Origin of the sequence: Roseivirga thermotolerans (genome assembly GCF_014653175.1) — a bacterium.
GTDB lineage: Bacteria > Bacteroidota > Bacteroidia > Cytophagales > Cyclobacteriaceae > Roseivirga > Roseivirga thermotolerans.
The window spans coordinates 576,714-634,384 of record NZ_BNAG01000003.1; the positions used below are offsets into that span (position 1 = coordinate 576,714).

The following is a 57,671-nucleotide window of genomic DNA, read 5'->3' on the forward strand; positions in this document are numbered from 1 at the left end:
ATTATTCAACGAGTGTCCTCCCTCGCCCGAAGGGCACCCCCTCCAAGAAGTGATTTACTAGAAAAAGGCATTTAACGGAATGTTCAATTGAAAAACACTAGATATGTTGCTCTTCAATCTAGCAGAGGCCATTCCCTCTTTTCGAAAAAGGGGGAATGGCCTACCTGCCGGTAGGCAGGGGGGATTAGAACAACCATATTTCATTATTTGAAAAGCCAATCCTCCCAACCTCCTTCGCCAAGGAGGAGTGTCCTTGCAAACATCGTTAGTCTGAATTCCATAAAGGTGCCACTTACTGTGAAATTACTTCCAAGACGGGGATAGTATCCCTGCTAACCATGAGCCTGCACCAAAAGAAAACCCTGAGCTGCTTTACAATTCAGGGTTTTAATTTTTAGTTATCAGACCACCAAGTCAGGTGCAAGACCGTTGGAGATTCTTTCGGTCGCTTATTCGCCTTTTGGCTCATCGGCTTCCTCAGAATGACGCGCTAAAACAGGCTTCCGCAGTATCATGACTTTGAACTTTAAACAACAAGGTTCACAATCTTCTTCGGTACGACAATCACTTTTTTGGGAGACTTGCCTTCTAACCATTTTTGCACGTTGGCATCGGCCAGAGCAGCGGCCTCTATTTCGGCTTTGTCAAGGTCGGCCGAGAGTTGCAGTTTGGTTCGCATTTTACCATTCACCATTACAGGGTACTCAATGTCATCTTCCTTCAGGTATTCTTCTTTGTACTGAGGGTAAGGAGCATCGATTATACTGGTTGTATGGCCTAGAAGAGACCAAAGTTCTTCGGTAATATGCGGGGCGTATGGAGAAATAACCACCAGCAGATCTTCCAGAATCGCTCTTTTGTTGCATTTCAAAGCAGAAAGCTCATTCACGCAGATCATGAAAGTAGACACTGAGGTGTTGAAGGAGTAGCGTTCAATATCTTCTTCGGCCTTCTTAATGGTTTTGTGCAGTGACTTCAGCTCATCTTTGCCTGGTGCAGTATCCGATACTTCAAACTCACCACGGTCATTGTGAAACAATCTCCAAAGCTTGCCGAGGAACTTCTTTACACCGTCAATGCCGTTGGTGTTCCATGGTTTGAATTGCTCCAAAGGCCCAAGGAACATCTCATACAAACGAAGGGTGTCCGCACCGTATCGTTCAATGATATCGTCCGGATTCACCACATTGTATTTCGACTTGGACATTTTTTCAATTTCCCAGCCGCAGATGTATTTGCCGTCTTCCAAAATAAATTCGGCATCGGCTAGGTCTGGCCTCCAGCTTTTGAAAGCTTCAATATCGAGCTCATCATTGCGAACAATGTTCACGTCAACGTGCATTTCTGCCACATCGTAGTCTTTCTTCAAACCCTTAGAAACGAATTTATTTTCGCCTTTCAATCGGTAAACAAAATTCGATCTTCCCTGAATCATTCCCTGGTTGATGAGCTTTTTGAAGGGCTCCTCCTGATTGACATGTCCCAGGTCGAACAAGATCTTATTCCAGAAGCGGGAGTAGAGCAGGTGACCTGTAGCATGCTCTGAGCCGCCAATATAGAGGTCTACATTTTCCCAATATTCCTGAGCTTCTTTGCTTACAAATGCTTCTTCATTATGCGCATCCATGTAACGGTACCAATACCAGCTGGAACCGGCCCAACCCGGCATTGTGCTTAGTTCAAGCGGATAAGCTTCAGATTCTCCAGCCGGAGTGTAGGTAAAGTTTTCGGCTCTGCCCAGTGGTGGGTCGCCATCTTCTGTAGGGAGGTATTTGTCAATCTCCGGAAGAATGATCGGCAAATCTTTTTCGTCTACCAGATAAGGAATATCGTTTTTGAAGTACACCGGAACCGGCTCGCCCCAATAACGCTGACGGGCAAAAATAGCATCTCTGATGCGGTAGTTAATCTTGCCTTTCCCAACGCCTTTTTCTTCCGCAAATTCAATGGCTTTGTCTATGGCTTCTTTACAAGTAAGGCCATTTAGGAAGCCGGAATTAATCATAATGCCATCTTTGGTTGGGTCGGCCTGTTCGCTAATGTCAGCATCTTTAATTACCGGAACTATCGGTAAGTCGAAGTGCTTCGCGAAGTCATAATCTCTTTGGTCGCCACAAGGTACGGCCATAACAGAGCCTGTTCCATAACCGGCCAATACATAGTCGGCCACCCAAACGGGTACTTTTTCACCGTTGAATGGGTTAATGGCATAGCTTCCCGTAAAAACTCCTGAAATGGTTTTCACATCGGCCATTCTGTCTCGCTCAGAACGAGTAGCTGCCTGGGCCACATAGGCTTCAACCGCTTCTTTTTGCTCGGGTGTAGTGAGCTGGGCGGTTAACTCGCTTTCAGGCGCCAACGATAGGAAAGTTACTCCAAAAATAGTGTCGATGCGGGTGGTAAATACCTCAATCTCAATGTCGGAGTTTTCTACCTGAAACCTCACCTCAGCCCCTTTGGATTTGCCAATCCAGTTGCGCTGCATTTCTTTCAGTGGTTCGGGCCAATCAACAGAGTCCAAACCTTCCAGCAGGCGTTCGGCATAGGCCGTAATACGCATGCTCCACTGCTTCATTTTCTTTCGGATCACCGGGTGGCCTCCTCTTTCTGAAAATCCGTCTTTAACCTCATCGTTAGAGAGTACGGTACCTAGTTCAGGACACCAGTTAACGGCTGTTTCCGAAAGGTAAGTGAGGCGATATTTGAGCAACATGCGCTGCTGCTCTTCTTCGGTCCAGCTATTCCATTCCCCGGCTGTAAAGAGAGGGGTGTCATCATCGCAGGCTGCATTTACCTGAGCATTGCCCGACTCTCTAAAAATAGCTGTGAGTTCATCGATACTTCTTGCTTTGGCCAGGTCATGGTCGTACCAACTGTTGAATATTTGCATGAATATCCATTGCGTCCACTTATAGTATTTAGGGTCGCAGGTTTGTACTTCTTTGTCCCAATCGAAAGCAAAGCCTATGTTTTCCAGCTGTTCTTTGTATCGCTCAATGTTTTGGCGGGTAGTTACGGCAGGGTGTTGCCCGGTTTGAATGGCGTATTGTTCGGCCGGAAGCCCAAAGGCATCGAAGCCCATTGGGTGCAATACGTTAAAGCCTTTGTTTCGCTTATGGCGTGTAACAATATCGGTGGCTATGTAGCCCAGTGGGTGGCCCACATGAAGCCCGGCTCCGGAAGGATAGGGGAACATGTCCAGAGTATAAAACTTGGGTTTGCTCTTATCTACCGAAGCTTTGAACGTTTGGTTTTCTCTCCAGTACTTTTGCCATTTAGGCTCAATTTGCTTGTGATTATAGTCAGCCATTGCCGTTTAACCGATTGTTCTTAATTAAGCCTGCAAAATTAGTGTTTTTCAAGCCTTAGAAAACGGTTTTTGGGAATATTACACGTTACCGGGATGGTCATTCCTAAGAAGACAGTAATCTCCTGAACAAACGGCCCGCAGAGGGAGGTCTCAGGCAAGGAGGAGATGCTATGAATACGTATTATTTCAAAACACCTTTTATATTTAGCGTTTAAACACAAGCTATGTTCGGACTATTCAAGAAAAAACCAAAAGAGCCAACAGCTCCCAAGCTGCTCGATCTTAATAACAACCCTATTGTAGAAGGTTCTGTGGTGAAGTCGTTGAGGTACGATTTGGGCGAGTGTACTGTGGAATTAGATGGTCTTGAATATTTTTATGTTTCGAAGAAAAACGGAGAGCGTGTGAGCTATACAAAAATGGTTGATGCCATTACCGAAAACCAAAAAGTACTATTACTTACTGAAGAAAAGGAATAATTGGCTTTAGGCCTAAGAAATAGAAGAGGTGTCCCGGGTAATTTCAGGGCACCTCTTTTTGGTTGTTGTTTTGATTGTTGATGTATTAATAGTAAGTGTAGTTCACGGTTTCTATGGCTTGTCCCGATCTGGCCAGGCGTTTAGTGGCTTTGCCTTCGTTGTCAAACTCATAGCTTATGGAGTAGCTTAAATCATGTCCATTTTCTACCATGCGGAAAGAAGAAGGAAGGTTTCTTTGGGCATTGATGGTAGGAATTACCTCTACCGCGCTAAACTTGTTGCTCACATTGAGGTAGTGCTCATAGTATCGTTCCGAAATTAGGGTTGGGTCTTCACTGCCCTGTCCGGGTGAATAGGTTAAGTGAGCATACAGGTTACCGTTTTCATGGTATAAGTACAACATAATGATAGACTGAAGATAGGTGCCGTTAGATTGTAAGGTGTACTCGGCAAAACCGGCTACATTTCCGGCCTGATCGTAGTCGTAAACTCTGTATGATTTTACTACTCCATGATTGATAACTTCCGAGCGGGTAATTCGGCCGTTGGTCTGATAAAATATCTCATCGATGCCTGGATATTGGTTAATCTTCTCAATTAACCCGTTGGCAGCATAGGTGTATGTGTCAACTCCTCTCAGCGGTTGGTGGCTGCCTCTTTCCCAGTATACCTTGCTCACACGGCCTTGCTGATCGTATTCATAGGTTTTTGTGCTACTGAAGTTGCCAGCCGAGGAGGTGAAAGATTTGGCCATTCCTTTCAATTCATTGTCTATTAGCTCCAGTTTGGTGCTTCTTTTTTCACCAATGGCGAAGTTGCCTTCTACCTGGGTAATGGTGAACATAACCTGGTCGTGACGGTTAAAAAGGGCATCATCAGCTACGCTTACTTCAAAAGAGGCTTCTGTTTGACCTTGGGCAATGATTAGCTCCAAAGTACCGGTGCCGCTCATGGCCGGAGTAGTGCTAAACTGTTGGGTAGCCAATAGCTGTTCCAATTCCAGAGTTAGTTTTCCGTTTTGTGTAGCTCTTTCAGAGAATAGAATTTTTACGATGGCCGACTGGCTTTCTTCTACCTTGGCTATAGATACCTCAAAATTGAGTACTGTAGGCTGCGTGTTGGCCTGGTCGTCATCGGAAATACTCACCTGAATACTTGACTTACTGCCTAACTGTAGCCCGTTAGTTGCACTCAACAAGGTGAAACCAATGGTTCGGTCGGCATTAACCAACTCATCGTTGGTTGGCTTAAACACTATTTGTGTTTCCGTAGTGCCTTTGTCAATGTTCAGTTCAATCTGATTATTGATTGTTGCGGGCACTGTGGTAAAAGCGGCTTCCTGACTGTTGGTAACCTGCACTTTTACGGTAGATGCCTCACCGGCAGGTTTGTCTAGTTTTAAACTGATGATGTTTTCTCCAGAACCTTCGCTTACCGACAGGTTTTGTACGAAAGAAATGCTTGCTGGAGTTTTCTGGGGTGCTAGTTCCGAATCATCATTGGCACAAGCGTACAGGCTAGCCATCACTATGATAGCCATACCTTTTTTCAAATACGTTCTCATTGAAAATAAAAAAGTGTATTTGAGGTGTTCTGCGACAGTTGTCTATTTTGAGTTTTTGACCTGGCTCAGTTCGACCTCGGTGCTGCTTTTACAAATCCGGTGCCAAAAAATTCACAAACTTTAACAGTTTAGAAAAAAAATAAAATGGCCGGGAGTTTATTGCCAGGTGTGAGGGGTTAAGTCATAGTAATTCAGTGTGTTAAAGTTTTTTTAAGAGATGGGGGCTTTGGTAATTAGTAACTACGATAACTTCCGAAGCGGATAAACATAAAAATGAATCGGTACTACTTAATTTGGGGAGGTAAAAATGGATTATCGCAAGCGACTTATTGAAGTACATCAAGAATATGAGAAGAAAGAGCAGGACTTGGTAGAACAGTCTTTGAATGAGCACTTGCTACAAAACCGTGTGAGGGCAGGTTTTTTTTATTTAAACGAAGATGAGGCATTGTATCAATATAGGGTGGAAGGCAATATAGCGGCTGCTAAGCAACACTTTTATACCTGTGGCCGATGCGATGAATATATGATTAAGACCTATGGTTATCAACGACTAAGTGCAGGGATTAGGCACATTGGCTACGCCTTTCTGAGCGATTGCAAGCCACTGATTGAGCGGTATGCATTGCTTAGTGATAGTGCCTTTGAGGTACAAAAAAGAAAAGGCCACCCGGTGTATTGTGTGCAACTGGCTTTGCTCAATAAGCTCGATGAGTTGGAGAAGCAAGTGGCTCTTTTAAAAGAAAAAGCCTCCAAAAAGACCAATAAATGGCTGCTTCCGGATGTAGGCTTTTTTGAAGGCCTGCTGGCTGCTGATGAAGAGCAGATGGTAGAAAGTCTGATGCAGCTTCTCAAACCCGGGCTGCACAATAAGTACAATGCCTTTTTCATTTTACAAAAAGACATACTCTCTTTCCCAGCGGTTACCTATACTAAGCTGGCGGCCTTAAAAGGGTATGACCTGGCCATTGAGCATGATCTGGTGCCTAAAGACTTAATCAAGGTTAATCCTAACCCGGTGTATACCGATCCCTATCATTTTCTCAAAGAAAACGGATGAAAGTTGTTTCTAATGGTGTCCTTACGAATGGCGGGTAGAAGACATATATTATGGAAACTGGTGCAGTTGGTGAGATAATAAGATTTTAACCTATTGTAAATGTTTGTGAATTAATGTTCGGGTTTTAGTCTTTGTTCGTTAAAGCGAGTATAAGAATCCCAGCTGAAAAGCATTGGTACGCAATCGGTTTGGCTCAGAGTCGCTATAATGGTATCGTACTACCTCACCCGAATATACCGTACTGAGGCTCGCCCTATAATTATATTTTAGCTCTGCCCGTAGGGTGTTGTTTAATTTGTAGCTGGCTCCCAGGGCAAAAGAGGCTTCCATGTATGCGCTTCTGTTTTGGTTCAGTTGGCCATCACTGACTAAAAAGTGATTGTATAGGCCAACCTCTGCTATTGGAGATAGTCTTGATTGTTTTGGTTCGTAGCGAATAAGAAAAGGAACGGAAAGGTAGCGCTGCTCTACTCGTCTGTATTCAGGCACAATTAGCGCGTTGAATAGGGTATGGCAAAACCCACACTCTTTGAAAGAAGTAATGTCTTTTTGAGCATATAGGAGTCTTGATCGAAAACTGAACGAAGAGGAGTTGGAAAGCAAATTGGCAGTTATGCCCATGGAGAAGTTGGATCGGTCTCTGACAATCCGATCATAAAAGTTGGTTCCGGCATCTTTGAGCAAGCCGCTGCCTTCTATATTTTCTGTAGATAGCTCAATGCCCAATTCAATTTTTGGAGTTTGTGCCGTTAGGCCTAGGGCTACCAGTAGCCCGACACAGGTTAGTAGTTTCTTCATAGGAGTGTAGTTCTCCTGTGTAGACAGTCAATGAAAGCAATTGGTTGGAAATGAAAAGGATAAACCTATTAAAAACGCAAAGAAAAACTGTCTCTGAATACTTCAACTGGACCAGCCCGGAAACTCTCACATAGCCCCTTTAGAAAGTACTTTGGTGAAGTAAGGAACGAGGTTCTGAATTTTTCAGAGACAGCTTTTAAATCAATGTCCAAGTGGCTACATAGGTACAGGTACTACCAGATTTACTTGAACAGTGCCACCTCTTTCAGACCGTTGAACATTGCAAATTCGTTCGGTTTGAGCCGGTCCCAAGGGGAGTGAAGGGCAAGGCTTGGCACCCACTAAGCGAATACAGTCAGTACAGTTTACCGGGTAAACTCCGGGGTTACCGGAATTTTCCTGCAAGCCTCTGTTGTAAATAGTGGTGATGGGCGTGTTGTCTGAGCCATAGGCCCACCCGGCATCGGCATCCACTTTCATTTCAATAAAGCAATTTACTCCGTTCACACAGCTAATGTCTATGGCCTCAGCACAAGGAATGTTGGGGTTCAGTGTAAATTCTGCAATGTTAGTGCCCGTTTCTCCATGATGAAAACCGGCATCGGGCACAGGGCATTGAGGTTCTATGTAGAAACCGATGTTTCCGCTAAAGCATTTGCCTTTGGGGTCAAAGTTTTGAGTGGCCTTTGAGTCTAAGGTAAACTTACCCATGAGTTGGTTTACTTTGGTCAGAAAGGGAAAGTCGCTCAGTCCGCATGGGGTGGGGCAACATTTGTTTTGGCTGTTTTGAGCAGCAAAAGTTACGTAAACCTCTACGGCTTCATCCGATCCGTTGTATACGGACAATTGTGTGTAATCTGATTTGGTCATGATATGTGAGTTAAGTGTTAAGTAAGATTAGTGACAATAGGCGGTGTTTAAAACCGTAGAACTACTGGGTTTTAAAAACGCGTATAATTCAAAGAAGTAAGTCAGTGCCTATAGCTGTGGAAAAAAAGGCTCTGCTCGATCCAACTTTTGGCCCCTTTTGCGTTACCTGTTATAAAAACACAAGCATATGAGAAATCTCTACTTTATGGTACTGGGTCTGTTCTTGTTTAGCTGTTCTTCACAGGCCCAGGTTCTTCAAAAAGCCAAAGGACTACTGGGAGGCGATGCGGCTTTTACCAAAGAAGAAGCTGCCAACGCACTCAAGCAGGCTTTGGAGCAAGGCACCACAAAAGGGGTGGACTTGCTCTCGCAGATGGATGGGTATTTCAAAAATCCTGAGATTAAAATTCCGCTGCCTCCCGAAGCGCAGAGCGTTGAGCAAAAATTACGTTCAATGGGATTGGAAAAACAGGTAGACCAAGCGGTGGAATCGCTAAACAGAGCGGCAGAAGACGCGGCCTCGGAAGCCAAGAATATTTTCATTGCGGCCATTAAGGCACTTACAATTCAAGATGCCATCAATATAGTAAAAGGCGAAAAGGATGCGGCTACACGTTTTCTGGAGCGTGAAACTTCGGCCGAACTCACGCGAAAATTTAGCCCCATTATAGAGAACAGTCTGAACAAAGTAAATGCCACGAGGCACTGGGAAGATGTGTTTAATACGTACAACAAACTACCCCTGGTGAAAAAAGTAGAGACTGATTTAACAGCCTATGTGACACAAAAAGCCATAGACGGACTCTTTGTAATGATAGCTAAAGAGGAATTGAACATTCGACAAAATCCGGGAGCCAGAACTACAGAGTTGCTAAAGAAGGTGTTTAAGTAGCGGTTAGTCTAACTAACCTCGCAACACCCTGAGTGTCTCCTGAAAGGGTCACTGAGCACCAGCGTATAGCACATCAGAGTCCTCTAGCGAGAGACTCTGATGGTGGTTAGGTTTTATGAAAACGGGTACTTCAAAGGCCAGCCTCTACTACTCGCCCTCTTTTTACCCTGAGCAAAGCGAAGGGCCTGTCAAGTACCTATGCCACCTGAACATTCCCTAAATAGGCCCAATGCTCTTGCTTTAACCGCAGCATTGCAGCACCCTCAGTGTCTCCTGCAAGGGACACTGAGCACCAACGTATAGCACATCAGAGTCCTCTAGCGAGAGACTCTGATGGTGGTTAGGTTCTATGAAAACGGGTACCTCAAAGGCCAGCCTCTACTACTGGCCCTCTTTTTTACCCTGAGCAAAGCGAAGGGCCTGTCAAGTACCTATGCCACCTGAACATTCTCTAAATAGGCCCAATGCTCTTGCTTTAACCGCAGCATTGCAGCACCCTGAGTGTCTCCTGAAAGGGGCACTGAGCACCAGCCTATAGCACATCAGAGTCCTCTAGCGAGAGACTCTGATGGAGGTTAGAGAATTAGGTTAATTGGAAGGGTTCAAGGTTCAATGTTTAAAGTTTAAGGTATTGACAAACTGGATCTTAAGGTTTTATCCTGAGGGAGTTTATAAGCGTAAAAGGCGAGATAAACGACCTCTTTTTTTGTATCGGTCTGATATTAACTTTGCTTTGTAAGCGTTAGAGATGGCTGCATAAAATCGGCTTTGTAAAATGTAGGAGCAATTTGTACAACAGGGCAATTTGATGAACCATTATTGTTGCTATAGCCAATCGCAATATTGGTTATTATGCCATTGTCATTGTTTACAGTGGTTCCTTCTAAACTAAACTTTCCTGCGGGGCTTAGTGCAGTAAAATAGCTAAGAGGAAAGCCTTCTTTGTCTCCAGCAGGTTGAATATAGTCTCCATTATTAAGGAGAGAAACGGTATAGCTTTGGTCTGCAGCTAGGGTTTCTCCAAGGTCTATTTCTCCAAACTGAACGGAAACCACCATATCATACTCTCCTGGTGATTTAGTACTGGCCAAAACTTCGAGTTTGAAACCGGTAACAACTCTCAGGTGGTTGTTAGAGGTGGTGGTCGGAGGAGTAGGGAAGTCACATTGAAAAGTGGTCACATCGAGATAATCTACAGGTACCCATACATTAGTTACATCTCCAGAAAGTTTATAAAACCAGTCCTGGGGATTATCTAAATCGGCACTTGTAGGAAATGGGTTTGCATCGGGTACAACTTTCATTTTTTGATCGAGTGTCGCTGTTGTTCCTTGCAAGGCATAAATAGGAGTAAAGCTGTTAATGCTCTGTGATTGCAACCCATGATCAGTGTAATAGTCGGGCATAAAGAAGTTGATCGAGGTGAAAAACCTGTTGTTACTCAGGCTTATGCCCTTTCCCCAAAAAAAACTCCTCGAAACTATGCCGCTGCTGGTTTGCATTTCCGAAACTACCGCAGGTAGGGGATACTGGTCTGTACTTAGCGCGGCCTTAAACATTTGCTCGGCAGGGCTTAGTGGTACGGTACCATTCTGAAAAGATTGTTCCAGGTAGGCATTGAATACTTCTGGTAGTTTGGTCCATGTTGGAGTACTTGATACAGCCCCAGTTGCAGGCACATGTCCAAAAAGGTCCTTGACATGAAGTGCCCCGTACTTTATACCTTTATTCGGAAGGTCTGCAGTCTTTATCAAATGAAGTATCGCTTCGTAAACAAAATTGAGCGCTGCGATGGTTTCATAGATATGCATTACAAGTTTTGTCATTGATTCCCATCGAAGGTTTGAGCCCAGCGCTCCTGAAAAATTACCTTTATGAGCATACTTCAAGACCTTATCAAATACTTTAAATCCATTCGATTCAGATAGTGTTCCAGCATTTAATGCATTATGTATACTCAAAAAAGCCGTCTGAATTTTGTATAGTGCTCCAGAGCTTGTTTCATTGCCATAGGCCCAGTGAGTGAATGTACAGTCAGGGCCACTAAATGGACTAATAGTAGGATCAATGCTGTGGGCTAGGTTCTTCTTTTTTTTACTGGCCTGCCGCAGAATATTTAAGGCTTCCTTGACCTGCCCTTTGGCTGTATTTAGAGCATCTTCGAGGATTTTTAGATCTTCCTTGTATTCTTGTTGTAAGGCGAGGTCAATTATTGTTTTCAATTCCTGGATAATAGCATTGTCTTCGGAATAACGATCTATGCTATGCTTTCCACCGTCTATAGCGTGAATCAGAGAGTCGAGATCGCTGCCGGCAGTAAAGATTTTGCTAAAGTCATCGGCAAGCTCTACAATATTGGAAAAGTTGAGACTCATTATTTCAAGTAATTTGGTTGAGGAGAAAGTTGAGGAAAAAAGTAGATGTAAAAAACCGTAGTAATACCTGATTTTTAGCTACGCAAAATCGGGTTCAATACTAAATGGTCAATTCTGAGGATTAAAAAAGTATTACAGAGTCTAGGTGTCTGTATAAGTTACATGGCTGGGCCCTTCCCTACATACGTGTTGGGAGTTAAGCTGTTTTAACGATACAAAGGCAGTCTCAGAAACCAAATAATCAACGACTTTGGATATTTTGGAGGTAACCGCTCGCCATTTTAATTAAATGAAGACCAGTAGATAAATACCTGATGTATAGCCAATGATTTATTGAAATAGAGACCGCCTCGCTACTTAATCTGCTACTTATTCGGCTGAGGAGTGGTTCTGAGGTATGGTTTAATTACCTTATGACCTTTGGGAAATTTGGCTGGAATATCTTCCGTTGCAATGGCGGGCGAAACCACTACATCATCTCCCTCTTTCCAATCGGCCGGTGTAGCTATGCTATAGTTGGCCGTAAGCTGTAAGGAATCGATTACCCGCAGAATTTCTTGGAAATTGCGTCCGGTAGAGGCCGGGTAAGTGAGTGTGAGCTTCACTTTTTTATCCGGGCCAATCACAAAAACCGACCGAACGGTTAGGGTATCGTTGGCATTCGGATGAATCATATCATACAAGGTTGCTACTTTTCTGTCTTCATCGGCTATTATCGGAAAGTTCACCGTAGTGTTTTGCGTTTCGTTTATGTCTTGCATCCAGCCTTTGTGCGACTCAAGTCCGTCTACCGAAACGGCCAGCACCTTTACATTTCGCTTTTCAAACTCGCTTTTCAATTGAGCCGTGCGTCCTAATTCGGTAGTGCATACCGGAGTATAGTCTGCAGGGTGAGAGAATAATAAACCCCAGCTATCTCCCAACCATTCATGAAAATTAATTGGCCCCTCAGTGGTTTGAGCACTAAAATCAGGGGCAATGTCACCTAGTCTAATTGCCATAATTTTTAGTTTTAAGTTTAGTTGTGAACGTAGTGTTGAATACAAAGTTCAAAAAGTCTATAGAAATTGTAGGGTTATTTAGAAAAAACTTAGATGACTCCTCACTATTGGGCAAAAGTGACCATAATTTTCCACTACAGGCAGTACGCCCTCAGCACCTGAGTGGTCGTTGATGAACGGGGGCAATGAAGACAACGATAAGAAGGCTTCTTGTCTAATACTCATTGAGTAAGCTCATGTATACCTTACATGAAAGTGAAGTTGTAGTTGGCTATGAAATTCCAGACTACCACTACGGCAATGGCAATAAGCTTGGCCCAGTAGAAATTAAGTCCCTTTTTATTGATGAGCAGATAAATGATGAGAGTATTAATACCCAGGCCAATAATGGCAAATCCCAGATACTTGGAGTATTGCAGCCACTCCTCGGGGTTGGAGTCGTGAAATGTCCAGGTTTTGTTAAGAAAAAAATTGAAGGTGGCGGCAAGCAGAAAGCCAAGTCCGTTGGCTACATACTTGTTCACCTTTATTTTTTCTTTTCCCAGATATGTTATTCCATAATCTATGCCCATTCCGGTGAGTCCAACCAGGCAAAATCTGATGAATTTGATGATTACTTCAGTCATTGATTTGTTGTGGGCGAAACCACAAATATGCAGAACATTTAAGTTTCTTGAAAAGGCTTACTTTTGTGCTTTCTAATTTCCTTAGATGACTACTAGCACCTTATCTCGAAGTACGGACACTAAGCCGGTTTTCGCGGTTTTTCTGATTATATGGTTTATTGTTGGGCTTATTCAAAACTACTTTACTGAGGTGAGCGGAGAGGAAGCCTATTACTGGTTGTTCTCTCAATATCTTGACTGGGGCTATCTGGATCATCCTCCAATGGTTGGTGTTTTAAGCTATATGGGCTACACCCTCATTCCAAATGCCCTGGGGTTAAGGCTCTGGTTTTTAATCGCTAACATGCTCACTTTGGTGGTTATTCGTAAAACCTTGGCTAAGAAAGACGATCCGTTGTTTGTTTGGATTGCCCTTTCGGCTGTGGCTGTCCATGCGGGTGCTTTTTTGGTAAAAACAGATGTGCCCTTAATTCTGTTCGAAGCATTATTTCTGTATTTCTACAAACAGTATTTGGAAGACGACAACTGGAAGGTTTCGGTGTTGTTGGCGTTATCTATTGCTCTTATTATGCTGAGCAAACACCATGGTTTCCTGATTGTCATATTCACGGTGCTTTCTAACCTTAAGTTGGTTCTGCGTAAATCTTTCTGGCTGGTGGTATTGGCCACTGTGGTATTTATGATACCCCACACCATTTGGCAGTTTAATCACGATTTTGCCACCATCAAGTTCCATTTGTACAACCGAATAGACATGGGCTTTAGTTGGGAATCGCTGGCTTATTATGTCGGTATTCAACCGGTGGTATTTGGCCCGTTTTGTGGGGTTTTGCTCATTGCAGGGGCTTTCTTGAACAGGCATAGTTCCGATTTTAACCGGGCCCTTCGCTTTTGCCTGGTGGGAGTATTCGTCTTCTTCTTTATTTCCACTCTCAAGGTAGAGTTTCATAAACACTGGACGAGCATAATGATGATGCCGCTGGTGCTTCTGGCTCATGAGTACATAGCCGATCATGAACGCATGAGACGATGGATGAAGCGTATTGCGGTGGCTACTCTAGTGCTGATTGTACCCTTAAGAATATATCTGATGTATGATTTCCTACCCAAATCGTGGACTGAAGGGTGGGACGTGTTGCATAATTGGGATACCTGGGCCGAAGAGGTGAACGAGCTGAGCAACGGCCTGCCTATTATGTTCAACAATCACTACGAGAGAGCCTCTCGTTACGCCTATCTTACTGGAGACATTGTGCACTGTTATAACACCTTTGATTACCGGGAAACCCAGCACGACCTTTTGTCATTGGAGGAGCAACTACAAGGAAAAACAGTGTTTCAGATAAACCGTTATCGCGATACGGTAAACTACAAAGACTATTACACGCAAATTGGGAAGGGCATACATTATCGGGTGGTAGAAAACTTCAGGAGTTTTAGAAAGGTAGCTGTAGAACTGATTGATGAGGAGCAAGTAAATGACCTTAAGAAAGGAAATGTGATGGTAACCTTGCGACTAACCAACCACTATGATTATGCAGTCAATTTTAGCGATGCAGGTGAGCATAGAGTTGTACTCAATGCCCATTATTTAAAGGGCTTGCAGCCCGTAGGAATACAGGAGTTGAAAGAACTGAGTGGAGAAATAGCTCCGGGAGAAAGCAGGGAAGTTTCAGTATTATTACAGCAGCCGCAGTTGGGAGAGGGTAAGCACCACCTTCGCTTTTCAATACAAGTTGAGGGTATAGAGCCTCCCATTAACTCCAAAAAATATGAGCTGGAAATGGACTAAACTCCACTCCATTATGCCGGCTTTAGCTCAAACACTCTTGCCCGAACCAAGGTGGAGTTTTTTTAATGTAAGGCAACACTAGAACCGGTCGGCATCCAGGTCTTTAGGCATTCCGTCTTTGTCGAACCGGTTGTGGAGCTTACTTTCCGTAATGGCAATAACCATAAGAAAGCCTAGGGTCATCACTCCGGAAGTAATGAGTATTTGCGCTTCCAGGCTGCTTATTACAAAGTATAGCACAATTTGAATGGCTACGGTAATAATGCCGGCCCAAAGTATGGCCTTGGCACTGAACTGATTGGCAAACTCCCAGGTATGTTGGGTTTTCATAGAAAATGGTGTACGATAACCTACCCAACGGTTGGGCGACTCCACATTTACGAACTGCATAAGCACTCCCGGCAGCAGGGCCGAGAAGGCTATAATAGCATGGATAAGCAGGGCTTGGGTCATTAGGTTGTAATTAGGTCTAACAAGTTACTTAATGTACCGGCTTTGTTCATTTTATAAAATTCTGTATAGCCGCAGCGAGTACAGTTTATAGCGGCAAACTTTCGGTTTTGAATATCGAAAAAACGGCTCAATCCGCTGCCTGTCATCGCAACAGTATCCGTTTCGAACGATCTGTTCCTACACTTGGGACAGCTCCAGTTTTTGTGTTCCATTAGTCTTTCTTTTTAGGTAGTCTCGAAGCTTCCTTCAAGGCTTTGTTTATAATCCATTCCATTTGTCCGTTTGTACTACGAAATTCATCGGCCGCCCATTTTTCAACAGCGGCCAGAATTTCAGGATCCATCCTGAGCACAAAAGGTTTCTTCTTGGCCATAACTTAGTATTTCTCTTTGCCCAAAACCAGGTAAAAGTCGCCCATAGAAGTAACTACCCGCCAGCCAGACATGGCCAACTCGTTCAACCTCTTTTCGAATTTCTCCAGCTTTTCAAATGGGCCTTTCTGTAAAATTTTATACTGCATAATTCTAATGGTTTAAGGTTCCGGCATTTACCACAGGAGTAGCCGATTTGTCGGAGCAAAGTACAACCATAAGATTACTCACCATAGAGGCCTTTTTCTCCTCGTCTAAATCTACTATCTGTTTTTTATTCAGCTCTTCCAAAGCAGACTCAACCATGCCCACAGCACCTTCTACAATTTTATAACGGGCGGCTACTATGGCCGTAGCCTGTTGTCTTTGTAGCATAGCACTGGCAATTTCTTCGGCATAGGCCAAATAACCAATACGCGCTTCAATTACTCGTATACCGGCAATTGCCAAACGCTCAGCCAGCTCTCCTTCAAGGTCGTGGTTTACTTCTTCCATGCCCGAGCGGAGCGTTATTTCGCCTTCATCTTCAAAGTTGTCATAGGCATAAGTGTTGGCTAGCTTTCGCACGGCCGCATCGGTTTGTACTCTCACAAAGTGAGTGTAATCGTTCACCTCGAAAGCTGCTTTATAGGTTTCTTCAACCTGCCAAACCAAAATAACGCTAATGAGAATGGGGTTACCCAGTTTGTCGTTCACCTTTACCCGTTCGCTATCAAAGTTGTGTGCACGAAGCGAAACCTTCTTTTTGGAGTAAAATGGGTTCACCCAGAAAAAACCGTTCTTCTTAACCGTTCCTCTGTAGTCTCCGAAAAAAACCAATACTCTGGATTGATTGGGTTGCACTACAAAAAAACCGGGCAACAGAAACAAGAAGAGGATAAACAGAAGAGCAAATAGCGGGTTTTGGGTAACAATTAATGCGGCTATTGTTCCGGCCAGGAGAATGAAAGCAAAGGCAAGCATGCCAAAGCCGGATTTAGGCTGATAGGGTTTTTCGTTTTTCATGTCTTCAAATTTAATATGATATTAAAATGATATCAAAAGATAATCATAAAAACGTGACCTTTGGAAAAAAGGTTGAGTTCTGTGGCCAATTTTTTTAATGCCTGTCATTATCCTCGTAATTTTCAGTCATGGAACTGAATATAACCCGACCTACTCTACTGCTCGATGAGGCCAAAATGCTGGCCAATTTGGATCGTATGCTTCAAAAAGCCCAAAGAACCGGAACAGAGCTGGTGCCTCACTTCAAGACCCACCAGTCAAGAGAAATTGCGGGGCTGTTTAGGGCAAGGGGAGTAGATCGGATTAGCGTGTCTTCAGTGAAAATGGCAGAGTACTTCGCCCAGAATGGTTGGAAAGATATTACCGTGGCTTTCCCTTTAAACCCACTGGAGGTTGATGCTTTAAATGTGCTTTTAGAACAAGGGGTGAAGCTGACTGTATTGGTGGCAGACCCTGCGGTTATTCAGCATGTTGCCGGCCGATTCAAGCAAACGGTAAATGTGCTTGTGGAAGTAGATGCCGGTTATGGTAGGTCTGGGCTAAAAGCCACTCGTGTAGATTTATTTGAACGGGTACTCAAAGCACTGACCAATGATGAAAGCCTGAGATTCTATGGCCTGTATTGCCACCCGGGTAATACGTACCAGGCCAATAGTATTGATGATATCAGGCAAATTTGGAAGGAGAGTATCGAAAAGCTTCTGGAGCTAAAAAATACCCTTGGTTTGTCAGAGTGTGTTATTAGAATGGGAGATACCCCCGGTTGCACGGTGGTCGAATATATGCAGGGCGTGGATGAAATGGGTCCCGGTAACTTTATTTTTTATGATCTGGTAATGAATTACCTGAATGTTTGTGATGAGACCGACATTGCCGTGGCAGTGGCTTGTCCTGTGGTGGCCAAGTATGCCGATAGAAATCAGATAGTGGTGCATGGAGGTGCGGTTCATTTTTCTAAAGACCATTTGTTCGATGCCAACGAGCAGAAATTTTTTGGGGAGATGGTTATTCTTCAGGAGCGAGGATGGTCTTCCATTATTCCGGAGGCCCGTTTAACTTCTCTTTCTCAGGAGCACGGAGTATTGTCGGTAGATGACGAAACTTTTGAGGCCATAGAAATTGGTGATGTGCTTGGCTTTCTGCCTATACACTCATGCCTCACTGCCAATTTGCTTAAGTCTTACCTGACCTTAGATGGCAAAAGGTATGAGCATATGGAAACTGTAATGAGCTAATGCAACTTCTGTGTGGTTTGAGTCGTCTTACGCGCAAGTGGCGCAAGCCACTGGTCAAAACTCAAACCAACAATAATGTTATACAACTACATCAAAACTGCCTTCCGGAGTATTTGGAAGGATAAATTCTTTTCTGTTCTCAATATTTCGGGGCTGGCTATAGGCATAGCGTGTTGCATGCTCATTGTTACTTATGTTCAGTACGAATTGAGCTATGACAGGCACTTCCCTAATCACGAAAACATTTACCGGGTAGTTATTGAGGGCTCTTTCAATGGCAGAGACTTTACGGGCTCGCAAAGTCCGGCTCCCACCGGTGCTACTTTCAGAGACCAGATACCCGGAGTAGAAGAAAGGCTACGGCTTAGAAACACCGGCAATTGGATTGTGAAATACAACGACAAGGTTTTTAATGAAAACCGCTTTGTGTTTGCCGATGAAACGTTTTTTGAGGTATTCCGGGTGCCATTGCTCAAAGGTGTTCCGGGGGAGGTGCTCACCAAGAAAAACCACCTGGCCATGAGTGCTACTACTGCCAGTAAGTATTTTGGCGATGAAGACCCGATTGGTAAAACGGTGCGCCTAGATAACGACTCCGATTGGGTAGTTGCCGGAGTCTATGAAGATATTCCTTCCAATAGCCACTTTCGTTTCAATGTAATTTTGTCATTCATTACCAGAGAAAGTGATTACAACAACCAGCAATGGCTCAATCAAAACTATGATACTTATCTGGTAATGCAACCCAACGCCAATGTAGAGCAAGTGCAAAAGCAGATGAATGAAATTGCTATTGAGAAGATGGGGGCAGAGTTTAAACAGTATCTGGATATGACTTTCGAGCAATTCGAAGCAGCCGGTAACCGATTTCATTATTTTCTTCAGCCCATAGCAGATATTCACCTGTTGTCTGATGGTTACGGAGGTTTTGAACCTGAGTCTGACATAACCTATGTCTATATATTCTCGGCCATAGCCGTTTTTATATTGGTTATTGCCTGCATCAACTTTATGAATTTATCGACCGCCCGAAGTGCCAACAGGGCCAAAGAGGTTGGTGTTCGTAAGGTACTTGGTTCTGTTAAAGGTCAGTTGGTGACACAATTTATCTCCGAGTCGGTGCTTATCACCTTTATCAGCGGACTGATTGGCCTTGGATTGGCTGTTCTCTTGCTTCCATTTTTCAACAACTTTGCCGGGCGCGAAATGAGTCTCGATTTTGTGGCCAATCTGCCGTTGGTTTTTGCCGGTTCAGTGGTGGTGGGCTTTTTGGCCGGATTGTATCCTGCATTTTTTCTTTCAGCATTTAGCCCCGTTAAGGTATTGAAGGGCAACCTGAGTATGGGCATGAAAAGTGGTGGCTTGCGCAAAGCCCTCGTTACCTTTCAATTCTTCATATCCATTCTGCTCATTATAGGTACATTCAGTATTCTCAATCAGCTGCAGTACATTCAAAACAAAAAACTCGGATTTGAGAAAGAAAAGGTGTTGTTGGTACATAACACTTACTTATTGGGCGATGGTGTGGAAGCATACAAAAACGAGCTTTTGGCCAATGCCAATGTGGAGGCAGTGAGTTCTACCTGGTATTTGCCCACTTCGAGCAACAGATCTAGTACGGTGTTTTTTCCTGATGGCATTATCGATCAGGATAGGGGGCAGGTATCGCAAAACTGGTATGTAGACCATAACTATCAAAAAGTGTTTGGTTTAGAGCTAGTGAAGGGCCGTTTCTTCGACCGTGATATTCCCACCGATAGTACAGCCATGGTAATAAATGAGAAAGCAGCCGAAATTTATGGTATTAAAGACCTGGAAAATGCGGTGATTGGCGATTTCAATGATGATGGTTCGGCCCTTGACCGATACAAGGTAATAGGTATTGTAAAAGACTTTCATTTTGAATCGCTCAAAACAGAGATTGGCCCCTTGGTTATGCGACTCAACGGCCAAAATGGCTACTTGGGCGTTCGACTCAATGCTGGCAATTTTCAGCAGGTAATTAGCGATGCCCGATCGGCCTGGGACCAGATGGCTACCGATCAGCCTTTTGAATACAGTTTTCTAGACGATCGCTTTGGAAATATGTATGAGACAGAAAGCCGTTTGGGCGATATATTTACCTCTTTTGCCGTACTGGCTGTGCTTATTGCCTGTCTTGGTCTTTTTGGTTTGGCTGCATTTACCGCACAACAAAAAACCAAAGAAGTGGGCATTAGAAAAGTACTGGGAGCCACTTTGCCCCAACTCATGTATTTAATGTCTAAAGAAGTTACGGTACTCATCCTTATTTCTTTTGTGGTGGCCTCGGCAGTCGGGTGGTATGGGGTAGACTTGTGGATGCAGTCTTTTGCCTACAGACCGCCCATTAGCGTTTCCGTGTTTTTGTTGGCCGGAGCTTGTGCACTGGTAATTGCTCTGCTCACCATGAGTTATCAGTCTATCAAAGTGGCTACCGGCAATCCGGTACGTGCTTTGCGAAATGAATAAATAACGAAAGGAGAAAAGCCTTCCGCCTGAAAATACCTGAAAATCTTTTCTAAGGAATGGTCGTGAATATCAATCGGTTGAGATTGAACTTGCGACCATTCCTGTTTTTTGTGGTTTATGTTACAAGAAAATCGTTTTAAAATTGTTAGAATAGTGATTTGAGTGGTCAATGAAATCTCTCTTTAAGTTACCGCAGGTTCTTTGGATTTTCTTCACACTGGTGGTCTACTCCAGCGTACTCATATCTCCTCTGTTTTTTAAGTACTCAGGTATTGTGTCTTTTGGTGTGCCATTGGTGCTACTGCTCAACTTCTTATTACTCATTGCCTCACTTTTCTTTAAATGGAAGTCGGGTTTCATAGCCCTGGTACTACTCATAGTTGGCTACCCTTTTCTGCAGGTGAGTTTTAGTTTTGGAGGAAGGGAAGAGTCTACGTCAAAGTCTGTTTCAATAATGAACTACAATGTGAAATGGTTTGTAGACGCGAAAAAGGATAACTATGAGGAGGTAATCGACTGGATGGATAAAGTGGATGTAGACATTATGTGTTTTCAGGAGTTCTACCCACTCAAAAATATATCCCCTCGAATTGCCCAAAAAGGATATCGCGCCTCGTTGCACAAAGACCAGTTTCATGTAGCTATCTATTCCAGGTACCCCATTATTAACGAAGGGTTGGTTTTTCCTTTAGACGAGTTGAATAATGCACGGTTTGCCGATATTAAAATTGGAAAAGACACCCTCAGGGTCTATAGTGTTCATCTGGAGTCTATGGGTATTAATCCCGATAAAATTCAGAACCCTGAAGGCATTAAGCTGGAATATGAAAACGTGAAAAACCGATTTATTACGGCTTCGGCCAGACGAACACGTCAGATCAAAGAATTGCTGGCTCATGCAGCTTCAGGACCTCGAAAACATATTTTTGCCGGAGACTTCAATGATGTGCCCTTTAGCTACAATTACTTTCAGTTTAAGAAAAAGTATAAAAATGCTTTTGAAGAAGCCGGTAGGGGCATGGGAGTTACTTACAACGGAAAACTCCCATTTCTTCGAATCGATAATCAATTCTATTCCCAGGGCATAAAAGCGTTGGAGCTCAAAACCGTCAATGATGTTTATTATTCCGATCACTTTCCCTTAATCGGAATTTATGATATAACTCCTTAAATTGTTGGCTAATACTATTTTTATGGCTGGCAACAACAAATTATACCGTTCTCAAGACAAGAAGATTATTGCAGGAGTTTGTGCAGGGTTGGCAGAGTATTTAGGTTGGGAGGTCTCTATGACCCGACTGGCCTATGTTCTGATCTCAATTTTTAGCGCTGCTTTTCCCGGAGTAATTGTCTATCTGGTACTGTGGGTTGTAATGCCTGAGAAATAATCAACCCGTGGTATGAAGAAATTATTGACTGTTTGCTTTGCTGCTCTGGCTGCATTTATGCTCGCCTGCAATGTGCAGTATTTTGAAGATGCCGAATTTGGCGATATCGTGTTCGACCCCTCCATAGCTGTTGTGTTTGGCGAACTAAACTATACGGTAAGCGATTTATTTGAGGAACTGAACGATGCTACAGCAGGAGTAACTACCAATGCTGAAAATGTGGTTACCATAGTCTATTCCGAGCAGTTACAGTCGCAAAGTGCCGAAGAGTTTTTGCAGGTACAAGATCAGACCTTTGGCTCGTCTCTTCCGGCCGGAACAAGCATTAGTAATCCACCGGCCACAACCACCATAACCATTTCTGAAACCTACGAGTTTGATTTGAGTCAGAGAGGCAATGAGGCTTACGACAGTATATTTTTTAAGGGTGGACTTTTTGAGTTTACGGTAGAGTCCGACTTTAACGCTAATATAGATTTTGAGGCTACCTTTCAGTCCTTAGAGAGTAATGGAACTCCGCTGGTTATGAGCGGCAGGCTCACCGCATCCAATAATACTTTTACCGATACCGAAAGTCTGGCCAACTATGCAGGCTACTTTCATCGCGACAAAGATGGCAATACTACTTCCAATAAATTTTTGGTTAACCTGACATACGACATCGAAGTAACCCCTTCCAGTTCCATTGCCGCTGCCGATCGTATTGAGTTTAACGTGGGCATGACTAACACCAGCTTTGAACGGGTATATGGTTTCATCGACTCTCAGGAGCTCGAAGTGAGCTTTGAGATTGTGAGTTTCGATTTCTTCGATCAGTTTGGCGATGGTACCATTCAGTTTGCCGATCCGCGGGTGTCTTTTGTATTCGATAATAGTTTTGGTTTCCCGCTGGGGGTAGATTTTCAACAGATTGCAGCCATTACCAAAACCGGTCAAATCATTAATCTGAGTGGCGATGTAATTAACCAACTGAATGTGGTAGCCAGACCTTCTTTGGCAAATGAAGGAGCCACAAGAACTACACAGATAGATCTGACACCTGAAAACTCAAACATCGATGAGCTGCTAAATGCGCGCCCCAAACGAGTAATTGTAGACGTTCAGGCCGCATCGAACCCCAACGGCATACCCTTCCAATACAACTTTGTAAACGATCAAAGTGTGTTGAATGTAGGGGTAGATATTGAAATTCCGCTTCACTTGAGCCTTGATGAACTTAGAGCGGAAGAGAGCATGCCATTTACCAGCCCTGAAGATATAGATAAGGCCAAACGCTTACTGCTGAGGCTCATTGCAGACAATGAACTGCCCATGGGAGGACTGGTAGAGATCCAGTTTCTGAACGATCAGGGAGGAATAGTCTACACTATTGATGAGCAACCTGTTTTTGAAGCCGCTCCGCTTGGAACAAACGGCAGAACAACCTCATCCGTACGCACCATTGCCGATATCGAAATGGAAAGCGAAGATATTCAGGCCATTAAAGAAGCCACACGGATCAATCTGGTAGTTAAGCTTTCGACTACCGAGGTTGGGCAAGGTGCCAATGTGAAGTTTTTCGATGATTATCAGTTAAAGTTTACCATTGCTGGTCAACTGGATGTAGAACTAAACACTAACGGTAACTAAGATGAAGAAGCTCACTCTAACCCTTATTGCTCTTTTGGTTGCCGTTCAGGTTTCGGCTCAAGGTTTTTTGTCCTTCTATCAATTGCGCGATATAGTGCCACAAAGCAGTAATTTTCAACCTGCCTTTATCCCCAACAATAGTTTCACTTTTGGGCTTCCCGCCAATTTGGGAGTTACCGTTCAGGGCGATCTGCGCCTGGAAGAGCTTTTGTATAAGGCCCCCGGACAAAGTGATTTCACCGTCAACTTCGATGTTATGAATGGTGTAGCACTTACCACCAACCACGTGAATGTGCAGACCGATATTAATTTGATGCACCTTGCGTTTAAAACAAAGCAAGGCGGTTTTTCTGTGTTTGCCAACATAAGGGCCAATGTGGATCTTATTTACAACAAAGATTTAATTGAATTTTTGGCCAATGGTAACTCAACAAGAATAGGAGGTACTTTGGACTTTTCAGGTAGCCGGGCTCGTATTGATGGATACCATGAAGTGGGTATTGGCTATGCCAGACGCTTTCTGGACGATAAACTAACGGTTGGTGGCCGAATAAAAATGGTAACCGGAATGTTTCATGGCTCAATACAAGAGAATGCCACCCTAACCCTTACTACCGATGAAACCGACTATAGCTGGCACGTAGAAGTACAGAATGGAACGGTTAATACAGCAGGGTTCGATATGTTCGGAGATTCTGATGACTACTCTGATAGTGAAAGAATGCAGTATCTCATGTCTAATGGCAACCAAACCGTGGCCTTCGACTTTGGCGTGCGTTACCAGCCGCTGAAATGGCTGGAGGTAGAAGCGGCCGTAAACGACATCGGAAAAATTAAGTGGACAGAACAGGCCAAGAATTATAATACAGAGGATGCCTCATTTACTTTTTCGGGAATTGATTTACGCGATATGGAAGATCCGGAACAGGCCATTCAGGATAGTATAGTAAATAAGTTTACCTCTAACGAAACCAGAGAACCCTTTGAAACAACTATGGCTAAGCGTGTTTATCTGACAGCCTCTGCTTACCTGACTCCCAACGATCGATTCTCCATAACCTATTTCAAGCGCGATGCACTGTCTGGTATGCGGCCCAACTATGCCGTTTCTTTCAATCACAAGTTCGACAAGTTTGTGGTGGGTATTTTAGGAAGCTATAGAGGGGCCAATAATGAATATAATTTTGGAGCCAATTTGGGCACCAACATTGGACCGGTTCAGCTATACCTGGCTATGGATAACGCTCTGGTTACTAACAGGCCGGAACAATACAGTAAGGCCGACATCCGATTTGGTCTCAACCTTATGTTCGGTTACAAAAAATGGATCAAGAAGTCCGATATTGTCGATTTGGACAAGCTATAGTTTTTTGCGGCCAATGCGCCTGAGTATAATTGGCAAAATGGTGAGGTCGAATAGTACGGCCAATAGAGCTGCAAGCACTATGAAAAAGCCCAGATAAAATGCGGCAGAAAAGCCTGAGGCAAGAAAGACGGCAAAACCCAGGGCAATAACTATTGAAGTAACCACAATGCTCTTACCCGTTTTTACGAAGGTGTTTTTAACCGCCTGTGATTGCTCTGAGCCTTGTCTTTCTTGTTGAAAACGTGCTATAAAATGTATGCTGTCGTCTACGGCTATGCCAAGGGCCACGGTAAAAATTATGGCAGTTGAAATATTTAGGTCTATGGCCAGCAGCCCCATACTACCAAACAGCAGGCAAATGGGAAGTACATTAGGTATTAGAGCTATGAATGCCAGCAACCAGCTTCGGAAGGCCAGGAGCACAAATATACCAATACAGAGTAAGGCAAAGCCCAAACCTTTAATCAGCGAGCGTACAACGTAACTATCCGTTTTGTCAATAAGGTAAGAGGCTCCGGTAAGTTTGGCCTCGAGCCCATTCCCGTTTATTTGAGAAGCTAAAAACACATTTAGGCTGTCGTTTAGAGGGTGGTAATGAGCGCTTCCAAGGTCTTTGGTTCTTCCTACCATGCGAATCATTTTCCCGTTAATTGACTGTACGTTATTTCGTAAGGTGCGCAGTCGAGGGGAGTAGTAATAACGCCTTACTTTATCCAGATCATCGGTTTGTGGCAAGGTGGCATACTTACGGGCTCCACCGTAGAGCCCTGCATTTATTTCGCGAATAAGCGAAAGAGGAGATTGCACATGGGCCACTCCATATTTTTGTTGCAGATAGTTTTCAATGCGCCCCATCTTTTCCACTACTTCTGGTGAAAAAAGATCAGCATTGTCGGAGAGCTTTATGCCCAGTTCAAAAGGTTTGTAACCATCATAGTTTTTGTCGAAATAGGCTACTTTTTCAAGTTCCGGCTCGTTGCGTTGCAGCCCCACAATCAGGCTGGTGGAGAGCTCAAGTTTAGAAATGCCCCAAACCGAAGCAAGGCAGAGCAGGAGCGTGCCGGCAACAATAAACCGGGGCCGTTGTAGAATTTGCCTGTGAAGGTTGTAAAGTGTGCGTTCCCACGAAAAACCAAATGCCGATGTGTTTTGAACGGTAGACGGATAAAAATAAAGGAGGGCCGGAAGACTAAGGAATGTAACCACAAAAGCCAGTAGCACACCCGCTGCCGTAAGTAAGCCAAACTCCTTGATGGGAGTTATGGGTAAAAAGAGCAGGCCAAGAAAGCCCGTTGCGGTGGTAGCGGAAGTTAAAAAAGTAGCCTTTCCAATGGTTTTTACAGCCAATCGTATGGCCTCTTGCTTGGGTAGAGCCTGTAACTTTAACTCGTCATATTTATGAACGAAATGAATGACATCCGAAAGAGCCACAACCAATAAAATGGGCGGAATCATCACCACCATCACATCAATAGGTTTGTTTAGCCAGGCCATTAGCCCCATGGTCCAGATCAGTGTGATGAGCAAAACAACGAGTGGAAGTATCAGTCCTTTCCAGCTTCTGAATAACAGAAAGAGAATCAGTACAATAACCAATAGCCCTAAACCCAAAAGACGGGATAGCTCCTTTTCCAACTTTAAGGTAAAATCGTATTGCATTTGAATTTTTCCGGAGATGACGAAGTCTTCCAGTCCGGCAGAAGAAAAATGATCAGACAGTTGAAGGTAAAAGGCATCGGCATCTGGCTTTGCCTCAAAGGTTTCATGTTCCAACCATAAAAGTACCGAACCATCTTCTCTACCAAAGTAGTTGCCCAGCATTCCTAAAGAGTCTAGAACAGACGGTGTAAAACGGTTTATTTTGGGCAGCAATGGATAGGTGTTGATGCCAAAGGGAGTAATTTGTATGCCTTTCAGGTCTAAGGCGCTTTCTATACGTTTTACCTCGGGCCACTGATCAAGGGTTTGTTTATGGAGTTCAACACTATCGAGGAACGGTTGGGTGAGGCCTTCCTTGTTTTTTAGCACCACAAACAGAAAATCGTTGAATTGCCCAAACTCGTCAATGAACTCATTGTAATAGGCAAGGTCATCATCACCCTCGGGGAAAAAACTATTGAAGCTATAGTTGAACCGAAGGTCATTGAGTTTAGTACCAAAAAACAGGGTGATGGCCAACAGAATGAATAAGTGCCAGCGCGCTTTGGAGGTGTTAAGATAAAAGCAGGTGGTTAAAAAAACTTCCCAGCCATTTTCCTTGTGATCTGACTTCGGTTTACCCACATTTTCCGTTAATTTGTTCACTAGTTCAAATCTAAAAATACCCTACAGAAAATGAGGCAATACCACGAATTGTTGAGACATATTTTGGAGAATGGAGTGGACAAGGGCGATAGAACCGGCACTGGTACCCGAAGCGTGTTTGGGTATCAGATGCGATTCGATTTGTCCGAAGGCTTTCCGGTGGTAACGACTAAAAAACTCCATCTGCGGTCTATTATTCATGAATTGCTTTGGTTTCTAAAAGGAGATACGAACATTAAGTACCTGAAAGATCATGGGGTGCGAATATGGGATGAATGGGCAGATGAGAATGGTGACCTAGGGCCTGTTTATGGCTACCAATGGCGGCATTGGCCCGATGGCAAAGGAGGTACAATTGACCAGATTACCAAAGTGGTTGAAAGCATTAAAAATAACCCTAATTCGCGCAGGCATATTGTGAGTGCCTGGAATGTGGCCGATGTAGATCATATGGCTCTGCCTCCCTGTCATACCATGTTTCAATTCTACGTGGCCAATGGTAAGCTCAGCTGTCAGCTTTACCAACGGTCGGCCGATGTCTTTTTAGGGGTTCCTTTCAACATAGCCTCCTATGCCTTACTCGTGTTAATGATAGCGCAGGTTTGTGATCTGGAGCCGGGCGAGTTTGTTCACACTTTTGGCGATGCTCACCTCTATTCCAATCACTTCGATCAGGCCAGGTTACAGTTAACAAGAGACTTTAGGCCTCTGCCAACAATGAAACTGAATCCTGAAGTGAAGGATCTGTTTTCATTTACCTATGAGGATTTTGAACTAATAGGTTACGATCCGCATCCGCATATTAAGGCCGAAGTAGCTGTGTAAGTATTGGCTTTAAAAAAGCCAGAGGGTTCTCTTTCCTTTGAGTACTATTCATAAAGTGAGAATAATACCTGATGCCCGATGCATTGGTAGTGAAAATACATTGTGCTGTTGGGAGTACCTCAGGGTTGGCTTTTACCTCATTCACTACCATGTCGGCCTTTTCGGCTTTTTCAAGCACAGCCCTTCGCATAATACCTTCTATACAGCCGGTGTCTAAAGAAGGAGTAAATAGCTCACCATTGGTTACCCAAAACAAGTTGGCCATGCTGGCTTCTGCCAGGTGTCCTTCGGTACTTAGTAACACAATCTCATCCCATTCATTTTCTGCCCTTTCTTTTCCTGCCAGTACATAGTCTATGGCATTTGTTCTTTTGGCAAAGGAGTAGAGGGTATGCCGGGTGGTAATGGTTTGGCTCAAGCCAATAGTGCCTAGGCCTTCAAAAAAAGGTTTGTGAGAGGGCTTGCACTCCAACAGAAAGCTGCAGCTGTTTTGCTCCGGGGCATACAGTCCGCCTTCATTTCTCCATACTATGAGCTTGGTTCGTGTGGTGCCTTTAACAGCATTCTCTTTGCACAATTGCTCAATACTGTCGCGCACATAGTTGGGGGTCAACACTTCAGGAGCCTTCATGCCGTAGACCGCGGAGGCACGCAACAGCCTTTCCAAATGCCAATCAATTAAATCAATTCTGTCCGGGCCTGTAACAATCGTTTCGAATAGGCCGTCTCCATAACAAAATGCACGATTGCTTGTTAAAATCAGCGGTTTGGAAGTGTCAATAATTCGGGAGTTAAATATTGCTTTCATGGAGGGTATTCACCTTTCAAACATAATCGAAAATCAAGTAGGGCATATTTATCTAATATTGAAAACATAATTTGGATGATCTATGGCAGAGCAAAGTAGTGTGTTTGATATGATTGGTCCTGTAATGATAGGCCCCTCCAGTTCTCACACCGCTGGAGTTGTTAGAATAGGGCGTGTAGCCCGCAAGATTTTAGGTAAGGCTCCTGAAACTGCCGACATAACGTTTTACAATTCTTTTGCCAGAACCTATGAAGGCCATGGCTCTGACCGTGCAATTATTGCCGGACTAATGGATTTTAAAACAGACGATGACCGGATTAAAACCGCCCTCGACCTGGCCAAAGAAGCTGGCTTTCAGTACAAGTTTAAGTCGGTAGGCAATGCATCTGTTATGCATCCAAATACGGTTAAGGTGGTAGCTACCAGTGGAGACCGCACCATTGAGGTGGTGGGTGAGAGCCGTGGTGGCGGGGTGATAAAAATTGGCAGTGTAAACGGTTTTGGAGTAGGGTTCAATGCCAACCTGAGTACAATGATTATAATGGCAGCCGATAAAAAAGGAGCTATTGCCTTTATTGCCACAGTTTTAGCCAATGAAGATTGCAACATTGCCTCCATGGCGGTTAACCGAAAAGGTAAGAACGACCGAGCCTGTCACGTGATAGAAATGGATTCTAAACCCTCGCAGGTAACCATCGATTTTCTGAAACATTTGAGCTGGATAAATGAGGTCATATTTATTCCGGATATAGATTTTTAAATACAAATCATGAAGTTGAAAAAAACAATAATTTTTGGGCTGGGAATGCTCCTGAGCTTTCACCTGGCTCAAAGTCAGGAAGGTCAAACAACTTTCACTCTGGAAGAGTGTATTAATTACGCCTGGGAAAACAACCTGAGCGTAAGAAGCAATCAACTAAACCAATTGGGCAATGAAATAGCCCTGAAGCAATCCAGATTTGCCCTGTTGCCAAGCGTAAGTGCCAACGGAAGCGTGGGTAAATCGTTCGGTAGAAGTATTGATCCGGTATCTAACTCCTTTGTGAGTCAGGATTTCACTACCGGAGGTCTCTCTGCTAGTTCGTCTGTGGTACTCTACAGCGGAGGAGCTCTTAGAAATACCATTAAAAGAAATGAGCTGAATCTGGAAGCCAGCGGATTAGACCTTGAAAAAGCTAAGAACGACATAGGCTTGCAGGTGGCGACTAACTTTCTAAACGTACTGCTCAATCAGGAACAACTGCAAAATGCAAGGTACCAGCGAGAGGCTACAGCCGCACAATTAGATCGTACAACCAAATTGGTGCAGGCGGGCTCTCTGCCCATTACCAATCAGCTCGATTTAGAGTCTCAGTTGGCTTCTAACGAAGTTCAGGTAGTGAATGCCGAAAACGCTTTGAACCTGGCTATGCTTAATTTGAAGCAGGCCATGCAGATGCCAGCAGAGGTAAACCTTCAGTTGGAGGCACCAACCCTGGAGATTGAATCAGTTAGGCTGGCTATGAGCAACCCTTCTAAGATTTATGAAATAGCGCTAGACAATCAACCCGATGTAAAGAGTGCCGAACTGGGAATACAGAGCAGTGATATGGATGTAAAAATTTCTAAAGGAGCTTTCCTGCCCACCTTGTCATTGAGCGGTAGTATTTCTACCAACTATTCCGATCAGGCAAGGCAGCTTACCGGTACACAAGAGGTTGTTGTGCCTGCCCAGGAAATTGGCTTTGTGCAAGGGACCAACGAGACCGTTTTTTCCAATCCAAGAACGCAAACCGTGCCCGTATTTTCTGATTCATACAGGTTTACTGACCAGTTTAATGATAACCTGGGGCAATCTGTTCGGGTAAACCTGAGCATCCCTATCTTCAACCGTTATGGAAATACCGCCAACCTACAGCGTGCAGAGATTAATAAGCAGCGTGCAGAAATTCAGGCCCAAACGGTGAAAAATACACTGAGACAAAACATTGAGTCGGCTTATAACACGGCTTTGGCCGCTTTGAAGTCTTACGAAGCTTCTCAAAAGCGAGTAGCGGCCCTCGAAGAATCATTCCGGGCCACTGAGCAAAGGTACAATGCAGGTAGTGCCAATTTTGTGGACTATCAGGTGGCCAACAACAACTTATTTGCAGCCAGAACTGACCTTGTTCGGGCCAAGTACGAATACATATTCCGTGCAAAAATTTTAGACTTTTATTTGGGTAACCCAATCACTTTAGATTAAGAACAACAACATGGCTAAGAAGAAAAAAGGATCGAATCGAATTGTCTGGATACTACTGATAGCAGTAGCTGCCATTATGATATTTGCTATTGTAGGTAAGCAAGCAGGCTTTATTGGTGGTGCGAAAACCTTGTCTGTAGAAATGGCAAAGGTAAGCCGTAACACCATTATAGAAAAAGTTACTGCTTCGGGCGTGGTTCAGCCAGTAACAGAAATTATCATAAGCCCCGATGTTGCAGGGGAAATTATAGAATTGAATGTAGAAGAAGGAGACTTTGTCAATGAAGGCATGGTGCTGGTTAAAATCAGACCTGATAACTTACAGTCAGCCTTAGATAGAGCTCAGGCCAACCTTAACCAACAATTGGCCAACCTAGCCTCTGCCAAGGCCAACAAGGCCCGCAGCGAGGCACAGCTCACTCAGGCAGAACTTGCTTTCAAAAGGGCAGAGCAATTGAGAAAAGAGAATGTGATTTCAGATGCCGATTTTGAAACGGCTCAGTCTAACTATCTCACGGCCAAGTATAACCTGGAGGCGGCAGAAGAAAGCGTGAAGGCAGCCGAATACATTATCAAATCGAGCCAAGCCACAGTTGATGAAGCTAAGGAAAACGTGAGGCTCACGGTGGTTACGGCTCCTGCCAGTGGTACAATTTCTAAACTCAACGTAGAGAAGGGAGAGCGTGTGGTAGGTACTCAGCAAATGGCCGGTACAGAAATGATGCGTCTGGCAGACCTTAACCAAATGCAGGTTGAAGTAGATGTAAACGAGAATGACATTATTCGAGTGAGTGTGGGTGATACCTCAATTATTGATGTGGATTCTTACTCTCAGATGGATAAAAAGTTTAAGGGTATAGTCACTCAAATTGCAAACACGGCTAATCCAAAAGCTTCGGCCGATGCGGTTACAGAGTTCAAAGTAGAAATAAGAATTCTCAACGAGAGTTTTACCGACCTGCTATCGGAAATTAATGGTCCTTCACCTTTCCGTCCGGGTATGACAGCCAGTGTTGAGATTATCACTACAACCAAGCAGAATGTACTTTCAGTGCCCTTAGCGGCTGTAACTACCCGTAATCCTAACCTCAAAGGAGCCAACGGAGAAAATGATAATGAGACAACAGCTACACCGGCCTCTAACCGACTGGCCAGTGAAGACAACCTCAAAGAAGTTGTTTTTGTAAATGAAGGGGGAGTGGCTAAAATGGTAGAGGTAACAACCGGCATTAGCGACTTCGACAATATTGAGATACTATCCGGTTTAGATGAAGGTCAGGAGGTTATTTCAGGGCCATTCTTTGTAGTGTCTAAGCGATTGAAGGATGGGGATTTGGTAGAAAAAATGCAAGCCAAAAAGCCGGCTGCTGCTCCTGCAACGAACTAATTAATACAGACTCATAATTATCAATTAAGAAGCACTCCTAAAGGGGTGCTTTTTTGTTGAATACGGATGACCAAAAGTTTTGCAGATAAGGTTAGACCTGCGAAGTGAATGACCTTAGCGTTTTGTATAGCCTATGAAGCGGCAGCCCCATCACATTGTAATAGTCGCCCTCAATTTTATGTATACCAATCATGCCAATCCATTCCTGAATGCCATAGGCTCCTGCTTTATCGAAAGGCTTATAAAGGTCTATGTAATGGTCTATTTCAGCGGCTTCGAGAACATCGAAGTAGACCAATGTACTTTCTGAAAATGAGGTGATTTTATTTTGGGTTTTGAGACATACGGCTGTGATTACCTGGTGACTATTGCCGGAAAGAGCCTGCAGCATGGTTTTGGCATCATCTCGGTTGGCCGGTTTAGCCAACGCCCTGCCATCGCATATCACAACCGTATCGGAAGTAATAACCAATTCTGAGTCTAGTAGGTCATCAAAAGCTTCGGCCTTCTTTCTGGCAATGAACTCTGCCATTTGGGTGGCTTCCAGATGAGTAGGGAATGTTTCGTCAACAGGCCTAACCCGAACTTCGAAGTCAAGCCCCAGGTTCTTTAGTAGCTCCTGCCTTCTGGGAGATTTACTCCCAAGGATTAAACGGTAGGGTAAATTCATCATCCTTTATAGATCCGAATAAATAGCCACAAATCACTTTTGGGTAAAAATATGTCGATTTTTGAGGTAATGTATAACCGGAATGACATACCTCCCTTACCGTGTCCATGCTTATTTCTTTGGTTATGATGGCAAACTGGGCTTCGTTGCGAATGGTTTTGCTCAGGCAGGTGGCGAAATTTCTTTCGAAAGAAATGTTTCTGGATTTTCGCTGGTCTTTGCCTTTTATACCAAGTGCTTTCTCTATGATGAAGTAGTGCATCACGGTAAGATCCAGCCGCTTTACAACCTCTGGGAAATTCCACTCCATTGCATCCAGTGCTTCAGGCTTCAGTCGTACTTTAAAGGTTTCATCTTTAAAAAGAAGACCAAAAGCCCATTGCTTACCCAGAATTATCTCCGTAATGTCATACGGGTTTTCTATAGGGCGAATGAAGAAATAAGGCTCCAGCTTCTTCATAAACTCCTCTCGGCTAAAATCGTTAATGCCGTTTATGAGTCGGTGAGTCGGCAGAATGCGAAGATCATCAGCCTCGCCATTGGTGAGGTACATAAGGTGAAAATTAAAGCCTTCATGTCCTCCGGATCCTTGTTTTTCTACCATCTCCTGCCTGTACTGTATGGAGCTCTCCAGGCGGTGATGACCATCGGCAAGAATGATTTTCTCAGGGCCTAGTTTGTCGATGAACTTTTGAATAATGTTTCGATCGTGGATCACTGAAAGTACATCTTTTACTCCTTGGTAGTCTTCCGTTTCATAAATAGGGTTTAGCTGGCTTTCATCCATGTATTGCTCCAGCTCAAAGTCAGGATCGAAGTATAGACCGTGAGTAGGACTAACGTTCAGTTCTGTTGCTTTCAATACTTCCACACGATCGGCTACCGAGTGAGGGATGGTGTTTTCATGCCTTAAAATAACGGAGTCAGGTTTTCCCCAATCAGTGGCTTCTATGAAGCTAACGAACCCCTTTCTTACGTAATTTTTATCGCTTCCCGGTAGGGCAAAATGCTGGTAATACACATAAATTCCGGGAATTGGGTCTTGCTCAATTATTCCTTTCTCTTTCCACTGGGTAATGGTATGCCGTGCTTCTAGCGGACTTTCCGAGTTCAATGGAACGCTCAGGTGTATGCTGTTGTAAGGTATAGCATATAGAGCGTCTCGCTGTTTTTCGGAAATCACATCGAACAGCGGAGAGGTTAGCTCATCTATAGTACGAGATAGCTCCTTGTTGTATCTCCATGCCCTAAAGGGTAGAATTTTCGCCATACTATTGCTTTGCTCTCAACTTCCATTTACTCAACTGTCCGCTCGCATCGGCACGGTTGGTAGCTTTTTTCTTTTCTTCAAGGGCATAGGCAGCCAGAGCAATGGCAATGGTTTCTTCCTCTTCATTATGAGCATCAAGATACTCCGGTTTAAAGTGATTTTGAACAAACTTTGTATCGAAGTCTCCGCTGATAAAGGCATCGTGCTTCAGGGCAAAGGAGCAGAAGTCGAGCGTGGTGCTAATGCCTGTGATTTCGTATTCATTGATGGCTCTGAGCATTCTCATTCTGGCTTGTTCCCGGTTTTCACCCGTGGCCACAAGTTTGGCAATCATAGGGTCGTAATAGATCGGAATATCCATGCCTTCTTCAAAGCCATCATCTACACGGATTCCCGGCCCCTGGGGTATCTTATAGGTTTCAAGACGGCCGGTTTCGGGAAGAAAATTCTCTTTGGGATTTTCAGCATATACCCGTACTTCAATGGAGTGTCCTTTAATCTTCAAGTCTTCCTGGCTGAAGCTTAGCGGGTGTCCTTCGGCAATCCGTATTTGCTCTTTTACCAGATCAATGCCTGTTATTTCTTCGGTCACAGGATGTTCTACTTGTAAACGCGTATTCATTTCCAGAAAGAAGAAGTCGAGATTCTCATCTACGATAAACTCTACCGTTCCTGCACCGTAGTAGTCGCATGCTTTTGCCACACCAATGGCTGCTTCTCCCATAGCTTTTCTTAATTCGGGAGTTAACACGGATGAAGGGGCTTCTTCAATTACTTTTTGGTGTCTGCGTTGTATAGAGCATTCTCTTTCGAAAAGGTATACCAGGTTGCCATGCTGATCGCCCAGCACCTGAATTTCTATGTGCCGAGGTGAACCGATGTACTTTTCAATAAAGACAGATTTATCTCCGAAAGCCGATTCGGCTTCGCTCATGGCACGCTGCATTTGCTCCTGAATATCCTCAGGCCGCTCTACCACACGCATGCCTTTTCCTCCGCCTCCGGCACTGGCCTTAATGAGTACGGGGTATCCAATATCTTCAGCAATTTTTCGGGCTTCGGCCAAGTCTGTAACGGCATGGTTTACCCCAGGAATCATGGGCACGTTGTATGCTTTAACAGCATTTTTTGCGGCAAGTTTATCGCCCATTACTTCTATAGCGTGTGTAGAAGGGCCAATGAAAATAATTCCTTTTTCGGCCACCTTTTTGGCAAATGTGGCATTTTCAGAGAGGAAACCATAGCCGGGGTGAATAGCATCTACGTTTAATTCAAGGCAGATGTCTATGATTCTATCCATCTTAAGGTATGACTGATTGGATGGAGCCGGCCCAACGTTTACGGCTTCATCGGCATAGCGCACGTGTGGTGAATGAACGTCTGCATCGCTGTAAATGGCCACGGTTTTGATGCCCATTTCGCGGGCAGTTCTCATTACACGGATGGCAATCTCGCCTCGGTTGGCCACTAAGATCTTCTTAATTTTACTTTCTGACATAGGCTCAAATTCTCGCTTGCAATGCTAATTAATAATATTGGTTTTGAGAACCAATCAGTCTTTTATATGTGTCTCTATTTTTGATAAATGGTTATTATAGTATTACCTTTGCGTCTTCTTTGAATAAGTGAGAATCGACTATTAAAGCACTAAGGCGTTGGATTTATTTGAAAAATTATTGTCTAATCAAGGCCCACTAGGCAAGCATTCAGACGTATCAGAAGGGTATTTCATGTTCCCAAAACTAGAAGGAGAGATAGCTCCAAGAATGAAGTTCATGGGAAAAGAAGTATTGACCTGGAGTTTAAACAATTACCTGGGTTTAGGTAATCACCCCGAAGTAAGAGAGGTTGATGCTCAGGCAGCTGCTGACTGGGGAATGGCATACCCGATGGGAGCCAGAATGATGTCTGGTAATACCAGTTATCATGAGCAACTCGAGCAGGAATTGGCCGAGTTTGTAATGAAAGAGTCGGCTTACTTGCTTAACTATGGCTACCAAGGAGTTTTGTCTATTATAGATGCTCTGGTAGACCGTAAAGATGTAATAGTGTATGATGCAGAGTCTCATGCCTGTATCATCGATGGAGTGAGGCTTCATATGGGCAAACGTTTTGTTTTCCCTCATAACGATATTCAGAACCTTGCCAAGCAGTTGGAAAGGGCTACAAAAATTACCAAAGAAACCGGTGGAGGTATTTTGGTAATAACCGAAGGGGTTTTCGGAATGACCGGTAACCTGGGTAAGGTAAAGGAAATTGCCGAGCTGAAGAGCCAGTTTAATTTTAGGCTTTTGGTAGATGATGCACATGGTTTTGGAACTATGGGGGCTACCGGAGCCGGCTCAGGCGAACACTTGGGTTGTCAGGATGAAATAGACCTTTACTTCTCTACTTTTGCCAAGTCTATGGCGGCTATTGGTGCCTTTGTGGCTGGAGACAAGGAGATCATTAAGTTCCTTAAGTATAACATGAGATCTCAGATTTTTGCCAAGTCTTTACCAATGCCCTTTGTCATTGGCGGTCTTAAAAGGCTCTCTATGTTGCGCGATAATCCGGAGCATAAGAACAAGCTTTGGACGATTGTTGATGCTCTCCAAAGTGGCTTGAAAGAGAAAGGCTTTAGTATTGGTACAACAGAATCTCCGGTTACTCCTGTGGTATTGAACGGTACAGTAGGAGAGGCTGCAGCACTGAGCAAAGACCTGAGAGAGAACTTCAATATTTTCTGTTCGGTGGTTATTTATCCGGTGGTACCTAAGGGTATGATCATACTTCGTCTTATACCTACGGCATCGCACTCTTTGGAGGATGTTGAGGAGACCATCGCAGCCTTTGAAGCAATTAAAGGAAAACTTACATCAGGGGAGTATAGAAAAGAAGAGTTGGCCCTCGCCTTTGGTGAGTAAAACTCAAAAAAAAGTGCCTCTATTGTTGTGAATAGAGTATTTTGCTTTATATTGCTCTGAATTAAACAATATTATCAACAACCTTAAAACACGATAAATATGAGTCAATTTGCCAAAGTAAAAGCATTAGTAGATTCACTTGAGGATGATTTCGCAAAATTCTATGACAAAGGTAACCAGGCTGCTGGTACTAGAGTTAGAAAAGGAATGCAAGAGCTTAAGAACCTAGCTCAGGAAATCAGAATCGATGTTCAAAACATCAAGAATAGCTAATACGGAAACCGTATTTATATAAAGAGGCCAATCAATTGCTTGATTGGCTTTTTTATTGTCTCAATTTTTGGTTTAGAGCAACGCGGCTATCCTCTGCTTAAGTTCTTCAGTAGCAGGGAGTAAGGGTAGTCTTACCTGATTGTTACATACCCCTTTTTGTCTCAATACCTCTTTTATCCCAACCGGATTACTCTCTACATACATTAGCGGGTTTATGGCTTCAAAGCTGTTAGAAATCTCCTTAGACTTTTTAAAATCGCCACTCAGTGCCAATCGGGCTATCTGACTGAATTCTATGGGAAACCCATTGGCCAAAACTGAGATAACTCCACAGCCGCCCATCTCCATAATTTCGGTGGTAATGAGGTCGTCTCCGGAAATAAGTAGAAAGTTTTCTGGCTTTTGGGTGGCTATACTTTGGCACTGATCGAGCTTGCCTGAGGCCTCCTTTATACCCAATATGTTAGGATGTTGGGCCAGAGCAAGCGTAGTTTCGGCCAGCATGTTTGACATTGTTCTGCCCGGAACATTATAAAGTATTACCGGAACCGGGCTTGCATCGGCCACTTTTTGGAAGTGAGCAATAATACCTGCCTGACTAGGCTTGTTGTAGTATGGACTCACTGAGAGTAGAGCGTCCACTCCATCGAAGTTTGTATCGTTTATTTCATCGAGTACGGCCGCGGTATTGTTGCCGCCAATGCCGTATACTATGGGTAATTTCTTCGTGTTATTTTCGCGCACAAAGGCTAGAATTGCTTTTTTCTCGCTTTTAGTGAGTGTAGCTACTTCACCGGTTGTTCCCATAACAACGTAATAGTCAACTCCCTCGCTGGTGAAGTCGAGTACTCGCTTAAGACTATCATAATCTACCAGCCCTTCTTGAGTGAATGGCGTTATAAGCGCCACTCCTGTTCCATGTAATTTTTCCATTTACCTGATTGCCTTAATGTATTTAACCATTTGCTCTGCAAAATTAGCAGTCCCGGCACTTTTGTTGATACCAATCATCAATTCATAATAATTGGTGGCCGTTTCAGAGTGAAAACCAACCCTGCACTTGGCTTTTGTACGATTTAACAGCGTTTGAACAATTTCGTTCAATTCAAGATCGAGATGTAGCAGATAGTCGAAAGAAGTGTCTAAAAAGCTTTCGGTTTCCGGAGAATTAAGTTTGCCCCAACTGCTAATCTGGTCGATTTTCAGAGTGGCACGGTTGAGAGATGGTACTTCCTTTTGGTTCACAAAACAAAGCACTTGAATGTGCTTATGCTCACCCAGTTCTTCAACCAGCTGGTTTATGCTTTCTTCTTTCTTTTCTCCTTCATAGGTATAGAGAACGCCAATGTTAGTGGCCTTTTCGTATGGCGGTATAGGCTCTTTGTACTCGCGTTTTCTGGGCTTATTGACAAGCCCCAGAATCTTCCTTCCTAGTATTGACATTTAGCTGTTGATGAGTTGAATGAATTCATCTTCTGAGATGATTTTTATGCCCAATTGAGTGGCCTTTTCCAATTTGGCAGGTCCCATGTTTTCTCCGGCCACAAGGTAGTCTAGCTTAGCGCTGATGGATGAGACTACTTTGCCGCCATTCCGTTTAATCTTTTCCTTCAATTCGTCTCGCGAAAACTGATGGAATACTCCACTGATTACGAAAGAAAGATCTGTCAGTTTTTGGCTTTCACTTACCTCTTCCGTTTCTTCTATCTGGAAGTGGAGTCCGGCTTGCTGAAGATCGGCAATTAGTTTCTGATTTTTTTCATGGCTGAAGAAATCTGTCACACTCTCGGCAATGCGTTCTCCAATTTCGGGCACGGCAACCAATTCTTCCAAGGAGGCATTCATCAGGTTGTCAATAGTTTTGAAGTGGCGGGCTAGTTTCTCTGCCACGGTTTGGCCAACGTAGCGAATACCCAGGGCAAACAGAACTCGTTCAAAGGGTACTTTCTTCGATTCTTCAATGGCTTTTATGATATTGGAAGCTGATTTTTCCCTTAGGCTTCGGGCACTGTATTCACCTTTTTTCTCTGAGAAAATACGAAACTCCAGGCCGTTCAGGTCATCGAAAGTGAGCTGGTATAGGCCGGCATAGTCATGAATTAACCCTTTGTCCAGAAGGCCTCTGAGTGTTTCTGAGCCAAGACTGTCTATATCCATGGCTTTCCGTTGAATAAAATGCTCAATTCTTCCCAGTATTTGAGGAGGGCATCCTTCTGCATTGGGGCAGTAATGGTTTGCTTCTCCTTCTTTCCGTATAAGTTCGGTCTGGCATTCCGGGCAATGGCTTATGTAGCTTACCGGTTGACTGTTTACCGGCCGGACCAGCGGGTCTACACCGGTAATTTTAGGGATGATTTCTCCACCTTTTTCTACGAATACTGTGTCGCCCAGGCGGAGATCCAGGCGTTCGATCTCGTTGGCATTGTGCAGCGATGCTCTTTTAACGGTAGTTCCGGCCAAGAGCACGGGTTTTAAATTGGCTACGGGAGTAACGGCTCCTGTGCGGCCCACCTGGTAAGATATACTTTCTAAAACGGTTGAGGCACTTTCGGCTTTGTACTTGTAGGCAATGGCCCACCGGGGGCTTTTGGCTGTGAACCCAAGTTCGTTTTGATGGTGGAGACTATCTACTTTTATTACTACTCCATCGGTTTCTGATGGGAGTTCGTGTCTTTTGATTTCCCAATAGGCTATATAGTCGAGTACTTCTTCTATAGATTGGCAACGTTTGTAGGTCTGTGAAACATTAAAGCCCCATTTTTCCAGCAGGGCAATAGACTCAGAATGAGTATTTACCTCAACGGATTCGCCAAGAAGGGAGTAGAGGTAACAGTCGAGTTTTCGGTAAGCAACTACCGAAGAGTCTTGCATTTTTAGCGTACCCGAAGCTGCGTTTCTGGGGTTGGCCAGAGGCTCTTCTCCGGCATCAATCCGTTCAGCGTTGATCCGGGCGAACTGCTCTTTTGGAAAATAGACTTCTCCTCTAACCTCAAAACTATCAGGAGTTTGTGTGCCAATACGCAAGGGTATACTTCGTATGGTTTTAGCATTGGCGGTAATGTCGTCTCCTTGTGTGCCATCGCCACGGGTTACTGCGCGCTTCAATATTCCTTTTTCGTAGGTTAGGCTCAGAGCCACTCCATCGAACTTTAGTTCGCAGAAGTATGCATACTCATTAGTTCCCAGTCCTTTTTTTACCCGATTATCCCAGTCTATGAGTTCTTCTTTAGAATACGTGTTGCCCAAAGAAAGCATGGGATATTTATGAACAACCGTTTCAAAGTTTTTGGTTATGGTTCCTCCTACACGTTGGCTGGGGGAGTCTTCGAACTTGAACTGAGGAAACTTGTTTTCAAGGGCAATAAGTTGCTCCAATAATTGATCGAACTCAAAGTCTGAAATTTCAGGTTGGTCTTTCTGATAATAGAGTTCGTTATGGTAATTGATTTGCTCTGTGAGCTTTTTAATTTCGGAGAGGGCTTGTTGCTCGGTCATGGGAGTTAATTGAGTTTTTCAAGCGATGATTGTATTTCTGCTTCTGTGTTTTCCAACTTGGCTTTGCAGTCGTTGATTAGCTTTGTAGCCTCTTTAACCAGACTCGAAAGTTCGTCAATGTCGGGGTTTTGGTTTTCAATTCTCTCCACAATTTCATTGATTCGCTGGAGAGCTTCTTTATAGGTTGTTTTACTGCTCATTTTCTATGTTTGTCACCTTGCTTTCAATTTGTGTGTGTTGATTTTTGGTGATCAGCACGTCTCCCACTGCAATCGGCTGTTGGTTGATTGACCTTCCATTTTTCAGGGTAATGGAGTATCCGCGCTTAAAGATTGTTTCCGGGTCTATGAGCTTAATTTTATCCTCCAGACCCGTCAACAGAGAACGGCTTTTTTCTACCTGCGCTCTGCTGGCGAATTTAAGCATATGTTGTTTATCTGACAGAAGCTGTTGGGCTTGTTTTAGATAATTGAGGCCTGATCTTTCAAGCCGATGCCCCATTTGAACCAACTGTTGCCGAGCCATATTAAACTTATCTCTCACCCCTCTTTCTACACGTGTATTGAGATCGTAGAGTTGGTTATAGAACCGGTCCATACCTGAAATAATAAATTCGGCTACGGCTGTTGGCGTTTTCAATGCTGTGTTGGCCACAAGGTCGGCTACTGTCTGGTCACGTTCATGACCAATGCCCGTAAGAACCGGCAGTGGAGCTGAGGCAATGAGTTTGGCCAGGTTGTAGCCATCAAAACTGTCCAGATCGGTTTGGGCACCACCCCCTCTGATTATGGCGATGAGGTCGTACTTTTCTTGGCGCTGCCGTATGTTTTCCAACGCTTTGGCAATTGAGTTTTCGGTTTCTGTTCCTTGCATGGTGGCGTTAAAGCTTTCAATTAGAAAATCGTAACCTTGCGAGTTGTTTTCTAGCTGATCGATGAAATCGCCATATCCTGCTGCGGTGAGTGAGCTAATGACGGCTATCCGCTGAGGTACCAGAGGTAGGGGCAGCGACTTATTGAGGTTTAAAAAACCTTCTTCTTTGAGCTTGCGAATGGTTTCCTCTCTCTGCCGCGACCTTTCTCCAATAGTGAAGTTGGGGTCTATATCGTTAACGGTCAGGCTGAGCCCATATACTTCATGAAAATTGATACTCACATTGAATAGTACTTTGATGCCCGGCTTGAGGGTAGAACCTGTGGCTTGCTCGAATTGCTGGCTGAGTGTGCGGTAGGTATAGGCCCAGATGTTAGCTCTTATTTTGGCCTGAATAAAGTTATTCTCCTTTTCTACCAACTCCATATAGCAGTGGCCCTTCTGGTTGTTCCGAAGCTCACTTATTTCTGCAATGACCCAATAGGAACCAGCCAGGTTGTTTTCCAGCTGGCTTTTGATCAGGTGATTGAGTTGAAAAAGGGAGAGATGCGCCATGTTGCAAATTACGGCAAAGCCGGCAGGCTACAAACGAAAAAGAAAACATATACCTGAACTGTTTGGCGCGTTAGAGGCAGGTGGCTATGTGTTTAAAAAAGAACCGACTCTGCTGCTTTATGGGCAACAGAGCCGGTCGGGTTTTGTTATTACGAAGTTTTGCCTTCTAGTGATTTTGCTGGGGAAAATGTCTGTTTCCTCCATTATCCCTATTAGGCCTGTCTTTATCGTCACTAATGCGCTTCATTAAAGACCGTCTGAAATCAGAATCTATTCGAATAACCATCCATATCTGATTTTTATCGAGTACTTCGTTAAAACGGGTAAGGTATTTCTTTTCCAGATCGAGTTCTGCCTGTTTTTGCTCCAGATATACCTCAAGCATTTTATCGGCATTTTCATCGGTCATGTTTTTCCATCCGTTAGCCCCCACAAGGTTTCTTTTTTGCTCGTTGTATTTTTTACTCAAAGCGTCTTTTTCCTTTTCATATTCGTTGAAAATGGGCCAGAATTTTTGTGCGGTTTCACTGGTAAGTTGCAGCCTGTTCGACAAAAAGGCTATGCGGGCTGCTTTTAATTTTTCCCAGTCGTCAGAGCTTCTGCCATTGCGGTCTTGTGCTACGACAACGTTGCAGGCAATTGCCAACAAAAGTATATATGCGAATCTCATGATCTTAGTAGTCAAAATATTCAAAATGGTAATCCAGTTCTGCATTGGTAGTTAGCAGGTCAGCAAAACTATTAAGTTCTTCGGCAATTATTTCGTCCAGTATCAGATCGAACGAGTCTACATCGCTAAAAATATCGTTTTGAAAGGCCTGTTGTGCATTGAGGTAATCAATTATTGTATCGTCAGAGACCAGCTCCAGGCCTGATTCATTGTTTTCGGGCAGTGCTTTAGGCGAAAGAAAGTAAAAGCTTGCGATAAGCACTAAGCTTGCCGCTACGGCCAGCCAGCGCATTGGACTTTGCTTATAAAGCGGAACTACTTTACGTTCCCGACCCACAGTTTTGGCCATTATTTCTTCCGTTAACTCTTCGAAGTAGTTTTGAGGAACCTCGAATGGAAGCGTCTTCAGCTTTTCATTTTTGTAAAGCGTGCTGTCTTCTCTTTCTGCGGCTTCAAGTATGTCTTTATTTAGCCGATCGAAATAACCCTCCGGTACCTCGAAAATATTCTTGGCCAGTTCGGGTTGGTCTTCAAGCTTAATATGTCGGCCTTTTTTGTTCATGGTACTTTGATTTTCAAATGGTTAGAAGGTTTAATCTGCGTTCAGTTCTTCCTCTACTTTTTTAACAGCCAGGTGAAAGCTGGCTTTTAAGGCACCCACGCTGGTGCCGGTTATTTCTGCTATTTCTTCGTACTTCAGGTCATCGAAATATTTCATGTTAAACACCAGTCGCTGCTTTTCGGGCAGTTTTAATACGGCTTTTTGGAGTTTCATCTGAATCTCATCTCCGTTAATCAATTGACCGTGTGTCAGGTGGTTAGAAAGTTCTTTGTGTACATCGTCTATAGAGAGTGCAGTTCTTCGTTTAATTCGTTTGAGCTGATTCAGTGCTTCGTTGGTAGCTATTCGGTATATCCAGGTAAATAGCTGAGAGTTTTCCTTGAACTCATCGAGGTGTTTGTACACTTTAATGAAAACCTCCTGAGTCACATCGTCTGCATCGTCATGTGTAATGACAATTTTACGAACATGCCAGTACACCCGCTCCTGATAAGCCGAAACTAACTTCCGAAAGGCCCTTTCTCTTGTGGAGGGTTGCTTAAATTCGGTGAGTATTTCCTGTTCGTGCAAGTGGTGAAGTTTTGGAGTTAGATGCTACTGCGAATGAATGGTTTAATATAGCTGTACTAATTTACATTATGCTGCTGAATTTGAGGGGTTTTCTTACATTTGATAATGTGTACCTGCAGGTTTAGGACGTAAATTTTTTAATGTGTGTAATATTACGTTCAATGTACAAAACAAACCTGTGGTATAATGTGTATTTACTGACGTGGAAGAATTAGTACAATGTGTTAATTTTAGGCGTCATCCAACCAAAGACCCATGGGAATCGCGGAAGATATAAAACAGGGCAAGGACTTTAAGAGTTCTTACGAAAAATTGATAGTTAACATTCTTTACACCAACGGCTGGTTGTTAGACAAGCAGAACAAGCTGTTAAAGACCTTTGGTATCACCTCTCCGCAATACAATGTAATGCGCATACTAAGAGGCCAGTATCCTAAACCATGTACGGTAAACACTATTATAGAGCGTATGCTGGATCGTATGTCGAATGCTTCCAGAATTGTAGACAGGCTGGAAACAAAACGGTTGGTTGAGCGCACTATTTGTGAGTCGGATCGAAGGGCAAAAGATGTGCTCATTACAGCTAAGGGGCTCAAAGTGCTGGAACAGGTCGATGAGGCGCTCGCATGCTGGATGAAAGGCTTCGAAGGTATTGATATTCAGTCGGTAGAGGGGGCCAGCGAGGTGTTGGATGCTATGCGGGCCTCTATCGAGTAACTCCATATTTTTTCAGCAAGGGCAGTACTTTATCCATCGGTAGTGCTTCAATGGTTCGGCCGTTGCCTTCCATGCGTTTAGCCGCTATTAGCGAATTAATTATGGCTTCTTCGGTGGCTTCAATGGCGGCCATAAATAATGGCGATATGTTGTCATTTCTCAATACATTGCCTGTGTCGGTTGTATGAGCGGTTTGGTATGCAATTCTCATGTTTTCGGCTGTAGAGGCAGCTACTACATAGTCTCCACTACCGTTGGAGGCGATTCCCCCGGTTTTGGCCAATCCCAACATGGCTCTTTTGGCCAGCCTTTCCAGTTGTCTGGCATCCAGGGGAGCGTCAGTCAAAACTACAATCATGCATGAACCATCACTTTTCTCAATAGCACTCCTGAACGGGTACCGGTTAAGTTCTTGTCCTATGGGAGCTCCGGCAATGGTTAGGTTGCCGCCAAAGTTCGATTGTACCAGAACGCCCACCGTATAACCTCCCAATGTTTCCGGAATCCTTCTGGATGAGGTGCCAATACCTCCCTTAAACCCAAAGGCTATGGTGCCTGTTCCGGCACCAACATTACCTTCGGTTACCGGGCCGGATTGTGCTCCCTGAATGGCTTTTATTACATGGTTTTCAGTAATGTGCATACCTCGAATATCGTTAAGGCCGCCATCGTTAGTTTCACCCACTACCGCGTTTACCGATCGTACATTTTCGTTGCCGGGTAGGTCAAGCGTATATTTGACAGTACCCTGTATGCCCATAGGTACGCTCAAGGTGTTGGTAAGAATAATAGGCGTTTCCAGGTTGCCTAACTCCTGCACCTGGCTGATTCCCGCGAGTTTGCCAAAGCCATTGCCAATATAAATGGCGGCCGGTACTTTTTCTTGAAAGATGTTTCCCGCATGGGGAAGAATGGCGGTTACTCCGGTTCTTACAGTTTCGCCTTCAATGAGAGTGGTGTGACCAACTTTTACTCCAGGTACATCCGTAATGGCATTCCATTTTCCGGTGGGTAGGACACCAATAGTAATGTTGTAATCTCTAGCTCGTTGGCCTATGGCCAGGTGAGTAGAGAGGAACAGAAGTATCAGAAATATCCCTTGCCTTTTCATCTTATCAAAATAGAGATTATCTGTCAAATTCGGAGCTACAGATGGTATAAGTGGGCTCTTTTAGGAAGTTTCACTATCTTCCGAGTGCTACTTTAATTAAAAGCTATGAATCACAAGGCCATCAAGCTTTCGTTGTACATCAACTATTTTGTTTTTGCCATTCTGCTCAATTCTGTGGGGATCGTTATTCTTAAGTCGCAAAAAGTTTTTGGGGTAGATGAGGTAGAAGCAAGCACTTTGGAGGGGTTTAAAGACATTTCCATAATGGTAACTTCTTTTCTTATCGCTTCTTTTCTACCAAGAATAGGATATAAAAAAGGAATGTTGACTGCCCTTGGGGTGGTGACCATAGCTTGCCTTGTAATGTATTTCGGTAATTCTTTTTTAACTACTAAGCTCCACTTCCTGATGGTGGGTATAAGCTTCGGTGTTATTAAAGTGGCTGTATACTCGGTAATTGGCCTGGTAACCAATAGCCAGAAGGAGCATAATAGTTTTATGAGCAATATAGAGGGGGTGTTTATGTTTGGAATTGCTCTGGCCTATTTTCTTTTCCCCGCATTTAATGTGCCTGACCAACCCAATGCATGGCTCAATGTATATTGGGTTTTGGCTGGACTTACTTCTGTGGCTTTTGTGCTGCTCTGGAGGGCACGGTTTGAGCACTCGTATGAAGCTCCCGGCAATAGCCTTTCGGCCGATTTTATGGAAATGATTTCGCTGATAGCCAAGGGTTTGGTACTGGTGTTTGTTGGAGCCGCATTTTTATTTGTGATGGTGGAGCAGGGAATAATGACCTGGCTGCCGACTTTTAACGAGAAGGTTATGCAGTTGCCTGAAAACGTGGCGATAATGATGGCGAGCATTTTGGCCATTTCGCTGGGTATTGGACGCTTGTTAGCGGGGCAGTTGTCGCGATTATTTTCATGGCATGTAGTTTTGGTAGTGAGCATATTAGGGGCAATGGCTATGGTGCTATTTGTGTTGCCTGAAGCTGTAAATGCCAATATGGATGGAGTGGAAACATTGGCGGATGTGCCCCTGATTGGCTACGCATTTCCCTTGGTTGGCTTGTTTATAGCTCCCATATATCCATTGCTCAATTCGGCAGTACTTAGTGCATTACCTAAAAAGCTGCATAGTCCCATGTCAGGGCTCATTATTATTTTTTCAGCCTTGGGAGGCACCATAGGCTCTCGAATTGTAGGCTATCTTTTTAAAACACTGGGGGCCGAAAAAGCCTTTACCTATACGCTAATCCCTATGGTTGTTTTGCTTACCGCTCTGTTTATGCTTAAACGACTTACGGCAAGGGAGTTGGCTAACAAGAAATCTTAAACCTTTTGAAGAACCAATTGTCGAACCATTAATTTTTTAAACCTATAACAAACTATGAAAAACCAACTCAAAGCTATTTTTGGTCTCTCTGCATTGTTTTTTTTGACAAGTGCTTTTGTGGTAGCACCAAGCCCCAATGAAAGCAGGGATGCACAGGAGCAGGATGCTAAAATTGAACTTCCCGAAAATGTAAAAGCCATTGTAGAGAAAAAGTGTATGAACTGCCATAAACCCGATGCTCGTAATGAAAAGGCAAAAGAGAAGCTGCAATGGGTTAAGGTGCCTCAAATGAATAAAGAGGAGCAAGAGCATTTTGTAGCTGAAATGTTCGAGGTTTTGGAAGATGGTAAAATGCCTCCTCAAAGAATGGTAGAGCGTTTTCCTGAAATGAAATTGACCGAAGAAGAAACCAAAACCTTGTTGGCCTGGGTAGAGAAAGAAGAAAAGCGTCTGAAGGGCAAATAGCCTATCAGTTTTTGGCCTTTGGCAAAGCCGAGCTAGAGAAGGAGCCTCTCAAAATTCCGGATTTTGCTTACTCTTGAAGAGGAAAGCAGGAGTTTTGAGAGGCTCTTTTTTTATGGTTAACAAACCCGATCCGTGTGGTTATGAAAAACCTATTAGATTTCTTTAATCAGGTCGATAAAGCCTGAGTTTTGCCCCTTAGGCCTTACCACCATCATGGGAATATCATTGTTGTACTGAATTAGTTGTTCAGCGCGACTTCCAATAAAGAGGGCAGTAGTAGATGTTCTTCCTTTTACGCCAATAAAAATAGCGCTCGGATTGTTTTCATGGGCAAAGTCTATGATATCCGTCACCGGATTGTCGTTGGTGTCTAATGAATAAACCACCTCAAGGTCTACCCCCTCATGGTCTATTTCTGACATGAATTTTTTGTAATCCTTTTCCGCATTGGCACGCATCACTTCGGCAAATTCCTCGTAGGTTTTGCCTGAGTAATGATAGCCCCCCGGCACTGTATATACGTTCTGACATACAATCTTTACTCCCGGATACTTACGGGCAACTTTAATGGCTTCTTCCATGGCAATTTTAGAGTGCTTGGAGAAGTCGCACGGAACATGCAACATGTTCACTGTAGGTTTTGCCTCTTCCGGAATGATGAATAGGTTACAGGCTGCTCTTCTGGCCAGACGGTTGGAAAGAACACCTCCTCCAATGAAGTTCTTGTGTCTCCCCATCATAATGAGATCTATGTTGTGTTTGTCTACAAACTTAAGAATGGCCTTAGACGGAGCTCCTTCTTTAATGTGATAGCTTGAGATATCTTGCAGATTTTTAGGGAGCGTATTTTTTACCAGTGTACTGATTTTACTTTTACGCTCTTCAATGGCCTTATCCTTAATTTCAGGGAAGTCTCGTAGTACCTCTTCCGGTATTTTTATCTCACTAATGCTGTTAAAGAAGTGAATCTCTTTGGTTTCATTGGTGGTGGCAATTACTTCCAAAAACCTCAGTAGTGTGCGGTCTGCATCTGAGGTATCCATCAAAACCATTATTTTTTCTCGTGAAGGCATAGACTAAGAATTCGGTGCAAAATTAATATTTGGTGAATATGCAAGGCGAATAAATATAGAAATAATATTCTTGGTTTTCTTCACTGACCCTTGCCTCATAATTGATTGATAAGGTCTGCCAAAAGCTCTATTTGCTCTTTAGAATGTGTTGGAAATGATGCAATGCGGATTTGTTTTCCTTTGTATTGGCCATAGCCATTGCCGATGACCAAACCTTTGGCTTTTAGGGCATCAATAATCACGCTAGAGCTTCCTGAAGTATTGGCTACAGCCACCGTTTGAGACCTCAGGTGTTTTTCACTGACAAACGGAGTAAGCTCAGGGTGTTGCTCCAGGGTATGGTACAATAAGGCCGACTTGTAGCGCGCTTCGTGCCTGATGGTATCAATGCCTTTTTCTAACATATCTCCGGCAACTCGGCCTAAAAGGTATATACCCAATACATTGGCTGTATAAGTGGTTTGTCCTTTTTCCGCATTCTTCACCAGATTTGGGAGTGCCATGTAACTGCCTATGCTCTGACCACTTTGTAGCTTACTTTTGGCAGCCTCTATTGCCCTGGGGCTCACAATCCATACGCCCAGACCTGCAGGCAACCCAAAGCATTTTTGTACAGAAAAATAGACGCTGTCCACCATGGAGAAATTCAGATCCGTTACGGGGAGGGCCGAAACACCATCGACAGCTATAAGGGCTTCTTTATGCTTTTGACGAATGGTATAAATACTTTCCGTAGGAAAGGCCACCCCGGTGGAGGTCTCATTGAGGGCCATAGTAATCAGTTCAGTATCTGAAGGAATAAGGTCCGGATTGGTATCCGGCAATTGGCCAAACGGGGCTTCGGCCTTTTCCGGACTCAGTTTCCAGTCGGTAGCAAAATCATAAAAGCGATTGGAAAAGGCACCATAGCAATAGTGAAAAGACTTTTGGGTGACGAAGTTTTGGAGCTGACGCTCCCAAATTTCTGTAGCCGAACTGAGGAAAAGCACACGGTAGTCGGCCGGAATATTCATGAGGGCTTTAAGGTTTTCTTCGGTTTGCCGGTAGTAGGCTTCGGCCTGAGCGCTACGGTGATTGATTTCCATAACCTGCTCTTTAAGAGCGGCTTTTAGGTGTTCTTCTACCGTGAAATATAGAGCAGACGGGCCGGGGGTAAAGAATATTTTTTTAGGCATTGTTTTCTGCGGCTTTTAGTTCCTCAACATGTTGATGATAGTGTTTTCTTACAAAGAGAAAATAGAACACCAACGGGAACAAAAGTATCACTCCACAGATAAAAAACATCATGCCTATTCCACAATATTCGGCTACATAGCCAAGAGCAATTGAGCCGGCTCCAATGCCCAGGTCTACGGCTGAAAAGAAGGTAGCATTGGCGGCTCCTCTGCGCTCCATAGGAACCATATTGAGCGCCATGGTTTGTACCGTAGGCATTATGATGCCATTGCCAAAGCCAACTAATACACCCACAGCCATCAGTGGCCAAAAGCTATCGATATAACGCAACCAAATGAGCCCTGCTACAGTCACTAGCAGGCCTGTAGCTACCAAAGCAGAAGGGCCTCTTCGGTCCATAATTTTGCCAACAATAAGCCTTACAATCGCCACGCCTATGGCCATAAAAATAAAGAACAGAGCCCCTTGATTAATTTGCAGTTCATCGCTGTATATGCGTATAAATGAAATAATAGCCGCAAAAGGGAAAGCCCCTGTAAACATGACTACTGCAATGCGATTTACTCGCTTGTCGAACATTTTGGAGAGCTGAATTTTTGTTTCTCCGGTTTTGATTTTTGGCACTTTTACTACCAGAGCCAATACCAAAGCGGCCAGGGCTACAATGGCAGAAATGCTAAAAAGGTTTACGAAGTTATTTTGGCCCATAATCTGGTCGCCTCCGTAGGGAGCTAAGGCAATAGCGAAGGTCATAGCCAGGCCAAAGTATCCAATGCCTTCTCCGCGCCTCGACTCAGGTATAAGGTCGGCCGCAATGGTGCTCCCTCCTGTGGTAATAGTTCCCCAGGCGATACCATGAAACACCCGAATGATGAGTAGAATGAAAAAGGTCGAAGCCAGATGATAGGCGGCCGTAAGAATAGTAAAAAACAACAAAGCCCAAAGGTAAACCGATCTGCGGCCGTAGGCATCGAGTACATAGCCACAAAATGGCCTTACCAACAAGGCGGCCAGTGCATAAACGCCAATTATATAGCCCACCTGATTTTTGTTAGCATCGAGTGCGTTTACGGCATAAATGGGTAGGGTAGGGAGTAAAAAGTAAAAGGCCGAGGCCATTAAGAAATACGAAACAAAATGCAGGATGAAGTCCCGCGAGAGAATGTTGTCTTTATTTGGTGCCAATAGTCGAGTCGTGTCTAAACCTGCAAGCTACTAAAAAGTGGCTGGAAAACGTAAGATGGTGTACTTTATGAATGTCTGGCTGAAATAAGGTGCTTTTCTTTTTTCTTGAAACCAAAGGCTTCATAAGTTTGTATTATTAACGGGGAAAAAAGAAATACCCATTTGAGCTTAGACCAGTTTTCGAACTTTACAATTCTAACTCAAATACCGGGTGAATCCCTCTCAAAACAAGGCCTCATCCCGATTTTTCGGGACCTCGTACTTAGTGCAGGATAACAGTGGACTGTTGCGAGTTTAAAGGATAGCCCAAATCTTGTCTTTAATAGAGGTTCGAAAAGACCTCTGAGTTCTTATGGGTAAAATAAAAAGCCGCTTTTGAAGCGGCTTTTTATTTTAGGTGTTTCTGGTTAGAATTTCGTGCATAGCCGACACAAGCTCTTCTGCATTGGTCTTGTTAAAGCACATAGGAGGTTTCGATTTAATGACATTGTCGTGAGGACCATCTGTACTTACCAGAATGTGCCTGTTTCTCAATTCGTTCTTAATAACTGAGGCCAGTTGAGTGTGAGGTGTCAGGTCATCATCGGCAATAATCTCTAAGCCCAGAAACAGTCCTGAACCCCTAATGTCACCAATTTGAGGAAACTGTTTTGCCAGGGTAGTAAATAGATCCTTTTTATAATTGCCAACCTCTAAGGCATTTTTCTGTAAGCCTTCCTCTTCGATGGTTTCGAGTACGGCCAATCCTATTTCGCATGAAACGGGGTTTCCTCCGAAGGATGAGAAAAATTCCATGCCGTTATCGAAAGCATCGGCTATGGGCTGAGTACAAACCACGGCTGCCATGGGGTGGCCGTTGCCAATAGGCTTGCCCAGTACCACAATGTCCGGAGAAACCTCATGCATTTGGAAGCCCCAATAGTGGCTGCCCATGCGGCCAAAACCGGTTTGAACCTCATCGCTTATGTATAGGCTTCCACTGTTTCGTAGATGAGGGACGAGTTTTCTCAGAAAGCCATTGGCCAAAGGCACCTGGCCTCCGCAACCCACAATAGGTTCGGCAATGAAAGCCGCCAGAGGTTCACCCTGGCTCAAAAGGTTAATATAGTCTTGTGCATAATCTTCTCCAGCGCTTGCTCCTCTGTAACGTCCCCTGTAGGAGTCGGGGAGTTCGGCTTCGACAATATTTTCTGCACGCCCGGTTCCTCCTTTTCCCATGTATTTGTAGGGGCTTATTTGAATGCCTGTGCGAGTGTTGCCATGATAGCCGTGTTGCACTACCCCAATGTTCGTTCGGGAGGTGAAGTTTTGGGCCAGCCGAATAGCAAGGTCACTGGCTGCGCTTCCGGAGTTTACAAAAAATACACGGTTGAGGTGGTCCGGAAATTTGCTTAAGAGCTTTTCTGCATATTGGGGGAGTGCATCGTACAAGTACCGGGTGTTTGTATTGAGTTTTGCGATTTGACGTTGCGCAGCTTCTACAACTTTTGGGTGTTGGTGGCCTACATGCGGTATATTGTTATAGGCATCTAAAAACCGGTTTCCATGCCTATCGAACATGTATTGAAATATGGCCGACTCCATATGAATAGGTGTATTGTAACTAATGGAGAGTCCCTTGCTAATGAATTTATGACGATTGTTTATCTGGTTTTCAAGGGGAGGGGGGCCTTTCGGAGAATACGAACAGGCCTCGCGAAAAGTGTTTTCGGCAAGGACAGGTCCAATGGTTATCCATTTCTCTAAAAGCTTCCAGGCTCCTTCTTCACTAATTTGAATGTAAGTATTATGCGGCTGTGCTTTGGCCTGTTCGGCCGACTTGCACACACTGGTAACCAATCGACCGGCTATTAGATAATATAGTAGGTTTAATTCTTCTTCTTGCAGTGGCATCACACTGTGGTAGCCCTTAACCAGATATGAAGCCCACTTTAGGGGCTCTTCCTTATTCATGAGAGCATAGGTGCAGGCAATGGCTACTTCGTTGATAAGGGCTGAGTAGGAGGCATCACCAAAATCGATGATTCCAAATGCCGAATCGTGGACCAATACATTCCAGTCGTTGGCGTCATTGTAAATAATACTGTGCCTGAGATGGGGGAGTTTGTGGGCAACGTGTTGGCGCCACTCAATAATGTAATGGTCAACCAACTTCTTTTTAGAGGGAGGGGCGATGTATTGTGCGAGAGGGGTTGCCAACTCAAAATTATCAAGGTTCCAAACGAGTCTACGACTAGCTATGGCACTATTTTCAAAATTAATGAGTCGTTGGTCCATATGGCCCAGGAACTGCCCAAAGCTTTCAAACAGCTGAGGAGTATGTGTGGTTTCCGCCAAAAATGTTCCCTCAATATAACTCATGAGTTGAAGGAGGCATTCTTTTCCGTTGAGCGAAACGGTGCTTAAAAGCTCATGGTTTGTGTTGGGGATGGTGGTTGAAATTTGTCGGCTATTCAAATGGTCTAGCTGACGAACGAGCGCAATTTCACCCAGCACCTCTTCCTTAACTCTCGGGGTGTTGGGATATACTTTTAACACGTAGTTGGCCTCGTGGCCAATAACTCTATAATTGTGGCTTATGTAGCCTTCCAGTTCTTCAATGGTTTTGACCTGAATCTGGTAATGAGTGAGGAGTAGCTCTTCCATATGTGTGCACTAAAGCTCGGAAACAAGGCCTAAATACCCAAGCCAAAGTGCGCATCAAAAGCCAGAGGGGCATAAAAAACCCGCTACTCACAGTTTTCCATGAATAGCGGGAATTTTTTTACGTTTTTGGAGGCCGATTAGTCTGCCTTGTAAACTATTTCTCCTCCCACCACAGTCATGCTTACTTTGGTTTTGAGAATCTCTTGCTCAGGAATAGTCATAATGTTTTTGTTGAAGATGGTAAAGTCTGCTGCTTTTCCAACTTCAATAGAGCCTTTGAAGTCTTCTTCGAACTCTGCATAGGCACCATCTAAAGTGTATGATTTAAGAGCCTGCGCCCGGGTCATAGCCTGGTCGGCTTCAAAGCCTTCTTCAGGAAAACCTTCGAGAGTTTTTCTTGAAATGGAAGCATAAAATGACGGTAGCGGATCCAGAGGCTCTACGGGAGCATCAGTACCATTACAAACTACAGCACCGCTTTGCATTAGTTTTTGCCATACATAGGCGCCTTCAACAATGCGTTCTTCACCGAGCCTGTCAATGGCCCAAGGCCTGTCTGAACTCATATGAATGGCCTGCATGGCGGCTACAATATTCATTTCTCCAAAGCGGGCAATGTCTTCTTCACTAAGGTGCTGGGCATGCTCTATTCTAAAGCGCTGAGCTCTTCGGTCAATGTTGGGGTATTTATTGAATGCTGCCTCGTAGCGATCGAGTATTTCTCTATTGGCACGGTCGCCAATGGCGTGAGAGCATACTTGAAAGCCGGAAGCAAGAGCTTTTTCAGACACTTCGGTTACGGTTTCCATGGGGAGGGTTTCATGGCCGTAGTGGCCGGGTCTGTCGGTATACTCTTCGAGCAACCATGCTCCTCTAGGGCCAAGGGCACCATCGCAATTCAGTTTAATGGACCTCACGGTGTGCAAATGATCGGGGTCTATCATCGGGCCTTTTTTGTACCACTCTTCCAGGAGTTGTGGCGATCGGCCTGTGAGCATGGTATACATTCTTACCTTGAGCTTGCCCTGATCTTTGAATCGCTGCAATCGGTCTATGAAATCCTGGCCGGAGCCGGCATCGTGAAAACTGGTAATTCCAAGTCTCAGGCATTCATCGATAGCCATTTGGAGCGCTTGTTCGGCTCTTTCTTCTGTTTCTGCCGGAACGAGTTTGCCTACTATAGACGCAGCCCGTTCGGTAAATACTCCGGTAGGGTTGCCTAGTTCATCTTTAATAATTTCTCCTCCTTCTACTTCTCCCTGCAGGCTCTCAATGCTCAGGTTATTCACGCCCGCCAGTTCCATGGCTTTGGCATTGGCAAAGGCAGCATGGCCGCTGGCATGTCTCAGCCACACCGGATTGTTAGGGCTTACTTCTGAAAGTTTGTCATGAGTCTGGAAGCCTTTAACCATGTGGTCGGGCTTCTCTATCCACTTATCCTGGTGCCAACCCCTTCCGGTAATCCAATCACCGGGTTGAGCTTTTTCAACCGCCTCAGCTACTTTTTCAACCAATTCGTCATAGGTTTTTACATACATCAGGTCCAGTTCCAGCTTGTTGTAGCCTACGCCCATCATGTGGGCATGCGACTCTATAAAACCGGGTGTCATGGTTTGTCCCTGCAGGTCTACCATTTCCGTGTCATCACCCTGTAGTTTTATTATTTCAGCTTTGGAGCCGGTGGCCATTATCATGCCGTTCTTTACGGCCACAGCTTCTACTTGTGGGTTGCTGTCATCTACCGTATAGATTGTTCCATTGTAGAAAATTGAATCGGCCTTTTCGCCACTGTTACAGGCTTGTAATACGAGTATTGTCAGTAGTAGGAGGGCTCCTGCTACTCTTCTCATTAATGTCTTCATAGGTTTAAGATTGAAGATGAAAAAGTAAGGCTATTTCCTGACTCGTGCAATGCGAAATGTAGGCAGCGGGGCTGGGTGAATTATTATAATGTGGGAGGGTTTGTGGATGAGGTGGTAAAAATAAAAGAGGCCATCAACGAAGCCGGATTAAATAACATCAGGGTTATGAAGGTGTTATTTAACTCAAAGCCTCTCGATTGGCCTCCTTTGTGTTGATTATTTACAGACTATGAAATCAAATAATTAGTACAGGTATTCCAAAGCAGCAATGTCATACTGCCCGAATTCACCATCTTCATTAGAGCTAAAGCATGATAGCATAATGGAGTTGGGGTCGAATCCGGTAGGAGTACCAGGGATGTGGATGGCACCTACACCTCCAGAACCTTCATTTCCTCCGGTGCCACAAGAGAGCGACCGGTTGAAGTAGTCGGTGTGTCTAAGGCCAAGGCAGTGTCCGATTTCATGGGTAATTACGTGCTCAGTTACATTTGTACCAAAGCTACTTGTACCCGACTGAATTTGAACATACTTGTAGGGGTTGCCACCACTAGGGAACCCGGCAGACCCGCCACCGCCACCGCTTACACGGTACACTACTATATCGTATGGCTGATAGTTGGTGCCAAAAGTTAGTGTAAATGTAAGACCGGTATTCAGGGCGTTATAATTGTTAATGGCCCACTGCAAGGCAGTTCTCATGGTATTGTCCAGGGCGTTGCTGCCACCGGTGTAGCCAATAACATTAATAGTGCGGGGGGCATTTACCAGGTTGGTGGTTCGGTACTGCTCACCAACCGCTCCTACGTGCTCAATTTTACTTTTCAGCATTTTCTCCAGGTTTTCCGGAGTAATGATGATGTCATTTTCAAGCACATAATTGCCGGCTTCATAAGCAGGATCCAGAACCTCAGAACTCTTTGACATTCTGATGTCGCTTACGTCAAAACCCAACTCGGTAAATTGGTTTTTAACGGTTTCGCTTATTTCCTCCTGTTGGAGCTCTGTTGGATCTTGATCTTCGGTACAAGAGACAGCAAAGATCATGATCAAAAGTGCGCTAAAGGCACTAAGCAATGATAGTTTTACTTTTTGCATTGTAAGTGATGTTTAGTTAATAATAAATGTTAAGGTTGAGTTGTAAATAATCAACAATTAATGTTAATAAAATATATTAAAAAATAAAACTAATTAATGTATTATGCTTGTACTTTAGTGTGAATTGCTGAAAAATGTATTTAAACTATTTAATTTGTGTATTAACATATCAAGAGGTTATTTAGCAATATCATTAATAAATTAAATTAGCTTGAAGACTGTAGCTAATCGATTACTCTGTGCATTAATTGCCGTATTCTTTTGGGGGAATTCAGAGTTGGTTTTAGCTCAGGTTAACACTGCATATTCCTTTTTTGAAAGAGAAACAGTGCTAAAGGAAGTGAAGGCTCGACCTGATGATTTTTATGCTATTCAGACTAATTCACATGCTTCCTTACATGGGCTTAAGATACTTCGCCCACTTGCCAACGGATGGTTTATTATCGATGGCTTAGCGGCTAAGGCTATCGACCCATCAACCGTTCAATCGGTGTGGAAGGTTGGCAATTCCTGGAAACTCTCGGCCAATGTTGCTCTGGAAAATACTATGGGCACATATGTGGTAAAGGGGCTTAGAACCGAAGTATTAAGAGAACGACTTGATGCAGAAGAGATAGATTACCGGTTGACTAACCACTCTGCATTTATTGTAAGGCTGACATCGGAGCAGCTGCAACATATTCTCCAATGGCCCGAAGTACATTATGTGGGCAATGAGCAGCTCTTTCCGATATGGGAGAGCAAGGTGTTAGATTTGAACCTTGTGCCCAACAGAGTAAGGCAATTGTTTCATCACTACCCCAATCTGAAAGGACAAAATGAGTTAGTCTCTATTAAAGAAAATGGGTTCGACCCGAACGATTTAGACCTTTGGGGCCGAAGTGTGACGACACCACGTACGGCC

At 44.0% G+C, this 57,671-nt stretch carries 52 protein-coding genes (1 of these 52 only partly in view); 20 read left to right on the forward strand and 32 right to left on the reverse strand.

Going from position 1 to position 57,671, the window contains the following annotated elements; genetic code table 11:
* Positions 1-526: 526 nt before the first annotated feature.
* A complete protein-coding gene (gene leuS / locus IE164_RS12525) occupies positions 527-3,310 on the reverse strand; it encodes a leucine--tRNA ligase (RefSeq protein WP_189630571.1) in 2,784 nt (927 codons plus the stop codon).
* Positions 3,311-3,534: 224 nt separating this feature from the next.
* On the opposite strand from leuS, the gene IE164_RS12530 reads away from it, so the two are divergent.
* Complete coding sequence (locus tag IE164_RS12530; RefSeq protein WP_189630572.1) at positions 3,535-3,789, forward strand: hypothetical protein; 255 nt, start codon at positions 3,535-3,537, stop codon at positions 3,787-3,789.
* 85 nt (positions 3,790-3,874) lie between these two features.
* On the opposite strand, the gene IE164_RS12535 is transcribed toward IE164_RS12530, so the two are convergent.
* Positions 3,875-5,329 carry a hypothetical protein gene (locus IE164_RS12535; protein ID WP_189630573.1) on the reverse strand — a complete coding sequence of 485 codons (1,455 nt, stop codon included), beginning with the start codon at positions 5,327-5,329 and terminating at the stop codon, positions 3,875-3,877.
* Between the two features lie 331 nt (positions 5,330-5,660).
* Here IE164_RS12535 and IE164_RS12540 point away from each other — a divergent pair, with 331 nt between their 5' ends.
* Positions 5,661-6,413 carry an Imm49 family immunity protein gene (locus IE164_RS12540; protein WP_189630574.1) on the forward strand — a complete coding sequence of 251 codons (753 nt, stop codon included), beginning with the start codon at positions 5,661-5,663 and terminating at the stop codon, positions 6,411-6,413.
* A 138-nt stretch (positions 6,414-6,551) separates the two neighbouring features.
* Here the strand turns inward: IE164_RS12540 and IE164_RS12545 are convergent, their stop codons facing one another.
* Complete coding sequence (locus tag IE164_RS12545; protein ID WP_189630575.1) at positions 6,552-7,211, reverse strand: outer membrane beta-barrel protein; 660 nt, start codon at positions 7,209-7,211, stop codon at positions 6,552-6,554.
* A gap of 216 nt (positions 7,212-7,427) precedes the next feature.
* The gene (locus IE164_RS12550; protein WP_189630576.1) at positions 7,428-8,081 is read right to left on the reverse strand and encodes a hypothetical protein; all 654 of its coding nucleotides are present in this window, start codon (positions 8,079-8,081) and stop codon (positions 7,428-7,430) included.
* Between the two features lie 187 nt (positions 8,082-8,268).
* On the opposite strand from IE164_RS12550, the gene IE164_RS12555 reads away from it, so the two are divergent.
* Positions 8,269-8,973, forward strand: coding sequence for a DUF4197 domain-containing protein (locus IE164_RS12555; protein ID WP_189630577.1), 705 nt, complete (start codon positions 8,269-8,271; stop codon positions 8,971-8,973).
* A gap of 722 nt (positions 8,974-9,695) precedes the next feature.
* Here the strand turns inward: IE164_RS12555 and IE164_RS12560 are convergent.
* The 3 genes from IE164_RS12560 to IE164_RS12570 form a co-directional block, all read right to left on the reverse strand.
* Positions 9,696-11,348, reverse strand: coding sequence for a hypothetical protein (locus IE164_RS12560; protein WP_189630578.1), 1,653 nt, complete (start codon positions 11,346-11,348; stop codon positions 9,696-9,698).
* A gap of 365 nt (positions 11,349-11,713) precedes the next feature.
* Positions 11,714-12,349 carry a peroxiredoxin gene (locus IE164_RS12565; RefSeq protein WP_189630579.1) on the reverse strand — a complete coding sequence of 212 codons (636 nt, stop codon included), beginning with the start codon at positions 12,347-12,349 and terminating at the stop codon, positions 11,714-11,716.
* A 245-nt stretch (positions 12,350-12,594) separates the two neighbouring features.
* Positions 12,595-12,975 (reverse strand): GtrA family protein, encoded by a 381-nt coding sequence (locus tag IE164_RS12570; RefSeq protein WP_189630580.1) that lies wholly within the window; start codon positions 12,973-12,975, stop codon positions 12,595-12,597.
* A gap of 85 nt (positions 12,976-13,060) precedes the next feature.
* Here IE164_RS12570 and IE164_RS12575 point away from each other — a divergent pair, with 85 nt between their 5' ends.
* Complete coding sequence (locus tag IE164_RS12575; protein ID WP_189630581.1) at positions 13,061-14,767, forward strand: ArnT family glycosyltransferase; 1,707 nt, start codon at positions 13,061-13,063, stop codon at positions 14,765-14,767.
* 78 nt (positions 14,768-14,845) lie between these two features.
* On the opposite strand, the gene IE164_RS12580 is transcribed toward IE164_RS12575, so the two are convergent.
* The 5 genes from IE164_RS12580 to IE164_RS12600 are packed head-to-tail and all read right to left on the reverse strand — an operon-like array spanning position 14,846 to position 16,596.
* The gene (locus tag IE164_RS12580) at positions 14,846-15,220 is read right to left on the reverse strand and encodes an SdpI family protein (RefSeq protein WP_189630582.1); all 375 of its coding nucleotides are present in this window, start codon (positions 15,218-15,220) and stop codon (positions 14,846-14,848) included.
* Positions 15,220-15,432, reverse strand: a complete 213-nt coding sequence (locus IE164_RS18645; RefSeq protein WP_189630583.1) for a zinc ribbon domain-containing protein — start codon at positions 15,430-15,432, stop codon at positions 15,220-15,222. Before IE164_RS18645 ends, IE164_RS12580 begins: the two co-directional genes overlap by 1 nt.
* Complete coding sequence (locus IE164_RS12590; RefSeq protein ID WP_189630584.1) at positions 15,432-15,593, reverse strand: type II toxin-antitoxin system antitoxin; 162 nt, start codon at positions 15,591-15,593, stop codon at positions 15,432-15,434. The genes IE164_RS18645 and IE164_RS12590 overlap by 1 nt, the downstream gene beginning before the upstream one ends.
* 3 nt (positions 15,594-15,596) lie before the next feature.
* A complete protein-coding gene (locus IE164_RS12595) occupies positions 15,597-15,740 on the reverse strand; it encodes a hypothetical protein (protein WP_189630585.1) in 144 nt (47 codons plus the stop codon).
* 4 nt (positions 15,741-15,744) lie between these two features.
* Positions 15,745-16,596, reverse strand: coding sequence for an SPFH domain-containing protein (locus tag IE164_RS12600; protein ID WP_189630586.1), 852 nt, complete (start codon positions 16,594-16,596; stop codon positions 15,745-15,747).
* A 128-nt stretch (positions 16,597-16,724) separates the two neighbouring features.
* On the opposite strand from IE164_RS12600, the gene IE164_RS12605 reads away from it, so the two are divergent.
* The 6 genes from IE164_RS12605 (at position 16,725) to IE164_RS12630 (ending at position 24,704) form a co-directional block, all read left to right on the forward strand.
* The gene (locus IE164_RS12605; RefSeq protein ID WP_189630587.1) at positions 16,725-17,831 is read left to right on the forward strand and encodes an alanine racemase; all 1,107 of its coding nucleotides are present in this window, start codon (positions 16,725-16,727) and stop codon (positions 17,829-17,831) included.
* A gap of 75 nt (positions 17,832-17,906) precedes the next feature.
* Entirely contained in the window at positions 17,907-20,321 is a 2,415-nt protein-coding gene (locus IE164_RS12610; RefSeq protein WP_189630588.1) for an ABC transporter permease, read from the forward strand.
* Between the two features lie 169 nt (positions 20,322-20,490).
* Positions 20,491-21,492, forward strand: coding sequence for an endonuclease/exonuclease/phosphatase family protein (locus tag IE164_RS12615; RefSeq protein ID WP_189630589.1), 1,002 nt, complete (start codon positions 20,491-20,493; stop codon positions 21,490-21,492).
* Positions 21,493-21,514: 22 nt separating this feature from the next.
* Complete coding sequence (locus tag IE164_RS12620) at positions 21,515-21,709, forward strand: PspC domain-containing protein (RefSeq protein ID WP_189630590.1); 195 nt, start codon at positions 21,515-21,517, stop codon at positions 21,707-21,709.
* A 12-nt stretch (positions 21,710-21,721) separates the two neighbouring features.
* Positions 21,722-23,338, forward strand: a complete 1,617-nt coding sequence (locus IE164_RS12625) for a hypothetical protein (RefSeq protein WP_189630591.1) — start codon at positions 21,722-21,724, stop codon at positions 23,336-23,338.
* A 1-nt stretch (position 23,339) separates the two neighbouring features.
* Positions 23,340-24,704 (forward strand): DUF5723 family protein, encoded by a 1,365-nt coding sequence (locus IE164_RS12630; protein WP_189630592.1) that lies wholly within the window; start codon positions 23,340-23,342, stop codon positions 24,702-24,704.
* Here IE164_RS12630 and IE164_RS12635 read toward each other — a convergent pair.
* On the reverse strand, positions 24,699-27,008 hold the full coding sequence (locus IE164_RS12635; RefSeq protein WP_189630593.1) for an efflux RND transporter permease subunit: 2,310 nt from the start codon (positions 27,006-27,008) through the stop codon (positions 24,699-24,701). The two genes, IE164_RS12630 and IE164_RS12635, sit on opposite strands and share 6 nt — an antisense overlap.
* Before the next feature lie 30 nt (positions 27,009-27,038).
* Here IE164_RS12635 and IE164_RS12640 point away from each other — a divergent pair, with 30 nt between their 5' ends.
* On the forward strand, positions 27,039-27,833 hold the full coding sequence (locus tag IE164_RS12640) for a thymidylate synthase (RefSeq protein ID WP_189630594.1): 795 nt from the start codon (positions 27,039-27,041) through the stop codon (positions 27,831-27,833).
* Here IE164_RS12640 and IE164_RS12645 read toward each other — a convergent pair.
* Positions 27,811-28,641: an aminotransferase class IV gene (locus IE164_RS12645; RefSeq protein ID WP_189630595.1), complete on the reverse strand. Its 831-nt coding sequence runs from the start codon at positions 28,639-28,641 to the stop codon at positions 27,811-27,813. The genes IE164_RS12640 and IE164_RS12645 overlap by 23 nt on opposite strands.
* 82 nt (positions 28,642-28,723) lie before the next feature.
* Between IE164_RS12645 and sdaAB the strand changes: the two genes are divergently transcribed.
* The 3 genes from sdaAB to IE164_RS12660 are packed head-to-tail and all read left to right on the forward strand — an operon-like array spanning position 28,724 to position 32,252.
* Positions 28,724-29,401, forward strand: a complete 678-nt coding sequence (gene sdaAB, locus IE164_RS12650) for an L-serine ammonia-lyase, iron-sulfur-dependent subunit beta (RefSeq protein ID WP_189630596.1) — start codon at positions 28,724-28,726, stop codon at positions 29,399-29,401.
* 9 nt (positions 29,402-29,410) lie between these two features.
* On the forward strand, positions 29,411-30,865 hold the full coding sequence (locus IE164_RS12655; RefSeq protein WP_189630597.1) for a TolC family protein: 1,455 nt from the start codon (positions 29,411-29,413) through the stop codon (positions 30,863-30,865).
* A 10-nt stretch (positions 30,866-30,875) separates the two neighbouring features.
* Positions 30,876-32,252 carry an efflux RND transporter periplasmic adaptor subunit gene (locus IE164_RS12660; RefSeq protein ID WP_189630598.1) on the forward strand — a complete coding sequence of 459 codons (1,377 nt, stop codon included), beginning with the start codon at positions 30,876-30,878 and terminating at the stop codon, positions 32,250-32,252.
* 91 nt (positions 32,253-32,343) lie between these two features.
* Here IE164_RS12660 and IE164_RS12665 read toward each other — a convergent pair whose 3' ends face one another.
* The 3 genes from IE164_RS12665 to accC are packed head-to-tail and all read right to left on the reverse strand — an operon-like array spanning position 32,344 to position 35,690.
* Complete coding sequence (locus IE164_RS12665; protein WP_189630599.1) at positions 32,344-32,925, reverse strand: Maf-like protein; 582 nt, start codon at positions 32,923-32,925, stop codon at positions 32,344-32,346.
* A complete protein-coding gene (locus tag IE164_RS12670; protein ID WP_189630600.1) occupies positions 32,888-34,192 on the reverse strand; it encodes a DUF1015 domain-containing protein in 1,305 nt (434 codons plus the stop codon). The genes IE164_RS12665 and IE164_RS12670 overlap by 38 nt, the downstream gene beginning before the upstream one ends.
* 1 nt (position 34,193) lies before the next feature.
* The gene (accC, locus tag IE164_RS12675; protein ID WP_189630601.1) at positions 34,194-35,690 is read right to left on the reverse strand and encodes an acetyl-CoA carboxylase biotin carboxylase subunit; all 1,497 of its coding nucleotides are present in this window, start codon (positions 35,688-35,690) and stop codon (positions 34,194-34,196) included.
* Between the two features lie 157 nt (positions 35,691-35,847).
* On the opposite strand from accC, the gene IE164_RS12680 reads away from it, so the two are divergent.
* Positions 35,848-37,098 carry an aminotransferase class I/II-fold pyridoxal phosphate-dependent enzyme gene (locus IE164_RS12680; protein ID WP_189630602.1) on the forward strand — a complete coding sequence of 417 codons (1,251 nt, stop codon included), beginning with the start codon at positions 35,848-35,850 and terminating at the stop codon, positions 37,096-37,098.
* A gap of 99 nt (positions 37,099-37,197) precedes the next feature.
* The gene (locus IE164_RS12685) at positions 37,198-37,371 is read left to right on the forward strand and encodes a BF3379 family histone-like protein (RefSeq protein ID WP_189630603.1); all 174 of its coding nucleotides are present in this window, start codon (positions 37,198-37,200) and stop codon (positions 37,369-37,371) included.
* Between the two features lie 72 nt (positions 37,372-37,443).
* On the opposite strand, the gene dapA is transcribed toward IE164_RS12685, so the two are convergent.
* From dapA to IE164_RS12725, 8 genes are all read right to left on the reverse strand, one after another.
* Complete coding sequence (gene dapA / locus IE164_RS12690) at positions 37,444-38,304, reverse strand: 4-hydroxy-tetrahydrodipicolinate synthase (protein WP_189630604.1); 861 nt, start codon at positions 38,302-38,304, stop codon at positions 37,444-37,446.
* Positions 38,305-38,814 (reverse strand): DUF6913 domain-containing protein, encoded by a 510-nt coding sequence (locus IE164_RS12695; protein WP_189630605.1) that lies wholly within the window; start codon positions 38,812-38,814, stop codon positions 38,305-38,307.
* Positions 38,815-40,866, reverse strand: a complete 2,052-nt coding sequence (gene ligA / locus IE164_RS12700; protein WP_189630606.1) for an NAD-dependent DNA ligase LigA — start codon at positions 40,864-40,866, stop codon at positions 38,815-38,817. It lies immediately after the preceding gene.
* A gap of 5 nt (positions 40,867-40,871) precedes the next feature.
* On the reverse strand, positions 40,872-41,066 hold the full coding sequence (xseB, locus tag IE164_RS12705; protein WP_189630607.1) for an exodeoxyribonuclease VII small subunit: 195 nt from the start codon (positions 41,064-41,066) through the stop codon (positions 40,872-40,874).
* A complete protein-coding gene (gene xseA / locus IE164_RS12710; protein WP_189630608.1) occupies positions 41,056-42,294 on the reverse strand; it encodes an exodeoxyribonuclease VII large subunit in 1,239 nt (412 codons plus the stop codon). Before xseA ends, xseB begins: the two co-directional genes overlap by 11 nt.
* A gap of 166 nt (positions 42,295-42,460) precedes the next feature.
* Positions 42,461-42,964: a Spy/CpxP family protein refolding chaperone gene (locus tag IE164_RS12715; RefSeq protein ID WP_189630609.1), complete on the reverse strand. Its 504-nt coding sequence runs from the start codon at positions 42,962-42,964 to the stop codon at positions 42,461-42,463.
* Positions 42,965-42,968: 4 nt separating this feature from the next.
* Positions 42,969-43,526 (reverse strand): hypothetical protein, encoded by a 558-nt coding sequence (locus IE164_RS12720; RefSeq protein WP_189630610.1) that lies wholly within the window; start codon positions 43,524-43,526, stop codon positions 42,969-42,971.
* A 30-nt stretch (positions 43,527-43,556) separates the two neighbouring features.
* The gene (locus IE164_RS12725) at positions 43,557-44,096 is read right to left on the reverse strand and encodes an RNA polymerase sigma factor (protein ID WP_189630611.1); all 540 of its coding nucleotides are present in this window, start codon (positions 44,094-44,096) and stop codon (positions 43,557-43,559) included.
* A gap of 255 nt (positions 44,097-44,351) precedes the next feature.
* On the opposite strand from IE164_RS12725, the gene IE164_RS12730 reads away from it, so the two are divergent.
* A complete protein-coding gene (locus IE164_RS12730; protein WP_189630612.1) occupies positions 44,352-44,813 on the forward strand; it encodes a MarR family winged helix-turn-helix transcriptional regulator in 462 nt (153 codons plus the stop codon).
* Here the strand turns inward: IE164_RS12730 and IE164_RS12735 are convergent.
* On the reverse strand, positions 44,803-45,924 hold the full coding sequence (locus IE164_RS12735; RefSeq protein WP_189630613.1) for a DmpA family aminopeptidase: 1,122 nt from the start codon (positions 45,922-45,924) through the stop codon (positions 44,803-44,805). The two genes, IE164_RS12730 and IE164_RS12735, sit on opposite strands and share 11 nt — an antisense overlap.
* 105 nt (positions 45,925-46,029) lie before the next feature.
* On the opposite strand from IE164_RS12735, the gene IE164_RS12740 reads away from it, so the two are divergent.
* Together IE164_RS12740 and IE164_RS12745 are read left to right on the forward strand one after the other, a co-directional pair.
* On the forward strand, positions 46,030-47,262 hold the full coding sequence (locus IE164_RS12740; RefSeq protein WP_189630614.1) for an MFS transporter: 1,233 nt from the start codon (positions 46,030-46,032) through the stop codon (positions 47,260-47,262).
* Positions 47,263-47,316: 54 nt separating this feature from the next.
* The gene (locus tag IE164_RS12745) at positions 47,317-47,727 is read left to right on the forward strand and encodes a heme-binding domain-containing protein (protein ID WP_189630615.1); all 411 of its coding nucleotides are present in this window, start codon (positions 47,317-47,319) and stop codon (positions 47,725-47,727) included.
* Positions 47,728-47,879: 152 nt separating this feature from the next.
* On the opposite strand, the gene IE164_RS12750 is transcribed toward IE164_RS12745, so the two are convergent.
* The 6 genes from IE164_RS12750 to IE164_RS12775 all read right to left on the reverse strand — a co-directional run bounded on the left by IE164_RS12750 (position 47,880) and on the right by IE164_RS12775 (position 56,767).
* Positions 47,880-48,800 (reverse strand): universal stress protein, encoded by a 921-nt coding sequence (locus tag IE164_RS12750; RefSeq protein ID WP_189630616.1) that lies wholly within the window; start codon positions 48,798-48,800, stop codon positions 47,880-47,882.
* A 95-nt stretch (positions 48,801-48,895) separates the two neighbouring features.
* On the reverse strand, positions 48,896-49,975 hold the full coding sequence (locus IE164_RS12755) for an aminotransferase class V-fold PLP-dependent enzyme (RefSeq protein ID WP_189630617.1): 1,080 nt from the start codon (positions 49,973-49,975) through the stop codon (positions 48,896-48,898).
* Positions 49,968-51,161: an MFS transporter gene (locus tag IE164_RS12760; protein WP_189630618.1), complete on the reverse strand. Its 1,194-nt coding sequence runs from the start codon at positions 51,159-51,161 to the stop codon at positions 49,968-49,970. Before IE164_RS12760 ends, IE164_RS12755 begins: the two co-directional genes overlap by 8 nt.
* Before the next feature lie 393 nt (positions 51,162-51,554).
* Positions 51,555-53,807, reverse strand: a complete 2,253-nt coding sequence (locus IE164_RS12765; RefSeq protein WP_189630619.1) for an aminotransferase class III-fold pyridoxal phosphate-dependent enzyme — start codon at positions 53,805-53,807, stop codon at positions 51,555-51,557.
* A gap of 137 nt (positions 53,808-53,944) precedes the next feature.
* Positions 53,945-55,669, reverse strand: coding sequence for an amidohydrolase (locus tag IE164_RS12770; protein ID WP_229838670.1), 1,725 nt, complete (start codon positions 55,667-55,669; stop codon positions 53,945-53,947).
* Between the two features lie 243 nt (positions 55,670-55,912).
* Positions 55,913-56,767 carry a M57 family metalloprotease gene (locus IE164_RS12775; protein ID WP_189630620.1) on the reverse strand — a complete coding sequence of 285 codons (855 nt, stop codon included), beginning with the start codon at positions 56,765-56,767 and terminating at the stop codon, positions 55,913-55,915.
* Positions 56,768-56,978: 211 nt separating this feature from the next.
* Here IE164_RS12775 and IE164_RS12780 point away from each other — a divergent pair, with 211 nt between their 5' ends.
* Positions 56,979-57,671: the beginning of a S8 family peptidase gene (locus IE164_RS12780; RefSeq protein WP_189630621.1), read on the forward strand. Its footprint extends 2,130 nt past the window's final position; the window shows 693 of its 2,823 coding nt (coding positions 1-693); its start codon is at positions 56,979-56,981; its stop codon lies beyond the right edge, outside the window.

Coding starts and splice junctions, on each gene's coding strand:
- IE164_RS12565 (WP_189630579.1), bottom strand. CDS start 12,349: ATGGCAATTAGACTAGGTGACATTGCCCCTGATTTTAGTGCTCAAACC.
- IE164_RS12660 (WP_189630598.1), top strand. CDS start 30,876: ATGGCTAAGAAGAAAAAAGGATCGAATCGAATTGTCTGGATACTACTG.
- IE164_RS12720 (WP_189630610.1), bottom strand. CDS start 43,526: ATGAACAAAAAAGGCCGACATATTAAGCTTGAAGACCAACCCGAACTG.
- IE164_RS12590 (WP_189630584.1), bottom strand. CDS start 15,593: ATGGCCAAGAAGAAACCTTTTGTGCTCAGGATGGATCCTGAAATTCTG.
- IE164_RS12580 (WP_189630582.1), bottom strand. CDS start 15,220: ATGACCCAAGCCCTGCTTATCCATGCTATTATAGCCTTCTCGGCCCTG.
- IE164_RS12610 (WP_189630588.1), top strand. CDS start 17,907: ATGTTATACAACTACATCAAAACTGCCTTCCGGAGTATTTGGAAGGAT.
- dapA (WP_189630604.1), bottom strand. CDS start 38,304: ATGGAAAAATTACATGGAACAGGAGTGGCGCTTATAACGCCATTCACT.
- IE164_RS12560 (WP_189630578.1), bottom strand. CDS start 11,348: ATGAGTCTCAACTTTTCCAATATTGTAGAGCTTGCCGATGACTTTAGC.
- IE164_RS12535 (WP_189630573.1), bottom strand. CDS start 5,329: ATGGCTATCATAGTGATGGCTAGCCTGTACGCTTGTGCCAATGATGAT.
- IE164_RS12750 (WP_189630616.1), bottom strand. CDS start 48,800: ATGCCTTCACGAGAAAAAATAATGGTTTTGATGGATACCTCAGATGCA.
- IE164_RS12575 (WP_189630581.1), top strand. CDS start 13,061: ATGACTACTAGCACCTTATCTCGAAGTACGGACACTAAGCCGGTTTTC.
- IE164_RS12775 (WP_189630620.1), bottom strand. CDS start 56,767: ATGCAAAAAGTAAAACTATCATTGCTTAGTGCCTTTAGCGCACTTTTG.
- IE164_RS12670 (WP_189630600.1), bottom strand. CDS start 34,192: ATGGCGAAAATTCTACCCTTTAGGGCATGGAGATACAACAAGGAGCTA.
- IE164_RS12745 (WP_189630615.1), top strand. CDS start 47,317: ATGAAAAACCAACTCAAAGCTATTTTTGGTCTCTCTGCATTGTTTTTT.
- IE164_RS12695 (WP_189630605.1), bottom strand. CDS start 38,814: ATGTCAATACTAGGAAGGAAGATTCTGGGGCTTGTCAATAAGCCCAGA.
- IE164_RS12770 (WP_229838670.1), bottom strand. CDS start 55,669: ATGAAGACATTAATGAGAAGAGTAGCAGGAGCCCTCCTACTACTGACA.
- IE164_RS12740 (WP_189630614.1), top strand. CDS start 46,030: ATGAATCACAAGGCCATCAAGCTTTCGTTGTACATCAACTATTTTGTT.
- IE164_RS12665 (WP_189630599.1), bottom strand. CDS start 32,925: ATGATGAATTTACCCTACCGTTTAATCCTTGGGAGTAAATCTCCCAGA.
- IE164_RS12730 (WP_189630612.1), top strand. CDS start 44,352: ATGGGAATCGCGGAAGATATAAAACAGGGCAAGGACTTTAAGAGTTCT.
- IE164_RS12530 (WP_189630572.1), top strand. CDS start 3,535: ATGTTCGGACTATTCAAGAAAAAACCAAAAGAGCCAACAGCTCCCAAG.
- IE164_RS18645 (WP_189630583.1), bottom strand. CDS start 15,432: ATGGAACACAAAAACTGGAGCTGTCCCAAGTGTAGGAACAGATCGTTC.
- IE164_RS12630 (WP_189630592.1), top strand. CDS start 23,340: ATGAAGAAGCTCACTCTAACCCTTATTGCTCTTTTGGTTGCCGTTCAG.
- sdaAB (WP_189630596.1), top strand. CDS start 28,724: ATGGCAGAGCAAAGTAGTGTGTTTGATATGATTGGTCCTGTAATGATA.
- accC (WP_189630601.1), bottom strand. CDS start 35,690: ATGTCAGAAAGTAAAATTAAGAAGATCTTAGTGGCCAACCGAGGCGAG.
- IE164_RS12625 (WP_189630591.1), top strand. CDS start 21,722: ATGAAGAAATTATTGACTGTTTGCTTTGCTGCTCTGGCTGCATTTATG.
- IE164_RS12595 (WP_189630585.1), bottom strand. CDS start 15,740: ATGCAGTATAAAATTTTACAGAAAGGCCCATTTGAAAAGCTGGAGAAA.
- IE164_RS12550 (WP_189630576.1), bottom strand. CDS start 8,081: ATGACCAAATCAGATTACACACAATTGTCCGTATACAACGGATCGGAT.
- IE164_RS12645 (WP_189630595.1), bottom strand. CDS start 28,641: ATGAAAGCAATATTTAACTCCCGAATTATTGACACTTCCAAACCGCTG.
- IE164_RS12640 (WP_189630594.1), top strand. CDS start 27,039: ATGAGGCAATACCACGAATTGTTGAGACATATTTTGGAGAATGGAGTG.
- IE164_RS12545 (WP_189630575.1), bottom strand. CDS start 7,211: ATGAAGAAACTACTAACCTGTGTCGGGCTACTGGTAGCCCTAGGCCTA.
- IE164_RS12755 (WP_189630617.1), bottom strand. CDS start 49,975: ATGCCTAAAAAAATATTCTTTACCCCCGGCCCGTCTGCTCTATATTTC.
- IE164_RS12655 (WP_189630597.1), top strand. CDS start 29,411: ATGAAGTTGAAAAAAACAATAATTTTTGGGCTGGGAATGCTCCTGAGC.
- IE164_RS12620 (WP_189630590.1), top strand. CDS start 21,515: ATGGCTGGCAACAACAAATTATACCGTTCTCAAGACAAGAAGATTATT.
- IE164_RS12715 (WP_189630609.1), bottom strand. CDS start 42,964: ATGAGATTCGCATATATACTTTTGTTGGCAATTGCCTGCAACGTTGTC.
- ligA (WP_189630606.1), bottom strand. CDS start 40,866: ATGACCGAGCAACAAGCCCTCTCCGAAATTAAAAAGCTCACAGAGCAA.
- leuS (WP_189630571.1), bottom strand. CDS start 3,310: ATGGCTGACTATAATCACAAGCAAATTGAGCCTAAATGGCAAAAGTAC.
- IE164_RS12685 (WP_189630603.1), top strand. CDS start 37,198: ATGAGTCAATTTGCCAAAGTAAAAGCATTAGTAGATTCACTTGAGGAT.
- xseB (WP_189630607.1), bottom strand. CDS start 41,066: ATGAGCAGTAAAACAACCTATAAAGAAGCTCTCCAGCGAATCAATGAA.
- xseA (WP_189630608.1), bottom strand. CDS start 42,294: ATGGCGCATCTCTCCCTTTTTCAACTCAATCACCTGATCAAAAGCCAG.
- IE164_RS12615 (WP_189630589.1), top strand. CDS start 20,491: ATGAAATCTCTCTTTAAGTTACCGCAGGTTCTTTGGATTTTCTTCACA.
- IE164_RS12600 (WP_189630586.1), bottom strand. CDS start 16,596: ATGAAAAACGAAAAACCCTATCAGCCTAAATCCGGCTTTGGCATGCTT.
- IE164_RS12735 (WP_189630613.1), bottom strand. CDS start 45,924: ATGAAAAGGCAAGGGATATTTCTGATACTTCTGTTCCTCTCTACTCAC.
- IE164_RS12570 (WP_189630580.1), bottom strand. CDS start 12,975: ATGACTGAAGTAATCATCAAATTCATCAGATTTTGCCTGGTTGGACTC.
- IE164_RS12765 (WP_189630619.1), bottom strand. CDS start 53,807: ATGGAAGAGCTACTCCTCACTCATTACCAGATTCAGGTCAAAACCATT.
- IE164_RS12605 (WP_189630587.1), top strand. CDS start 16,725: ATGGAACTGAATATAACCCGACCTACTCTACTGCTCGATGAGGCCAAA.
- IE164_RS12540 (WP_189630574.1), top strand. CDS start 5,661: ATGGATTATCGCAAGCGACTTATTGAAGTACATCAAGAATATGAGAAG.
- IE164_RS12555 (WP_189630577.1), top strand. CDS start 8,269: ATGAGAAATCTCTACTTTATGGTACTGGGTCTGTTCTTGTTTAGCTGT.